This window comes from Virgibacillus ihumii (assembly GCF_902726655.1).
Classification (GTDB): Bacteria; Bacillota; Bacilli; order Bacillales; family Amphibacillaceae; genus Lentibacillus; species Lentibacillus ihumii.
Genome location: NZ_CACVAN010000001.1, coordinates 461371 through 519041, shown reverse-complemented (window position 1 = coordinate 519041; position 57671 = coordinate 461371). Strand labels below are relative to the sequence as shown.

The following is a 57671-nucleotide window of genomic DNA, read 5'->3' as shown; positions in this document are numbered from 1 at the left end:
AATACTTCAGCTAACACGAATAACCGCTCATCATCCGCTCTTTGCAGTCTGGACTGAAGTTCTTCCAATGACAGATCAACAAGACTTGGAAGCCAAAGCTCCTCCGTACCGATATCCATCGAGCGAATACCTTTTAACAAGGACTCTTCAAAATTGCGCCCAATGGACATAATTTCACCAGTGGCTTTCATCTGTGTGCCCAAATATCGGTCACCGGTAACAAATTTATCAAACGGAAAACGCGGTATTTTGGAAACAACGTAATCAAGTGCTGGTTCAAAGCAAGCGTACGTGGTTCCGGTGATTGGATTAATAATTTCGTCAAGCGTCAATCCTATCGCAATTTTGGCTGCCATTTTGGCAATTGGATATCCGGTAGCTTTGGATGCCAGTGCCGATGATCTGCTGACACGCGGATTAACTTCGATGATGTAATAATTAAAACTGTTCGGATCAATTGCCAACTGAACATTACATCCACCTTCAATTTCCAGTTCCCGGATAATCTTGAGCGAAGCATTCCGCAGTAATTGATACTCACGATCGCTCAAAGTTTGGGATGGTGCCACCACAATCGAGTCACCAGTATGAATCCCCACCGGATCAACATTTTCCATATTACACACTACAATTGCCTGATCATTTTTATCCCGCATCACTTCATATTCGATTTCCTTAAAGCCGGCAATATTTTTTTCAATCAGACATTGATTGACAGGTGAGAGGGACAATCCATTTCTGGCTATCTCCCGTAGTTCCGTTTCGTCATAACACATGCCTCCACCGGTTCCGCCAAGTGTATATGCTGGTCTGACAATCACCGGATACCCGATTTCTCGGGCAAAACGGCATGCTTCATCAACTGTATTAACGATCTGACTGTCAGGTACTGGTTCACCCATTTCCTTCATCAGGGATCGGAACACATCTCTGTCTTCTGCCTTTTCAATTGCTTCGAGCGATGTACCGAGCAATTCCACTTTGTATTCTTCCAGGATACCGGTTTTATCCAAAGCCACTGCCATATTCAAGCCTGTTTGACCGCCAAGTGTCGGAAGAATAGCATCAGGCTGTTCTTTACGAATAATTTTGATAAGAAATTCAACCGTTAGCGGTTCCATATAAACTTTATCTGCAACTGTCTGATCCGTCATGATAGTTGCCGGATTGGAATTGGCCAATATTACGGTATATCCTTCCTCCCGCAGTGCCTGACATGCCTGTGTTCCTGAATAATCAAATTCTGCTGCCTGCCCAATGACAATTGGTCCTGACCCAATGACAAGGATTTTATGGAAGTTCGTATTTTTAGGCATTTACCCGCACCTCTTTCTCCATTTTCGATTCTCGGATTAACTGCATAAATTGATCGAATAAATGATTCGTGTCTTCCGGTCCCGGTGAGCTTTCCGGATGGTACTGCACCGAAAATGCCGGATATTTGCGATGTCTCAACCCTTCAACCGAGTTATCATTCAAGGCGATTTGTGTTAATTCAAGATCCGTATCCATGAGCGACTCCTGTGTAACGGCATAACTGTGATTCTGACTTGTGATCAGCGTTTTATTCGTAATCAAATCTTTTACGGGATGATTGCCGCCGCGATGGCCAAATTTCATCTTTTCCGTATTGGCTCCACTGGCCAATGCAAGCAGTTGATGACCAAGACAGATTCCGAATAACGGAATTTTGCCAACCACTTCTTTAATCATGTCGATTGATTCCGGAACATCTTTCGGATCCCCCGGACCATTGGTCAGCATGATTCCATCCGGCTTTAACCGCAAAATGTTTTCCGCACCGTAATTATATGGAACAACAGTGACATGACAATTCCGTTTCGTAAGATCCCTCAGGATTCCATGCTTCATGCCAAAGTCGACGAGCACAATCCGCTTTCCGCGTCCCGGAACAACGTATGGCTTAACTGCCGATGTATAACTTACCTGGTCTGTCCGAACAGGCAGCTCGTGCAATTTCGCAATCAATTCTGCTGCCGGTTCTTCTGCATCGGCAATCATTCCTTTCATTGTACCGTGTTTACGGATGATCTTCGTCAACTTCCGCGTGTCAATTCCGGCAATGCCGGGAATATTATTTGCTTTCAGATAGTCACTTAATGTTTCATCACTTCGGAAGTTTGACGGATTTTCACTTGCTTCTTTGACAACAAATCCGTTAATAAATGGTGTTACGGTTTCAAAATCATCCCGGTTAATCCCGTAATTACCTGCAAGCGGATAGGTCATGGTAACAATTTGCCCGCAATAGGACGGATCCGAAATGATTTCCTGATAGCCTGTCATCCCTGTATTAAAAACTACTTCACCTGACATCGTTGTGTCGCTTCCGAATCCATCGCCAATAAATTGTGTTCCATCTTCCAAAATCAGTTGTCGTTTATGCATGTGCATGTGAATCCTCCTTGTAGGCTATTTTTCCTTCTGCTATGGTAATTGTCGGAATCCCTTGTACAGTCCAATTGTGAAATGGCGTGTTCTTTCCTTTTGATGCAAACGTGTATTTATCCACGTCGATTTCGTTATTCAAATCAACGACAGTAATATCAGCAATCGCTCCTTCTTCCAGCTTACCGTATGGCAGGCTAAAGACTTCCGCCGGCTTTATCGTCAGCCAGTTAACCAATTGGTTCAAAGTGATCTTCCCTGTTTTTACAAGATTGGTATATAGAAGGGAAAAAGCCGTTTCCAATCCAACAATGCCAAATGGTGCTTTCCGGAACCCTTCTGCTTTCTCATCTTCTGCATGTGGTGCATGGTCTGTTGCAATAAAGTCAATAGTTCCATCGAGCAGACCTTCCATTAATGCCTGCTGATCTTCTTTGCTGCGCAACGGTGGATTCATTTTAAAATTTGCATCGTCTTCCGTTACTGCATGCTCATTTAACAGTAAATGGTGCGGGGTAACCTCAGCTGTCACACGAACCCCGGCTCTTTTTGCATCACGGATGACCCGGACAGATTCTTTGGTACTGACGTGACAGACATGATAATGACAATTGGCCGCCTCAGCCAGCAAAACATCCCTGGCAATCTGCACCGATTCACTTAATGAAGGAATCCCCGGAAAATCCATGCGTTCGCTGATTTCTCCCTGATGGACAACTCCTCCATACACAATTGAATTATCTTCACAGTGGGCAACGATTGGTTTTCCATGTTTCGCTGCTTCTTTCATCGCCTGCAGCATGAAGTCGGCAGTCTGAATTCCCACCCCATCATCGGTAAAGGCAAAGATTCCCGTTTTTGCAAGTTCTCCGATTGGTGTCCGTTCTTCACCTTTCAGTCCTTTCGTAATCGCTGCATATGGCAGTACCCGTACCGCTGCATCCTGCTTTATTGTTTCCAGCAGGTCGTTTACGGTATCCATATTATCGGGTACCGGATTGGTATTCGGCATGGCACATACCGTTGTAAACCCACCTTTTGCCGCGGCTTTAGTTCCCGTTTTAATCGTTTCTTTATGTTCACCACCCGGTTCACGAAGGTGAATGTGTACATCAATAAATCCCGGAAAAATGTACTTGCCTTCACAATCAATTGTCTCGTTTGCTTCCACTTTAATAGAAGGAGCAATTTGTTGTACTTTACCGTCGTTAATTAAAACATCACAGACTTCCTGCCGTTCATTTACAAGTCGTTTAGCATTTTTCAAGAGCAATTTCATGATACATTCCCCATTCCTTAACGAGTGTTTGGATGATTGCCATGCGGATATAGACTCCATTTTCCATTTGTTTAAAAATTCTTGAGCGGGGACATTCGACAAGACAAGAATCAATTTCGACACCCCTGTTAACCGGAGCGGGGTGTAAAATGATCGCATGGTCTTTCATCTTCCGTTCCCTTTCCGTTGTCAGACCATAATTCTCCAGGTATGAAACCGTATCACAGGAGTTTTGACCGTGGCGTTCGTGCTGAATTCTAAGCAGCATCAATACATCACATGTCTCGACAGCTTCATCGATTGAAATGTATGGAAAATCCAATGAAGAATCTTCAAACCCGGGCGCAGCAGCAAAGTATACCTTAGCACCAAGTGTTTGCAGTGCATAAGCATTGGAACGGGCAACCCTGCTGTGACTGATATCACCGGATATGACGACTTTCAATCCTGAAAATGTTCCGTATTCCTGGTAGATCGTCAGCAAATCAAGCATGCTTTGGGTGGGATGCTCTCCTTTTCCCGCACCTGCATTGATAACTGGCAGGGATAAGTCATTGGTAAGTTCTTTATACCAATCATCATCCTGATGACGGATCACCATCACATTAGCACCAATCGCCTCACAAGTCTTTGCGGTATCATACAACGATTCTCCCTTGACAACACTGGAAGTTTCCATTTGAAAATCGAGTGTTTCAATACCTAATTTCCGTTCGGCAACGATAAAACTCATTTTTGTTCGTGTGCTCGGTTCAAAAAACAAGTTAGCCGCAAAGAGCTGTCTGGGCAATTTTTGTACCCCTGTACGCATTCCTTCAGCTTTTTTTAGAATGGAAAACATCATCGTTTCTGAAAGATGTCTTGTCGATACAAAATGCCTCATCAATTCCACACTCCTCACAAATTTCTGTTGGTATCCATCTTTTCCCAAAAAAAAATCTCTTTGCAAAAGGCTGCAAAGAGATAGACGTGTAACATTTCATACACGTGTTTCCCGGGCAGCCTTTTGAATCTCTCTGGATTCACTTAAAGGCTCGGATATTTATTATCATATATACTTACTTCATCCTGCTCATCAGATTCATGCAGATGGACAACAATGACTTCTTTCTCAGATGTAGGGATATTTTTTCCTACATAGTCAGCCCGAATCGGCAATTCCCGGTGACCGCGGTCAACGAGTACACCCAACTGGATCCGTGAAGGTCTTCCCAGATCGATTACCGCATCCATGGCAGCTCGAACAGTTCTGCCTGTATACAGCACATCGTCAACCAGGATTACTTTCTTTCCGTCAAGCGCAACTTCGATGTTCGTATCTTTTAATTCCGGATCATCACTTTTGGTTTCCAGATCATCCCGGTACAGGGTGATATCCAATTCACCGATTGGAACGGTCATTCCTTCGATTCTGCTGATTTTTTCCTGCAGGCGTCTGGCAAGCGGAATCCCTCTTGTCTTGATACCGACAAGAATCAGGTTTTCCCCCCCCTTGTTTTTTTCGACGATTTCATGGGCAATCCTTGTCAAAGCCCTGTTCATCGCCGCGTCATCAAGCACGACAGTTTTCTTATTCACATGTAAAACCTCCATTAAAAAATCCCTTTTCTCCATGAGGAAAAAAGGGATTGGTATATACTTCTCGTACACACAACCATAACCGTTCCTTTTTAGCCTCACAGGACTATAATTAAAGGTCACTATTCATTTAGTTTATTATGACAAAATACTGCTGTACTGTCAATACATTTTTTCCAGCTGACCCAGCAATTGTTGAAAATATTCAGGAGCATCCACTTCAAAATGCATCCATTCGTTTGTATCTGGATGGGTGAATCCCAATGATTTTGCATGCAATGCCTGACCATCAATTTCCAATGTTTTTCGCGGACCATATTTCGGATCACCAGCCAATGGAAAATCGATATAGCGCATATGGACACGGATTTGATGAGTACGACCTGTTTCCAGTTGGCACTCAATGTGTGTGAAGTGAGCAAATCGCTTCAGGACACGAAAATGTGTTACAGCTGATTTGCCATTTTCAACAATACCCATCCGCTGACGTTGATTTGGATCTCTGCCAATTGGTGCATCAATCACGCCGGTTTCATGTTCAATTACACCATGAACAACTGCTTCATATTTCCGTTCCACATCTTTTGATGCCAACTGCTCAGCCAAACCGGAATGGGCAAGGTCACTTTTGGCGACAACAAGCAGACCGCTTGTATCCTTATCAATCCGATGAACAATTCCGGGCCGTTCCACACCATTGATGCCGGACAGATCATCACAATGATACAACAGTGCATTAACCAACGTACCGCTCTGATGTCCTGCCGATGGATGCACAACCATTCCTCTAGGTTTATTTACGACCAGAAGATGGCTGTCCTCGTACACAATGGACAATGGAATATTTTCCGGTGTCAGCTGCAATGGTACGGGTTCCGGAATTGTCCAGGTAACTTGATCGTTTAACCGGCATTTATAGTTACCTTTTACGTTTTGGCCGTTTACAAATACGAGACCATCTGCAATCCAGGATTGCACTTGTGAACGCGATGCATCCGTATTAATCTCTGCCAATAGTTTATCGACTCTCATTTTATTTTCTGATCCGGTGACAATATGCTGTTGTTCGGTCATGATTCTGATTTTCCTTTCTTCTTTTCATCGATAAATGTAGCAATCAACAGCAAAATAACCCCGATTACCAATGATGAATCCGCAATATTAAAAATAGGATAATCATAGCCGGCAATCACAAAATCCAGAAAATCGACTACTTCTTTCCGGAACAGACGATCAATAAAATTTCCAATCGCACCGCCAAGCACCAGACTGAGTGAAATTGCCAGCAGCTTATTATCTTTAGCATATTTTTGCATATAGTACACGATACCGATCACAACAATCACGGTAACGATATAGAAAAAAGTCATGTGACCTTCCAATATGCCCCATGCAGCACCGTTGTTCCGGTGCGATGTAAGGTAAAAGAAGTCTTCAATAACCGTTATCTGTTCGTATAATTCCATTTCCTTTACGACAATCCATTTTGTATACTGATCAATTCCAACAATTATTAATGCAATTATGTAGTACCAGATCATGTAGTATCCTCCGATTTCATTTGCTTCCCTTTGCATTTTACCACAAATGACAGAAAAACGCCCCTCCTGCTTTTAAAATACCAGCAAGAGGGAGCGTTATTCTTTTATGCTGTGTAATTTTCTTTAACAATCGATGCACAGCGTGTGCACAGTTCTGGATATTCGCTGTCTTCACCGACAGTTTCAGATGCGACCCAGCACCGTTCACATTTTTCACCGGCATGCTTCTCCACTGCAACTTTTACGTACCGGTACTCCTCAGCACTTGCAGCTTCCTCGGCAACTTCGGCACCGGAAACAATGAACAATTGATGAATATTTGAAATGCTGTTCAGCACCTCTTTCGTTTCATTGTCTTTTGGAACGATTATGATTGCAGCCTCAAGCGATTTGCCAATTACTTTCTCGTTTCGTGCATCCTCAAGTGCCTTAAGGACATCATCCCGGATTTTCATGAAATGATCCCATTTTTCCTGAGCATGTTCAAAGTTTACAATTTGTCTTGGCTCCGGAATATCCGTAAGCTGGACACTTTCTTCTTCGACTCCAGGAATATACTCCCACACTTCATCCGCCGTATGCGGGATGATTGGTGTAAGCAGTTTGACAAGCGTTGTCAGGATTTCATAGTAACCTGTCTGGATACTTCTGCGACGATGATTATTTTCTGCTTCAATATAAAGAATATCTTTGGCAAAGTCCAAATAGAAAGAACTTAAATCAACCGCACAGAAATTATGAATTTGTGAGTAAATCGGTGAATACTCATATTTATCATAGCTTTCCCTGACAGAAGCAAGCAAATTCTGCAGCCGATGCAACATATAGCGGTCAACTTCTTCCATATCCTTTTCGGGAACAGCATCTGTTTTTGGATCAAAGTCAGACAAATTTGCCAGCATAAAGCGGAATGTATTTCTGATTTTACGGTACGCCTCAGAAATCTGTTTCAGGATATCCTGTGAAATACGAACATCCGCCTGATAATCAACCGATGATACCCACAGTCTTAAAATATCAGCACCGAGTTGTTTTTGAATCTTGGCAGGATCCATTACATTTCCAACGGACTTACTCATTTTTCGGCCATCGCCATCCAAGGTAAATCCATGGCTTATAATTGCTTTATATGGTGCTTTACCAGTAACAGCAACCGCAGTGGATAGTGATGAATTAAACCAGCCGCGATACTGGTCACTGCCTTCCAAATAAACATCAGCAGGTCTTTGAAGCTCTTCCCGTCCTTCTAATACTGCCTCATGTGATGATCCGGAATCAAACCATACATCCATGATATCTGTTTCTTTTGTAAAATTGCCATTAGGGCTATGTTCCGATGTAAAACCTTCAGGCAGCAAATCTTTTGCTTCCCTTTCAAACCAGATATTTGAACCATATTCCGCGAAAAGTGCAGAAACATGCTCAATCGTTTCATTCGTAATAATCGGAGTATTATCTTCGCCATAAAAAACAGGAATTGGCACACCCCATGTACGCTGTCTGGAAATACACCAGTCTTCACGGTCCCGAACCATATTATACAATCGTGTTTCGCCCCATGCCGGGTACCAGTCAATACGTTTAATTTCCTCCAAAATCGTTTGACGGAAATCTTTGATGGATGCAAACCACTGTGACGTTGCCCGGAAAATAGTGGGCTTTTTCGTCCGCCAGTCATGTGGATAGGAGTGTGTAATAAAGCTCAGCTTCAGTAATGCTCCAACTTCCTCCAGCTTTTCCGTAATAGGTTTATTTGCTTTGTCATAAAATAACCCTTCAAATCCCGGTGCTTCACTGGTAAATACCCCTTTATAATCAACTGGGGACAGTGCGTCAATTCCATAGGATCTGGAGACATAAAAGTCATCCTCCCCATGTCCGGGTGCAGTATGAACACAGCCGGTACCTGCATCCGTTGTAACATGCTCACCTAGCATTACAAGTGAATCCCGGTCGTAAAATGGATGTTTTGTCATCACCCGGTCTGCTTCTTTCCCTTTAAACGTCTTTACAACTTGCGGATTATCCCATTCCAATTCCTCGGCTATTGTTTCAAGTAAATCATGTGCCACCACAAACCTCTCGTCATTGACAGCGACAACGACATACTCAAAATCAGGGTGAAGACTGATTCCGAGGTTGGCAGGAATGGTCCATGGCGTTGTGGTCCAGATAACCAGTTTATCTCCTTCATCCAACACACCGTTGCCGTCCGTAACATCAAAAGCCACGTAAATGGACGGTGAACGTTTATCATGATACTCAATTTCTGCTTCCGCCAGGGCGGATTCAGACGAAGGTGACCAATAGACAGGTTTAAGACCTTTATAAATATACCCCCGTTTCGCCATTTCACCAAAAACCTTAATTTGTGCTGCCTCATAATCTTTTGTCAGTGTGATATATGGATTATCCCACTCACCCCGCACACCAAGTTTTTTAAACTGTGTCCGTTGACTGTCAAGCTGTCCCATTGCATATTCTGCACATTTCTCACGGAAATCAGCGATACTCATTTCTTTACGTTTAATTTTTTTCTTTTTGGTCAATGCCGTTTCAATCGGCAGCCCATGGGTATCCCAGCCGGGAACATATGGTGCATGGTATCCTGCCATTGATTTATAGCGTGTAATAAAGTCCTTCAAAATTTTATTCAGCGCATGACCGATATGCAAATCTCCATTCGCGTACGGCGGTCCATCATGCAGTACAAACAAAGGGCGTCCTTTTGTCCGCTCCAGTCCTTTTTCATAAATATTTTCTTCTTCCCATTTTTCCTGCCGAACCGGTTCTTTATTCGGCAAATTACCGCGCATCGGAAAATCTGTTTTAGGCATTAATAATGTGTCTTTATACTCCACGGTTTATTTCCTCCTTATATTAAATCCATTAGAAATGTTTTTAAGTTAGTTGTAAATGGGGTGCGACCATTAAAAAAAGCCCTCAGCATCCCCAAAAGGGACGAGAAGACTCGCGGTACCACCCTTATAAATTCAAAATAATTATATTTTAAATTCACTCAAAGTCCGTAACGTGAACAATCCGTCCGTTCCTACTTCATTCAAAACAGATTACTCCAGGGTGATCTTCAGAATAAACAGCTGTACCGGGCTTCCACCTTATCCCGACTCGCTTAACAGTCACATAAATCCTTACTGTCCCTATCATCGTATTATTAATTATGATTGTAATGAATTATATGTAAAAATTCCTGTATCGTCAAGACTTAAGACTCTTTTTCCGCAGCCACCTCAAGTTCCTGGCTGAAATTCTCGTTAAATAACTCTTCCCAGTCATCCGTATCCACCAGTTCAAGCTGTGCTTCCACCAGCATTTTCAGACGGGTACGGAAAACTTTTGCCTGTTTTTTCAGCTCTTCCACATCCATGGAAATTCGGCGTGACTTATTCAACGCTTCATTTATGATCCGATCGGCATTTTTCTCAGCTTCTTTAATAATCAGTTTAGACTCTTTCGTTGCATTCCCTTTTAACTCTTCTGCTGTTTCCTGTGCAATCAAAATAGAATTATTAAGGGTTGTTTCAATGTTCGTAAAATGTCCCAGTTTTTCATTGAGCTGCTCCACTTTTTCCTGTAAATCCTTTTTTTCACGAATGGTCATTTCGTAGTCTTTGATCACCTGATCCAAAAATTCATTGACTTCATCTTCATCATATCCCCGAAACCCTCTGGTAAATTCTTTATTATGGATATCCAGTGGTGTTAATGGCACAAAAGCCACCTCCTTAAAAATACTAAAAATAACTGTCATAAGTTTTTATTCGACAAAAAGATATAAAATCCTGCTTAAGGGAAGAATTATTGCAAAACAGCGATGGAAATCTTCCAGTTATCTTTTTTCGTCCGGCCGTTAATGTGGTCCAGTCTGCTTCGTCCTTTGCCTCTCAGTGATATGAGATCACCCTCTTCAAGGGTGAACTTCGGATCGTCAACAATTTTAAAATTAACTTTAACCAACTGTTTTCCAATCATTTCAACCGCATCTTTTCTCGATATATTGTAAATCACCTTGACTACTGCATCAAGCCTCAGTGATGACACTGTCTTATCGGATATTTTCCAGTTTAAATTCTTTGAAATCAATGTGCTGAGCGGTTTTTCCTCGAGTCGGATTTTAGTCTTTTTAATGGACGTCAGATTTGTGATGATATAAGGAGCAATTTCATCAGCAGCGACTATCTGAATAATGCCTTCTCCAACTATAATTTCACCAAGCTTCTGGCGTTTAATTCCCTGGGATAAAAATGCCCCCATTACATCCCGATGTGTTACACTGACAAATTTTTGATGATAAGAAGCCTGGAGCAGTGAAAGCTGAAAGGATTCATCATCAATAATTTCGTACATTGGCGCAAGAATAACACGTTTTCTTTCAGCTGATTCATTTCCGCCCTGCTTGTACATTTTAATGTCTCCACCAGTTGTGCCGATTAGCATTTCAACAATCTGCTGCTCTCTAGGATCAAGGAAATCCGTCAATTTCACCTGATAAGAGCGTTCTACCTGTTCAATCCAGGACAACACCTTATCAATAAATGGCTGTTCTTCCTCCCTGAAATGCTGGTAAATCTCCATTTATTAAAACCAGCTGCCCAGCATATTAAACAGTACCGGCAACCCAAATGCTCGTGCAAAGTAGAGAACAAGAATTGCGACGATCGGAGAAATATCAATCATACCGATTGGCGGAATAATTTTACGAAATGGTTCCAAATAAGGCTCGGAAATTTTAGCAAAGAACTCACCAATTGACGACTCCCGAGCACCGGGGAACCAAGACATAAAAATATAAATAATTAAAGCATAACTGTAAAGCATCAGTGCAAGTTGTAATACACTATAGATTGAACTCATTAAATCCTACCATCCTTTTTCAAATTCATCTTCTTCGTCATACATGTCAGTTATGCTTCCGGACACATCCACATTATCCGGGGAGCATAAAAATGTCTGTGCACCAAGTTTTTGAATGTCACCATTGACTGCATAAACCGTACCACTTAAAAAATCAACAATACGTTTTGCCTGATGGTGATCAACCCGCTGCATATTAATGACAACAGCCCGTCTGTTGACCACATTATCAGCAATCTCCTGGGCTTCACTGTAATTTCTCGGCTCACAAAGTACTACCTTTGATGTTGGGTGCTGCATGCTCGTCAAATTGACGACGTTTTGCTTTTTTTGATTGCCGGCTTGCTCGTTCACAGAAATTTCTTCAGATTCATCAACATATTCATATTCATCGTCCATCGTGAAAAATGTTTTCAGTTTATTTTTAATACTCATTGTTTCACCCCGCTCGTTTTAGGATCCGACCAATTTCGAACCTATCCGGATATGTGTAGCTCCTTCTTCGACAGCAATCTGATAATCATTGCTCATTCCCATCGATAAATGTTCGCATGGAGCATGTAACAGATTTTCACCCTTGACCATACTTCTTAGTGATGCAAGTTCTCTGAAAATACTTCGCAGCTGATCTTCATCTTCCACGTGCGGTGCCATCGTCATTAAGCCGGTAATCCGAACGTTTTCAAATCGCTCAACATCTTTGATAAAAGCAAGCACCTTATCAGGATGAAGACCATGCTTCGTTTCTTCTCCGCTTACATTTACCTGAATAAAACAATCAACAGGTTGTTCTGCCCGTTTGTTAATCTCCTTGGCCAGTGAAAGCCTGTCCAGTGAATGAATGGCATCCACCTTATCAATAACTTCTTTTACTTTTCTGGATTGAAGTGTTCCAATAAAATGCCATGCTGCCTTATCCGTAATGGCGTTGTATTTTTCCAGAAATCCATCCAACCGATTTTCGCCAAGATTTTTAATTCCTGCATTGATTGTTTCTTTTGTTCGTTCTATTGTAACATATTTCGTTACGCCGATTATGGTGATTTCGTCGGGATTTCGACCATTTTTTTGACATGCCTGTACAATATTACTGCGAACCCTATCCAAGTTTGCTGCTACATCCATTTGTTCAAGTACTCCTTCCACTTTACATTTTATAACCTATGTATCCTAGCATTCTTCCTGTTTTTCCCCGATCACGGCGATGCGAAAAAAATAAGTGTTCATCAGTAAATGTGCAATAATTTGTTATATCTATATTATGACGTAAAATTCCTTGTTGTAAAAGAATTTCAGCATTTAATTGTTTTAAATCGAGTAAAAATCGGTTATTTCCGTTTTTCTCAACAACTTTTTCCTGATTGCTTTCATCTATATGTTGAATGACCTTTTCATCGACCTCATATTGTGCTTTTGAAATACTTGGCCCTATAACAACGAGGATATCTTTCAGATTCGCTCCTACATCTAAGTATCTCCGGATCATTTGTCCGGCAATCCTATTAACGGTTCCTTTCCAACCAGCGTGTGCAATTCCGATGTATTCCGTCACCGGGTCGAAAAAGAACAAAGGAACACAATCAGCATAAAAAGCGGTACATAGTATCCCGGCTTCCCTTGTGATTAACCCATCGATTCCCTTCAGCGAGGTATCATACGAAGCGGCTCCTTTTCCGGCATCGCTTTCTCCGGCAAAATAAATTCCGGTTTCATGTATCTGCTCACCCGAGATCCATTTTTCAAGAGGAATGGATAATGTTTCAGCCAGCTTCGTTCGGTTAGCCAACACATCATCATACTTATCAGGAACATGAAGTCCAAGGTTAAATGATTCGAATGGGCCGCTGCTGTACCCCCCATTTCTCGTTGTAAAACCTGCTGCTAATTTCGGCTTAATTCGCTGCCACTTTTCAATACTTAGCATCAGATTATTGCTTTCATAAAATGGCTCGTTCACTATCGTCGCCCCCTGGTAGTATACTTGTTCCATAATATCATATTTGATGGGTCATTCGAAAAATTGCTGCTGCTCTTCATAAACAATATGATTTCCAGGATTACGAATCAGAATAACATCAGAACCAATCGTTTCGATTTTATTCCATGGAATTTCCATTTCTCCAGGCTTGCCGAACAAACCTCCACCAGACTTTTTTTCCTTTGTATAAATAATCAGCGCGGTAATCATTCCGGTAGTACCGTCTATTTCCAAATCGGATATATGTCCTAGTCTGCTGCCATCACTGATTACAATTACTTCCTTAACCTGCAGTTCCGATAATTTTATCATACGATTCACCTGCCTTTGTATTGATGTATATGCAAAACGGATCTGAAAAATTAATGCACACAAAAACGCCACCATAACTTGGTGACGTTCAAAATCGCACATATACACTTTTGGAACCGCGCAATTCAGAGATGGACTGGACTCTATATTGCTGCGATTGCTTCTTCAACTCATTATTTGCTCTAAATCATTCAAACATCTGCTTGTTCATTTGGCTGATTGCCGCTTTTTCAAGACGGGAAACCTGTGCCTGTGAAATACCTATTTCATCGGCAACCTCCATTTGTGTTTTACCTTGAAAAAAACGTTTATTCAAGATCATATTCTCCCGTTCATTCAGTTTCACCATGCCCTCCCTCAGGGATAGTTTATCAACCCACAATGCATCGCTGTCACTGTCGTCACTTAACTGATCCATTACAAAAATCGGGTCTCCGCCATCATTGTAGATTGGCTCAAACAGTGACACCGGATCCTGAATAGCGTCCATGGCAAACACAATATCTGAGTGTGGTACGCCCATTTCCTCAGCTATTTCGAGTGGTGTCGGTTCCTTGGACGTTTTACTAATTAATTTTTCTCTGACCTGCAACGCTTTATAAGCTATATCGCGCAATGATCGTGAGACGCGAATCGGGTTATTGTCGCGCAGATACCTTCTTATTTCGCCTATGATCATCGGAACAGCATACGTGGAAAAGCGTACATTATGTCCTAAATCAAAATTATCGATTGATTTCATGAGTCCGATACAACCTACCTGAAATAAATCATCCACATATTCTCCTCGATTATTGAATCGCTGAATGACACTTAATACCAGTCGTAAGTTTCCGTTCACCAATTCTTCCCTTGCTGTAATATCACCCTCATGCATTTTTTTGAATAACTTTCGCATTTCATCATTTTTAAGTACAGGTAATTTGGATGTGTCTACACCGCAAATTTCTACTTTATGTCTGGTCATTATGTTCTACCCTCCCGGTTGGAGATGCTGTTCTTGGTCAGTATCTCCCCATAGGAGGTTTTTTATGCAATTGGGTATCGTATAAAAACGGTCAGAAATTCATCGAAAACTTACTGCAGCAGGTCATACCATTTTATTAAATTCTTTTTGCAGCCGGCGGATAATTTTTTTCTCCAACCGCGAAATATAGGACTGCGAAATTCCGAGCATATCTGCCACATCTTTTTGAGTTTTTTCTTCCTGACCAACCAGGCCAAAGCGAAGTTCCATTATCTGTTTTTCCCGCGGATTCAGCTGTGACAGCGCACTTTTAAGCAGGGATTTGTCAACGTTTGATTCAATGTCTCTCGTAATGATATCCTCATCCGTTCCAAGCACATCGGAAAGCCGTAATTCATTACCATCCCAATCGATGTTTAATGGCTCATCAAATGAAATTTCAGTCTTCAATTTGTTGTTTCGCCTTAGATACATTAGAATTTCATTTTCAATACATCTGGATGCATAGGTTGCCAGCTTGATTTTTTTCTCGGGATTGAATGTGTTGACAGCCTTAATCAGGCCGATAGTTCCTATACTGATCAAGTCTTCAATATTTATCCCGGTATTCTCAAACTTTCGGGCAATATATACGACCAGCCTTAAATTGCGTTCAATCAGCATTGCCCTGGCGGATTTATCACCTTTGGGCAGCAATTCAAGTAATTCTCGCTCCTCTTCCTTTGACAACGGCGGGGGCAATGCTTCACTCCCGCCAATATAATAGATTTCATCCGACTTAAATCCAAGTTTAAAGAGAAGTTTATACCACCATAATCGAGTTCGCAGTTTCCATAATCGCAATTTCAAAATTAACCGCTCCTTTTCTTATTAAGCTGTTTCAACAACTTCTGATTTAACAATTTTAGGATGAAGCAGGCAATGATAGGATTGGTCCTTGGTCAATTCCGAAAATTGAATGCCAATCATGATTTTTCGGGTTGTAATTTTTTGATTATCATAATAAAACGTTAAGTTGTCAGGTTTTATTCCCATCATAAATGTACGGTTACCTTCAACCCCCTGATATGGAATAATATTAATTCGATGTTCCCACTTTGCCGGGAGTTTCTCAAAATTCAGTTCAGAATGCGCCTGATAAAGCGCTTTCCAATCATCTTCTGTAAACCACTTTTTCAAAAAATATTCATCACAAATGATGACCGGCTTTTTACTGACCGGATCCATCAACTGATTCCCACTATCAATATATCCGGTCGTCGAAAAACTTTTACTGTCAATTTGAATGTTTACCGGACAAAGCTGGTCGTAGCGTATTTTTTCTTCGGCATGCTTGTCCATTCGAGTCTTTGTAAACATCCAGACCAGCGGAAACCCAACGACTATAAACAGCCAGCTGACCGGGTCTCCGAATCCGCTGTTAAATGTAAGTATGCCGCTGGTTGATACCCCGACTGGATTCTGAAATAAAAAATGTATTGCTAACAAGCCACCTCCTATTGCAAATGTTGTGAAGTAAAACAGGAGAAGCAATTTCATCATCCGGTACAATGAACGAATCCTGAAGGTGCACAGAATGATGATAATGGAATAAATCAGCTTCCCTGCCACCGAATTAACAAACGTGTCCGGATAATAGATTGATAATGGAACCAATAATGAAGCGATGAAAGCACCAAAGACGATTCGGATTTTACGTGTGCCGTCCTTCGCCAATGCCTGTGTGAGCATAAGCAGCATCATATCCAGAAGAAAATTCAGCAGCCAGACAGCATCCAAATAGATGGTCACTTCACACTTCCTTCCTTTATTAGAAAACTTGGTTGTCACCAAGCCTTTGGGTGACAGCCATAGTTGCACTTATGCAGTAAGAAAGGATTTTATACTTTCTTAGCTGCTAAAATACCTTAACTGGAAGTATAGCCCACTCAACCGGCAAAGTCTGTCACTTCTTGTACGCATACTGGGGCTAATTTTATCTAGTTATCAGTGACTTTGTCGGGAGAGTTTTTGGAGAATTATCGTAGTTTTATGAAAAGGAGAATTTCTGACCGGTGTAACCACAAAGAGGCTGGGACAAATCAAAAAATGTAATTCATAAAAACGAACGATTTTAGGGATTAGCGGAGGGAATATACGTAGACTCCTGCGGGAGGAAAGGCCTAGATGAGACCCCGCAGTGCGTAAGCACGAGGAGGGCTCAACAGCCGCCCGCGGTAAAGAAGACACAGCGAAAGTGATTTTCTTGAGCTGATGTCGCACTTATGCTCGAAAGTGAAAGCGAAGTATATTTCCGGAGCGGCTGAGCCCACCAACTTTCATTCGTTTTTTCTTTTGATAAAACCTTTTTGTCCCAGCCTCTTTTTTCAGAATCGTAAATCAAAAAACCTTCTTCCTGCTGAAGCAAATCTTCCACGATACAATCGTTACAGCAATCAGAATGATTAGATACCCATAAACACCGTACTCTATTTTCGTTGCGAAAAAATGAAGTAAACCGGTTATTCCAACTAACAGCATTAATATGAAATACTTTACCGTGCTGCCACCCTGCATTTGAACAGATTCCATCGGATTAGTGAATGGATATGCTTCATTATTAATCAATTTATACGAAATAAGCGTATGCAGTATTGCAGCGACCAAAACTACCGCCAAGTCCGGTATGATTCTAGCTGAGAAAATCGCAATAAACGCTGCAGATAATAAAATAAATACGGGAAGATACAGTCTGACCAGAAAAGCTTTTAATGTTGCGCTGTACATAACAGCAGATTCCTCTATCGGTGCTGCCTGAAATATCCAACTACCCTTATAATTCACTGAATATTTAAGGGTGTGTATAACGATACCAATCACGATACACGAAAAATAAATATTAAAGTATCCATTCCCGGTAGCGAGTTCTTCAAAAGAACCCCTGTTCAAGGAATTAAACATAAAAATAAACGGAAAAACCAGTGCCATTCCAATTGTTGGATACACTTTTAATTTAAAGTCCCTTTCCTGCCGCATCATTGCCATCGAGAATCGGAAAAATAATTTTTCCTGTTTGCCCGAACATAATACACGCTCCCAAAACTGTTCAAGCAAGTGCTTTTTGACAGTTGGCTTCCCTGTATTTTCCAGAAGCTTTTCCAGATTGGTTTCAAAGGACGGCATCAAATAATAATAGATACTGATTGAAACAAACGGGATTATCAGCGCGACAACTGCCATCATAATAATCGCTCCGGATGAATTACCGCTCAGCAGAAACTCAAATGGTGCACCAAACCATAACGGTGGAATAAAAAGGTGCCACCAACTGAAGTCATAAACAAACTCGAACATAGCAAAATCAAATGCCCGTATTACAATCTGGTATCCAACAACAATCCCGATTGCCAGAATAATCTGCACATAGTTAATAATATCTTTCAGTCTGTCACCACTGAAATATTGCAAAATGAATATATATGCCAAAGCAGTAAGTGCAATCATAAATAAAAGCAACAGTACGGTTTCCGCAAGAAATAAGAAAAAGAAAGAGATTCGTCCAGTCGCGAGCATTACAACAGATGGTACTGCTATAAGAGCGCCGGCTAAGAAAGTCATATAGATCATAATATGAATCATCTTAGCCGCATTAACAGTTCTGTTATTAACCGGTTTCGTATTCAAAATTGTTTTATCCCGCACATCTAACAGTACCGCGGAAAAATCGGAAATCATTGACGTCATCAAAACAAACATCATAATTCCGAATAGAAGACTAGCTTGATACATCAGATTGTCACCAATAAACAGGAATGGGATGAGCATTAAACTGTATAAAGCATAAACCCACAGAGATTTAACAAACTGGTTTCCTTCGCTGCGCTTATTGGAAATATCCGTATTCAAAACTGCCGGTACACGGCGCTGATCCATTAGTAATTTTATCTCCAGTATCCTGCGCATAGTCGTATAATCAATTTGGATGGAACGGAAAAACCCCTGAAAATTATCCAGAAACTTCAGTGAGCGAAAATTATGCATGCTCGTCACCGTCAGTTATTATACTGACCACATGTTCCGCGGTGTCCTTATATTCATCAAATCCGGTTAACTGATTAAAGATATCCTCCAGTGACCCCTTTTCATTTGCCTGGCGTAATTCCTCAAAGGTGCCGTCCGCAGCAATTTTCCCATCAGCAAGCAAAACTATCCTATTACTTATTTTCTCTACCACATCCATAATGTGAGACGAATAAAAAATAGTTTTACCACGCTGCACCAATTGTTCCATAACATCCTTGATTACCATAACACTATTGGCATCCAGGCCGTTTAACGGTTCATCCAGAAAGATAAGATCAGGGTCATGTAATACACCGGACATAATAATAACTTTCTGCCGCATACCTTTGGAAAATGACGAAATCCTGGAATGAAGCACATCCTCCATTTCAAATGCAGTCATTAATTTTCTGGCTTTCTTCTCAGCAGCAGTACGGTCCATACCATAGAGTTCACCAACAAAAGACAAATACTCATTTGCAGTCAGGTTTTCATAAATGTCTGCATTCTCCGGAACATAACCAATTTTTCGTTTGTATGTATGGCCGCTTTCCTTAATATTCTTACCAAAAATTTCGACCGTTCCTCCATATCCTTCAACAAGTCCAAGCAAGATTTTCAATGTTGTGCTTTTGCCGGCACCATTCGGGCCGATATAGCCAATAACCTGACCCTTATAAACATCTAAATCAATTCCCCGTAATACCTGGTTCCCGCCAAAATACATCGTCAGGCTCTCCAGTGACAATACTATTTCTTTATCTTCCATAATGTCTAACCCCCACTATTTTTCTACCCACACTAAAACAGCAGCCAGAAATTGTCTGGCTGCTGATTATAACTCCATGATGATTAACGGTTCCGGTTGCGATTTCTCAAAAATGTTGGAATATCCAATGTATCCTCTTCCTGCGGTGGACGAGACTGCTGGTTTTGGCTTGGCTCTCTTTCCCGGCTGAACTCGTCATTTGGTCTTGTAGCTGCCTGTTGTTTTTGACTAAGGCTTGGCCGCTGATTGGACTGTCTTTCCTGATTTTTATTTTCATCAAAACCAGTCGCAATTACGGTTACAATAATTTCATCCTTCAGATTTTCATTAATGACTGAACCGAAAATGACATTTACCTCTTTATCGGCAGCAGATGTTACCAAATCTGCAGCTTCCTGCACTTCATAAAGACTTAGATTTGTGCCGCCGGTAATGTTCATCAGAATACCGTGTGCACCATTAATATCTGTTTCGAGTAACGGTGAAGAAATAGCCTTTTTAGCAGCTTCGGGAGCGCGGTTCTCACCTGTTGCTACACCTATCCCCATTAACGCTGAACCTTTATCAAACATAATAGTTTTCACGTCAGCAAAGTCCACATTTATAAGTCCTGGTTTAGCAATCAAGTCGGAAATACCCTGAACACCTTGGCGAAGCACGTTGTCTGCTTCGCGGAAAGCCTCCAGCATTGGTGTGTTTTTATCCACGATTTCCAGCAGGCGATCATTCGGTATAACTATCAATGTGTCTACACTGCTTTTCAGTGAATCGATTCCGGATACTGCCTGTGTGGACCTTCTTTTTCCTTCAAATGTGAATGGTCTTGTTACGACACCAACCGTCAATGCTCCCAATTCTTTGGCGATTGACGCAATTACCGGAGCTGCACCTGTACCTGTACCGCCGCCCATTCCGGCTGTAACAAAAATCATATCGGCACCCTGCAAGGCTTCTTCCAGCTGCTCTTTATTTTCTTCGGCAGCCTTCTTACCAACTTCCGGATTCGCACCCGCACCTAGTCCGCGGGTAAGTTTTCCGCCGACTTGGATTTTTGTTTCTGCTTTTGATAGGTTCAGTGCCTGCGCATCGGTGTTAACCGCAATAAATTCAACACCTTCCACACCATGCTCAATCATACGGTTTACAGCGTTGCTTCCGCCGCCGCCGACACCGATTACTTTTATTGTTGCCAGTTGATCCATATTTGTATCAAACTCTAACATAGTTCGTTCCTCCTAATTTGCAAAATTACAAGAGTTCCGGAATCTACTAATATCCGGGATATTTTGGTAGTCTTAATCAAAGAAATACTTAAATATATTAGCTAATCCAGATTCCTTTTTCTCTTTATTTTTCGGCTCTTCGGGATTTGAATTCTTTTTGGTACGCTTCGGTTTTGTTTCCTGCTGATTAACCAATACAGAAGGGAATAACTCTTTTCCTTGTATTTTCGCATTACGATAAGCAAATTGCAAGATTCCCACTCCAGCTGTAAACTGTGGTTCTCTTACCCCTATGTAATCAGGTATGGCTAAGCGAACATTCGATTGAAAACAATCCTGGGCCAACTCCAGTACGCCCGGCATTTTCGCAGCACCGCCAGTTAAAACGTAACCTCCCGGCAGCTGCTGGTAACCCATTCGCCGAATTTCCCGCTCAGCGTGAGCATAGATTTCTTCAACCCTGGCTTCTATCATATCAGCAATCTGCAGCTGATTATAGGTTTGTGTCGTATTGCTGCCTATGATAGAAACCTCAAACGTTTCATCCTCCTGTGCATCATCAAAGAAAGCATGTCCATAATTAAGTTTTATGTCAGACGCTTCTTCCGTTGATGTTCTAAGTCCAATGGATAAATCCTTTGTAATATTGTCGCCGCCAAGCGGTACTACACTGGTAGCAGCGAGATGGTCATTTTCGAAAATGGAAACTGTTGTGCATCCGCCGCCAATATCAATCAGGGTTACTCCCAGGTTTTTCTCATCTTTTGAAAGTGCAATGCTGCCAGCCGCTAAAGGTTGCAGGCAAATATCAGAAATTTGCAGACCGGCACGTTCTACACATTTCAGAATATTGTGCAGGACAGATTTGGAACATGTAATAATCGTCCCTTCCATCTCGAGCCGTACACCAATCATGCCACGGGGATCTGTTATTTCGTCAAGCCCGTCGACGATGAATTGTTTCGGAATGACATCAATAATTTCACGCTCGGGCGGGATGGAAACAACCTGCGCACCATCAATCACTCTGGTGACATCCTCATCGCCTATTTCACGATTTTCAGTTTGGACCGCAACTACACCATGACATGGCTGCAACTGGATATGATTACCATTTATTCCGACTACTACACTGTCAATCTGCATGCCTACCATTCGCTCTGCCTGTTCAACAGCATTCCTGATCGAATTAACTGTCTGATCAATATCTACAACCGCACCTTTTTTCATGCCGTTCGATTTCGCGGTTCCCACTCCAATAATATTCAGGGAGTCTTCCAATACTTCTCCAATTATTACTTTAATTTTTGATGTACCTACGTCAAGACTCACTAGTACTTCACTGTTGTTCAAAGAAAAGGCACCTCCAGTTTCAGAAGCATCCAGCATTTCTATTACCAGATGTATTCTCTTATTCTATTCTTCATCATTTCTATTCTATAATCCACTATTTTAAAGGAATATACGTGAAAATGGAACTTATATAGAGTAATTCTTCAAAAATCACAAAAATCCTTCCATAATTTATGATTTAATAACCCAATTTAAAAAATTACCCGCAAAAGATTTCCTGTAAACATCACTGTGTATTTAAGATAGTGAAAATCTCGTACTATATATTTCGTTGAAATAGAAGCATATATGACTTTCGTGATGTATAGGAAATCGTAATTTTTTTGGCTGATTATTTCACTCGGTTGTTACTCACTTGAACCGTTCCCGTTATTTTTCTTCTTATCGGTATTTCCTGCCGCTTGATTGAACTTTTCAAAATAAGCTCCAACACCGATATGAACGATTCCCTTCGTACCAGGCTTAATCTGGGAAACGATTGATGGATATGCTTTCATTTTTTTGGCAAATTCCCGCATTGTGCCATCAACTAAGTATCCGTCATTCATATACAGTAGAATTTTATTCTTATTATCATCAGTTGGCTTCCAATGAATTTCGGAAATCAGTTTCAGAATACTTTCAGGCAGTTTTTTTAATTGACCAGCCATTTTCTCCACATATTTCTCATTTGAAAAATTAATCATGATCGGTGCGTCGCCACCTGTTGTTTGTTGCTTTAATTCGGTTAAAACACTGCCATTTCCCAGAACCGGAAAAAAGTTCCCGTCTTTTTTTATGTAACCAACATAACGAAATTCAGTTACCTCAATTTCAATTGTCCAGGGTAAATTCCTGTTGACATCGACCGATTGTATAATCGAATTGCTGCTTATTGCTTCCACCACATCTTGTTCATTGATCATCCATATATTCGTGTTTTCAGAAATACCGCTTTGCTGTTTTATTTGTTCATCCTCGGTATAGCTGTTACCTTTAACCTCAATTGTATTCACATGGCTTAGCGGCGACTGAAGATATACGATAATGGAGATGAGGACGAAAAATACGGAAAGGTAAAAAATCAGACGGCGGTTTGCTTTCTTCTTCCGTTCCTGCTTCAACCTGGGGATACGGTCTTCAATCGAAACTACTTTTTTCTTTGCCATCCCATGTCTTCCTTTATCAAAAAATTAAAGTGACACATAGAATGCCACTTCTCTATTATTACATGAATTATATCATATAATCTACTATTATATGTAGTAAACTTTACCCAGTTTACCAGTATATTTTAACCAAATTTGGAAGACACTCCAGCTAAATTCTCGAATATTTGCTGATATTCAGTAATATACCAACTGAACACATCGTCAGAGTCAACGATGATCCCCCGTAACTGAGAAATGGCAAGGTAATTCCGGTGACAGGAATCAACCCGATAACAACACTAATATTAATCATAACCTGAATCGTAATCATGGAAACAATGCCAATTGCCAAAAACCTGCCGAATGCGTCCGGCGCCTCGATTCCAATTCGAACACCACGCCAAAACAATAAGCCGAACAATCCGATCAAAGCTGTTCCGCCAATAAAGCCCAGCTCCTCCCCGAGTATCGCAAAGATAAAATCTGTCTGCGGCTCAGGCAGGTAAAAATATTTTTGCAGACTGTTGAAAAGACCGACACCCATCAATCCGCCGGGACCAAGCGCATAAAGAGATTGGATGATTTGAAAGCCATCCCCGAGCGGATCCTGCCATGGATTCAAAAAGGCGGTTATTCTGCTGATCCGGTAAGGTGCTGATAGAATAAGATAAAGAAATCCGGCTATACCAATCGAAGCCATGCCAATGAAATGGGATAATCTGGCACCGGCAATATAAATCATCATCATACATGTTAAAATCAGTACAACCCCTGTTCCTAAATCAGGTTGCAGCATAATCAAACCGAATGCTGCAAAGACCAAAATTATCGACGGGAAAAACCCCTGCTTAAATGATGTAATATATTTTTGATTTACCGATAAAAATACAGATAAATAGATAATCAACCCAAGTTTCGTAAATTCAGATGGCTGAATACTGAACGCCCCTACTCCAATCCAGCTTTGTGCTCCATTTCGCTCCATTCCAATCCCCGGAATCAATACAGCGAGAAGAAGTACAAAACAAATCAGCAATAAGACTTTACTGTATTTTTTCCATGTTCCATACGGAATGGACATAATAAAAAACATGGCAAAAATGCCGACAACACTAAATAATAATTGCCGTTTCAGGTAAAATAATGAATCTCCAAAATTATATTCAGCCTGAATGTAGGATGCGCTGTAAATCATGACACTGCCAATGGTGAGTAAAGCAATAATAATAGCCATCAAAGCGAAATCAGGTTTACGATCGAATGTAAATAATTTTTTTATCAAAAAAACACCCCATTTTTCCGGTTTCATGGAACAGGGGCGTTTTATATTTTAATATTATTTGTTTAAACAAGCCCCTACTTTAATGTATGCACGGCTTGTATAAACATGTCTCCTCTTTCTTCAAACGTTCGATACTGATCCCAGCTAGCACAGGCGGGTGAAAGCAGCACGACGTCTCCATCTGCGGACCGGTCGTAAGCGAATGTAACTGCCTCAAGCATCGTTTCTGCCTGTTTAACAAAAGATATTTCGGCCTGTTCAGCAAGCTTCTCCAGTTTTCCGGCTGTCTCTCCAAACAGGACCATTCCTTTTACATAACTTAGATAGGGAAGAAGTTCATCAAATTCATTTCCCCGGTCGAGTCCGCCTGCAAGTAAAATAACTGGTTGTCTGAATGAAGCCAGTGCCTTTTGCGTCGCCAGAATATTGGTCGCTTTTGAGTCATTGTAAAATGAACGGCCTTCAACCTTATCAACAAATTGTGTACGGTGTTTAACACCGGTGAAAGTTCTTAACACCTGCCGGATGCCAATATTGCTGGCGCCATTTAACTTTGCAGCACAAATAGCTGCAAGAATATTTTCCAGGTTATGATCCCCGACAAGCGCGATTTCATCACGATTCATTATGATTTCGGATTTAAAGTAAATGCCGGTGTCATCCACCCAGGCGCCATCATCAAGCCGGCTCTGCAGCGAGAACGGAATTTTTTGGGAAGTTGCCTCCAGCACTGCTTCCCTTACAACTGGATCATCTGCATTATAAACCAAAAAATCATCCGCATTCTGGTTGGCAAAAATATTACATTTGGCATTTCTATAGTTTTCAAACGTTTTATGGTAATCCAAATGAGCCTTGAAAATATTTAGTAGAACGGCAATTTTCGGTTTGAAGGATTGAACGCCCATTAATTGAAACGATGATAGCTCAAGTACCATTTTCTCTTCATCTTTAAGTGTCTGGGCAACTTCAGATGCAACAAATCCAATATTTCCGGCAACCTGAACTGGCTGACTGCTTTTCCGCAGCATTTCGGTAATCAACGTCGTTGTTGTCGTCTTCCCGTTGGACCCAGTGATTCCGATAATTGAGCTCTCAACCATTCGACCGGCAAGCTCAATTTCCGTAATAACCGGAAGATTCCTCTTCTCCGCCTCGACAAGCAAGGGATTATCATAAGGAATTCCCGGATTTTTTACAATAAGATCAATTCCATCCAAAACAGAAAGGGGATGGGAACCGGTGATTACTTCCGCCCCCATCGTTTGCAAATTACTTACAGCTTCAGCCTGTTTATTCGCTTGTTTGTCATTTACCCTAACATTTACTCCATTTTGCAATAACAGTCTGGCAGCTGCTGTACCACTTTTTGCCAGGCCTAACACAAGTGCATGGGAGTACGGGAAGTTCCTTAATTTCTTCACGTTATCCACACCTCAATATAAACCCCTAAGGCTGCAAAGAGTAATCCTACCAGCCAAAAGGTTGTAACTACCCGCCATTCGGACCATCCCATCAGTTCATAATGGTGGTGGAGCGGGCTCATCTTAAATACCCGTTTGCCCGTTAATTTAAACGAGGTTACCTGAATGATGACGGACAGTGTTTCTATAACAAAAACACCACCGATTATGATTAAAATAATTTCCAGTTTTGTTAATATGGCAATTGCTGCGATTGATCCTCCAAGTGCCAATGAACCGGTATCCCCCATAAATACTTTGGCAGGATGCGCGTTAAAAACCAGAAACCCAAGCAAGGAACCGACAACAGCCAGCGCAAATATCGTAATCTCAGCCTGAGGAGTCCCATACCAGGCCAATATTGCAAATGCTCCAAAAGCAATTGCGGCTGTTCCGGCAAGCAGTCCGTCAAGTCCGTCGGTCAGGTTAACTGCATTGGATGCACCGACCAGCATGAACATAATCAACAGAGCATATCCCCAGCCGAGCTCCAATTGAACAGATGTCCCGGGGATCTGAACATATGTTGCAAAGTCGTTATATCGTAAAATAAGATAAAACACCAGTGCAATAATAACCTGCCCGATCATTTTTTGGCGTGAGGTCAGACCAAGATTCCGTTTCATGGCTATCTTTATGAAATCATCAAGAAAACCAAGCAATCCGTATCCGACAAGAACAAAAATGAGCAGCCATAACTCATAGCTGATGGAACTGCTGCTGAATTTGCTGACCATAATCAATGCCGTCATTATTACACTGATTACAATCATCGTTCCACCCATTGTCGGTGTTCCGGTTTTTTTTAGATGTGACTGTGGTCCTTCTTCCCTGATACTCTGTCCAAACTTCAGACGACGCAGAAATGGAATGAAAATCGGTGATAAAAGGACGGTAATCAAAAATGCTATTGCGATTGTCATCAGTAGTACATATATGTTCATTGTTTCTCCTCCTCAAGCAGCGACCGTCCATACATTTTTATGCCTCATTGCTAATTTTTTCAACAAACCATTCAAATTGCATCATGCGTGAAGCCTTAAACAAGATCAGTGTGTCTTCAGACAAATATTCCCCTAACGCTTTCAGCAGCGACTCCTTTGAAGTAAAATGCATGGATGTTATGTTCGGATTTTTATCTTTAGCCGCTTCTGAAATAACCTTGGCATGCTCACCCAACGTAAACACAGCAGTAATAGGCGGTACAATCGAATCCGTTAGAGATCGATGGAAAGATTCGGATTGGTCCCCCAGTTCCAGAATATCCCCGAGAACCAGCACCCTTCGTCGAAACCCTTCCATTTGTTTTACAACGTCTATTGCCGCCTTCATCGAAGTTGGTGATGCATTATACGCATCATTAATAATCGATACCTCATGTTTACCTTTCAGCAATTCAAATCGCATCGACGTGTGCTCCAGATTGGCTAATGTTTCATTCAATGTATCTGCAGCAACCCCTAATTGTTTCGCAACCGTGATAGCCAATGCCGCATTAAGAGCATGATGTCTCCCCATCAGAGGTATCGTGTATTGCTCACCATTAGAAAGTTTAAATTGTGTCCGGTTCTGACCGAGCGTAACATTATCTATCATGATATCATTGTGAGCATCAAAACCGCATGTTATAACATTGCTTTGATCGTGCATATGAGCTAACAGCGGCTCATCACCATCCAAAGCAAGACAACCATTTTGGTTCATTCCTTCTACGATTTCAAGCTTTGCTGAAGCGATACCTTCCCTGGTACCCAAATATTCAATATGTGATTCACCGATATTGGTAATAATCCCATAGTCCGGCCTGGCTATATTCGATAACACTTCAATTTCACCGGAGTGGTTCATCCCCATTTCAGTGACAAGCACTTCAGCATCAGCCGGCATGGATAATATCGTTAATGGAAGTCCGATATGATTATTAAGATTTCCTTTGGTACCGTGCGTGCGGAAAGATGTCTTCAAAATAGCCGTCATCAAATCCTTTGTGGTTGTTTTGCCATTGGATCCGGTAATTCCAATCACAACCGGGTTTACCAGATCACGATATGCGGAAGCAAGCCTTTGCAGTGCATACAATGTATCATCAACAAAATAAACAGGGAAGTCGGTTGGCAGGAAACCAGGCAAATCCCTTCCCTTTTCCCACAAAGCAGCTATGGCCCCATTATTAAATGCCTGCTTTAAAAAATCATGGCCATCAAACTTTTCACCGGAAATTGGAATAAATAATGCTTTATTTGTTTCTTTTCGGCTGTCCGTTACCACTTCACCAATTGGCAATGATTCCTTGGCCGCTCCTACATAATCGGTAAAAATAGTCGACAGCCATTCCGTAGTAAACAGCATTACCATTTCCCCTTTGCATCAATGGCTTTCCTTGCTTCAATGCGGTCATCAAAATCATACCTGGTATTGCCGATATCCTGATACGCTTCGTGACCCTTGCCGGCGATCAGTATAATATCATCCGTATCTGCCAGTTTCACAGCTTTATTAATTGCATCTTTTCGTCCCTCGATGACTTCAAAATGATTTCCCTCTAATCCTTCAATCATATCGCTTAATATTGCCCCGGGATCTTCTGTTCGCGGATTATCGGATGTAAATATAACATGATCAGCATAATTCATTGCAATATTAGCCATTAATGGACGCTTCGTCCGATCCCGATCTCCCCCGCATCCGACAACTACATACACCTTTTGTTTTGCAAAGCCTTTGATTGTTTGCAGAACATTTTCAAGTGAATCCGGCGTATGCGCATAATCGACGATCGCTGCAAAATCATGATTACCTTCAACTGGTTCAAACCGGCCGCTTACACCTTTAACATTTTCCAATGCATCTTTGATAACTGAAAGCGGAACATTAGCTGAAATCGCTGCAGCACTTGCCGCAAGCATATTATAAACATTAAACATTCCGACTAACCTGCTGTTAATTCGAACAGAGCCTGCTGGAGTCTTGAGTACGAATTCGGTTCTTGTGACCTCAAGATTGATTGATTCCGCCGTAACCTGCGCATCATGCTCACATCCGTATGTAACTACTTGCTGTGCAGTGCTGCGGATTAAAAAGTCCGAATGCGGGTCATCCAAATTAATCACCGCATATTTTTTATTTCCTTCCCCGAAGCTGTTGCCCAATTGCGAAAAAAGCAGACTTTTAGCATGCAAATAGTCTTCCATATTGCGATGGTAATCCAGATGATCCTGTGAGATATTTGTAAAAATAGCAATATCAAATTCACACCCATGTACCCTGCCCAGGTCCAGTGCGTGTGAAGAAACTTCCATTATAGCCTGTTCAACCTTTTCATCAAGCATCTGATTGAACGTCCGCTGCAGAAATAACGCGTCAGGCGTTGTATTCTTTACCGGATGTATTTCTTCACCAATTTTCATCTGAATCGTTCCAATCAGACCAGTTTTCTGCTGATTCCGGTTGAAAATAGACTCCAACAAATACGTAACGGTTGTTTTACCATTTGTTCCAGTTACGCCAATCAATGGCAATTTTTTGGTTGGATACAGAAAAAATTTGGCGGCAACGGTGGCCAGTGCCCTGGAAGTATCGGCAACTTTAACTGTCGGAACCGACACAGCTATATCCTTTTCCGCAAGAATTGCACTTGCCCCGTTTTGGACCGCCTGTTCTGTAAACTGATGGCCGTCAACCGTAAAGCCGTCAATACAAATAAACAAATCGCCATCTTTAACTTTGCGGGAATCCATTTCAACGTTATTAATCTCAACATTATCAATTGAAGCGTTTAGTACTTCATAAAAAGTCAGCCCGGAAAGTAATTCCGATAATTTCATATCAAACATCCTATCATTTTATTATTTCTATATATGCATTCCACATTTAAGCAATTTTTTAGAGGGCGGAAACACCTTTTTATAAACAAAGTTATTTTAACACTTGTATATTATAGCAAATATCAATCCGAATCACGATCCTTTTCATCAGCTAAATATATTCTGATTTTTTCTCCTTTTTCAACCTTTGTACCTGGGGCGGGCTCCTGATCAATAATATATTCCCCATCACCGCTTGCCTCAATGGACAAATTGGTCATGTAAGTACGCAGCTCACTTGTTTTCAACCCAACCAGGTCAGGTACTCTAACCTTTGGCTGTTCCGTCCATTTTAATTTCTTTTTCATACCGTCATCGGTTGGTTTTACGCCCATTGCGCGAAGACTGTCACTGATAATTGTTCCAACAATCGGTGCGGTCACAACCCCGCCAAAAGCTACTGTGTTTTTAGGGTTGTCAACTGCAACATATACAACAATTTCCGGATCATTGGCAGGTGCGAACCCAATGAATGAAACAATATAATTATTTTGCATGTAGCGTCCATTCGGACCAACTTTTTGGGCTGTCCCGGTTTTTCCACCGATCCTGTATCCATCCACATATGCAGGACGGCCGGTACCTTTGGCAACAACACTCTCCAAAGCATGGCGGATTTTTTTGGATGTTGACGCAGAAATCACCCTTTTTTCCAACTCCGGTTCAATGGTTTTGACAGGCTTGCCGGTTTCCGGACTAATCCATTTTTTCGCAATAAATGGTTCATATAATTTCCCGCCATTTACCGCAGCAGCAACGGCCATTACCTGTTGAATCGGTGTAACGGAAACACCTTGTCCGAAAGAGGTAGTCGCCAACTCAACAGGTCCAACCTTTTCCGGATCAAACAGAATCCCGTTCTCCTCTCCTTTTAGATCAATCCCAGTTTGTTGTCCGAAACCAAAATCCTTGATATAGGAGAAAAGCTTCTCCTCACCAAGTTTCATCCCCAAGTTAACAAATCCGGGGTTACAAGAATTCTGCACAACTTCAAGATAGGATTGATGGCCGTGTCCCCCGCTTTTCCAACAATGCAGTTTTGTTCCGCTAACACTGATGTCACCATCGTCATTATAACTGTCTTTATGCAGGTCTACCGCATCTTCTTCAAGTGCCGCAGCCAGTGTAATAATCTTAAAGGTGGACCCTGGTTCATAGGTGCTCCAAATTGGCAGATTCCGATTATATATTTCCGGATTGACGTTCTGGTAGTTTTCCGGTTTAAAATTGGGCCGTGACGACATCGCAAGCACCCCGCCAGTATCCGGATTAACCGCTATGGCCAGTGCACCATCCGGGTTATACTTGGCAACTGCCAAATCCAGTTCCCTTTCGATGATAGTCTGAACCTTCAAATTAATCGTTGTTTTAAGATTCAATCCATCCTCAGGCGGTTTGTATTCGTCGGCAATCTGCTCCAGTTTCATCCCTTTTGCATCAGAATAGAATGAGAGGCTTCCTTCATCTCCATTTAATTTATCATTATAAAAGAGTTCAAGCCCCATTAAACCCTGATTGTCGATACCAGCAAATCCAAGAACATGGGATAAATAGTCTCCATAAGGATAATGCCGTTTCGAATCTTCTGCAAGATAAATACCATCCAGATTTATGGTTCTGAACGCTTTTTCCTGTTTTTCGGAAATTTTTCTTCCTGCTGGATGAATCCTTGCATAAACTGCTTTTTTTGTAACATATTCATACGCTTTTTCCTCAGAAATACCCAGTATATCAGCGATCTGACCAGCAGCTTTTTGCGGATTTTTAATTTGCTTCGGAACAACAATAACAGAGGGTGCCGAAACATTACCGGCAAGCACCTCGCCGTTCCTGTCCAATATTTTTCCGCGCTCCGGTTCAAATGTTATGTCCCGGCTCCAGGATTCGTCCGCTTTGTTCATCAGTTCATCACCTATTACAAACTGTACATAGCCCAACCGGACATCAATTATTGTAAAAAGCAGTATTCCAGCAAGAAAAACAGTAACTATTCGTTTTCGCACCGTTACAGCAGATACGCGTTTCATACTTCATCCCCTTTTCATAGGCAGGCTTGTATCCACTATATGAGGACGAAAAACCGAATAGAACACTGTTTTCTCTTAATTAAATTCGTTATTCAATTGGATTGTTGCTTCTTTTTATTATCATTATCCTGTTCCTCAGGGGCAGTTGGCGACTTAAATTCCACTCCCAGATAAGTACCTTTTTTAATTGGTGTACCAACCTTAATACTTTGTTTAACAGCATAGCCGTTTCCAAGGATTTCCACTTTAAGCTCAAGCAAATCAGCAAATTGCAGCACATCCCTGGTTGACCAGCCACTGATATCCGGCATTACCGGATTATCTGTTATAAGGATAAGCCTGTCATCCGGAAAGAGTTTTTCACCCTGTTCAGCAGAAGCAGCCTTAACCGTTTCGCCTGTACCAACAACTTCAACATCCAGCCCCTGCTTTGTCAGCCTTTTTTTAAGTTCAGCCGCATCTTTCCCTATCAGCTGAGGGATTTTCACATCATGGACTTGCGCTGAATTGTCTTTATCAGGGTTAATGTTTAAATAGTGCAAACTATTTTCCATCACATTCTTAAAGATGAACGACACCGGTTCCGAACCTAATTCATGGGGTTCTAGGTCGGGTTTTTTAACTGCAACATACATCATCAATTGTGGGTTTTCTTTCGGTGCCACACCAAGAAATGAGTAAATATAGTTTCCATGTCCCGTCAAATACTCTCCGTTCTCAGAAATTTGCGAGGTTCCTGTCTTACCAGCCACCGTATAATCTTCCAGACTGTATTCCTGACCGGTTCCATACTCTTTCGCAACTACTGATTCCATCAAATTCAGAACATGATCTGCAGTTTCCTTGGAAATCGGCTTCCCTACAACTTCCGGAGTTTTCTTTTTGATAACTTCATGAGTCGATGGATCAACAACTTTTGAAATAACATATGGCTTCATCATTTTTCCGTCATTTGCAATGGCAGTCGCTGCTTTCATCAATTGAATTGGAGTTACGGTAGTTCCCTGTCCAAATGATGTTGTCAATTTCTCGCTTGGCCAATTGTACAATATTTGACCTTTCTTCTCGTGCGGCAGATCAATTCCCGTTTTCTCATCAAAATCAAATGCATTCAAGTAATCGAGAAATTTCTCCGTACCTATTTTTTCCCATACTAATTTTGCAGCAGCAACATTAGATGATCTGGTAAAACCTTCATCATATGAAATTTTACCCCAACCCTTACCACCATTATGATCGTGTACCGGACTGACCCGATCACTGACCTGATAGGAGCCGGATTTAAATAACTCATTTCCATTGTAAACCTCTTCTTCGATTGCAGCCGCCCACGTAAACATTTTCATAGTGGAACCCGGTTCGATCGGGGTGGAAATGGCATCATTAAACCAGTTCTTAACATTTTTCAGTTTATTCGGATTATAGCTAGGGCGGTTGCTCATGGCGACCACTTCACCAGAGTTTGGATCCATCACAACCGCGGTCATACGTTCCGGATCATATTTTTCTTGCATTTGTGACATGACATCTTCCAGCAGTGTTTGTATTTTTTGATCAATTGTCAGATAAACATTATTTCCATCCTGTGGTTTTTTGATAACTTCATCAGGATCAAGTAATTTCTTACCATAATTATCCCGTTCATAGGAGATATATCCATCCTTGCCGCTTAAAGTTTTATTCATCTGATTCTCTATACCATTTAATCCAGTAATTTTACCTTCTTCTTTTTGTGCAAGCCCTATAATTCGGGAAGCGAACATTCCATTAGGGTAATAACGGATGGAAACTTTTTCAAATCCAATGCCCGGCAAGTCAAGTTTTTCAATTTCCTTTTTCGTTTCTAATGACAACCCACGGCCGGCGCTTCCAAATTCAACCTGAAACTGGTCATTCTCAATTCCTTTATTTATTTGTTTCAGGATATAACTTCTTTTCACATCCAATAAAGGAGCCAGCATTTCCGCAGTTTTCTCCGGATTTTTTACATGCTTTGGCTCCTCGGGATCTGCTGTATACGTTTCATCCACAATTGCGTGGATTTGAAATGTCGGACGATCGTATGCCAACGTCATCCCATTTTTGTCGAATATTTTACCTCTTTCCGCATCAAGGGTGTAGGATGTTGTTCGTTTCTTGTCAGCCCATTCTTCCAGCGAGATATTATTAATTTCAGCTGTCGCCTGTATGTACAAAAATCTTCCTGTCAGCACCAAAAATAATCCGGCAAACAACAGTATTAACACACCTGCCATCCAATGGGTAGTTCTGTTTTTTCTCATTATACATCACCTTGTTTAGTTGTTATACGCGGTTGCCTGTTTCACCTCTGACGCCTGAATCGTCAATCCGTGCTTTTCTGCAATATTGATAATCCGTTCAGGTTCGCTTAGTTTTGTTTTTTCATATGTAAGCCCTTCGTTCACAACCATTTGATGCTCCACAGTACTTTCCAGTTCCTGCAAGTCTCTATTAAGCTGATCCGTTGAAGAAGCAAACGAAACCATATAAATGGATGCAGTAATTATACAGAAACCAAAGATGGAATACAATGCTTTTTCTCCTTTTGTAACCCAACTTTGTTTTTTAACACGTACCGCTGTCTGTTTTTCTTTTTGCGGAGTATATGGTGCGTACGATTGTTCCCAACTCTGTGCTTGATTTGCGCTCATTATTTTTTCCACCCTTCTTTATAGGTAAATTCGTCATTCCATGAACCAACCTTTTCCACTATGCGTAATTTGGCCGAGCGGGATCTGCGGTTCAAGTCCAGTTCATCTTCACTTGGTAATATCGGCTTTTTGGTGAGGAGGTTGAATGGTGCCTGATGATCAGTTGGAATAACCGGTAAATTTCGCGGCACTGGTTTCGTTGAACTCCATTTTTTAAAAGCCTGTTTGCAAATTCTGTCTTCCAAGGAGTGAAAGGTGATAACAGCTATCCGTCCGTTGAGTCCAACATTTCTCGCTGCCTGGTGCAACGCATCATTAAATGCTGCCAGCTCATCATTTACTGCTATGCGCAGCGCCTGAAAAATTCGTTTCGCCGGATGTCCACCTTTCCTTCGAGCAGGAGCAGGTATTGCTTCTTTTATAATTTCTGTCAGTTGATGAGTTGTATCAATTTGTGAGGTTTTCCGATAGCTCTCAATTTTTCTGGCAATTTGTTTGGAAAACTTTTCTTCACCATATGTAAAGAAAATTTTTACCAGTTCGTTGTAAGACCAATCATTTACAATTTCATGTGCATCCAGCTGCTGATCTGCATTCATTCGCATATCTAATATTGCATCATGCTGATAGCTAAATCCTCTTTCTCCCCGATCCAGCTGTGGTGAAGAAACACCTAAATCAAAAAGAATGCCATCAATTTTTTCAATTTCAAATCGTGATAATGCAGCTTCCAGGTTTCTGAAATTGGAATGGATAAACGTAATATGACCGCTGTATGGCTGAAGTCGCTTTTTAGCTGCTTCCATCGCTTCACTGTCCTGGTCAAAAGCAAACAGCCTCCCATTCTTATCCAATTGGCTGGCAATCTGTTCGCTGTGACCCCCGCCGCCAACTGTACAGTCAACATATGTACCATTCGGATTGACAGCCAACCCTTTTAATGTTTCTTCTTTTAGCACACTGTAATGGTCAAACATTTCCACACCTGCTTTTTTCGGATAAACCTTGTCTTCTTCATTTCATCTGGTGCAATCCGCTCCTAATCATTCGAAAAATACACGGATGTCCATTTAAATATCAAAGTCCATTAGATTTTCAGCAATTTCGCTGAACGATTCCTCTGAATCGCTGAAATAATCTTCCCAATTCTCGCTAGCCCAAAATTCAATTCGGTTCGATACACCAATTACTACACATTCTTTACTTAATGCAGCATAGCTTCGAAGCGGCTGCGGAATATTTATTCTTCCCTGCTTGTCCACTTCGCATTCTACTGCTCCTGAAAAGAAGAATCGTGTAAAAGCACGTGCATCTTTTTTGGTAAGTGGGAGCTTCTTCAATTTTTCTTCCAATGCTTTCCATTCATCCATTGGGTAAGCAAACAGACACTTATCAAGTCCGCGGGTTACAACAAAGTTATCACCAAGTCCTTCACGGAACTTAGCAGGGACAATGATTCTTCCTTTGGTATCAATGTTGTGCTGAAACTCACCCATGAACATGTAGTCCGCCCCACTTTCATATAACCATGTTACCACATTCCCCCACAATTCACCACCTTATATTTAAAAAAATTATCATCAATCCGATTTCATCCGGCAAACCCCCGGAAGCCAATAATTCCTTGTTGTTTTTCACATAATAAAAAACGCCGGGATCACAGTGTATCCCAGCGTTTTTATATCAATATAATATAAAATTTCCAGACGTTTTTATAATTGGTGGTGAAAAGTGGTTGGATTTTAATATCTTCAAATGTAAACAATGAAATGGTCGTGATCAAATGAACAGATTTCATTTGTCAGTTGTTCAATAAATCCGGAACCGTATTTGTTCAGAAACGAAACCGGATTCCAGGTTCTCTCCTGAAGACCATTGTTTGGGTGAAGCGCCATTTCCACCAGACTAAATTCACTTAGTTCTTTCGCATACTTTTCTTCCATTGCCTTTCGAATACGCCCTTCCATAAAATCGATATCACGTTGCAAATAAAATAAATTCCGGTCTGCCAATTCTCCAAGATCTGTACGCACCTCGCTTGCTACTTCCTTAAGTGGTGCATGAACTTTCGCGATAGCGTCTTTAATTTCAGATGCCAGATGTTTCACAGGAGGGTTGTTCTGTGCAGCCAGCCAATTCGCTTTCAAGTCACCGGCACCATTGTTGATAACCTGTTCAGCTTGAATGCCATACGAATTCAACGCTTTCTCCACCCGTTTTTCCATGAAGGTAAAAGATAACCTTGGCAATACAGGCGGCATTTCTACTTCTGCAGCGTGGAAGGCTGGTTTCAATGCAGCCCAGTAACTGACTTCACCAGGACCGCCAACAAATGCCAATGTTGGAAAAAGCATTTCCTGCATAACCGGTCGTGTAACAACGTTATTGCTTAGCTGTGCGGGGTTTTCAGCAGCAATATCGAGAAGTTCCTGCTCCGAGAGCACCAGTTCATTTTGCTTCCCGGCCCATTCACCATTTTCATGACGGGTGAGCAAAATCCGTTCATGATCTTTCAGCAGAAACAAATGTCCATCCTGCCCGTCAACCTCAAGTGATACGGGATAATTTTTTTGATTAAGTGTTTGGACACTCTGATAGACTCCTTTACTGATTTCCGGCTGTTTATTAATCAACGTGATAAAATGATCGCTCTCCAATTTACGGATTTCCGGATCACCCGAGTCTGCAAGTACAATACCTTCCGTTTCAAAAAGGTGGTGAATAAAACGCGCAAAAAAGTCAACATATGTATTTGACTTCTGCAAACAGTCATAAATTGATTCATATAATTGATTGGTAAAAGCCGTTTCTTTCAACTGTTCAAAAATATGATGAACCCATTTTTCAGCATGCGTTTTATCTATTGGAATATCGGATAGAGACCGTTTCTCTGTAATACGATGCTGTATGGTATGTTTTTTCATAGAATAATTTTCCGGTAAATAAATATGGTTAATTTCATCAAAATCATGATCTTCACCAGCAATCCAAAAAACCGGAATAATCGGTTTGCCAAGCTTTACTTCCTGTTTTTTGGCAAATTGGATAATCGAAATAATTTTATTTATAGTATAAATCGGACCGGTCAATAATCCTGCCTGCTGACCCCCGATGACAACTGCACTGTCTTCTTGTTCCAGACGTTTGATATTCCTATATGCAGATTCCGGTGCTCCCCACTTTTTATTCATGGAGGTTAAAGCTTCTGAAAGTCGTCTTCGGTCAAACTTTCTTTCATTCAGTGACGCTAACCGCTTTTCCAATGCTGCTTCCGAATAAGGGTTATAATCAAAATGCTGCATAATACGTTGTCTATTTTGCCGATAATCATCTATTAATGGATTTTGCTTTGTCAGTTTAACCGGATCAATCTGCATAGCTGCATACTCCTTTACTATTGAAATATCCAGTATGTATTGTACATAAAAGTGCTTTAGATTGCATTTAATCTGTTTAAATCGTGAAAAGCGTACATTTTTTACGTTGCCTTTCAAGATAAAAGCTGCTGCATAATGCCGATTACCACCAGTACAATGTAGAGTAATACAAACAAGAGAAAACAAACCCGCCAGAAGATTTTAAAAACCTTGTAAAAGACTACTTCTGTATACAATTTCCAATGGACAACTGCAATTACTGTAAATATACTGAGCAGCACTATAACCCAAATACCTATAAAGGAACTGTCAAAAATTTGCTGAAGCATTACCAAAACAGCGATGATGTAGAGTAAAGTCGTCCAGCTGACAGCTTTATGTATGGCTTTCCATTTTTGCCTGTACACCTTTACTCCAATAACATAAACAATCAATGTCACTGCGACAGGAACGGTAATCATTAATCCGATTACATAGACAATAATATTAAGCATTATTCAATGAGCCCCTTTTCTTCTCTAATGCTTTAATACTTCTGTATACAAATTCCGTATTTGGGATCGGGTGTGTACTGATCCGCACCAAATAGCCGGTTATAGCCTCTACTTCCGTTCTTCTGCCTTCACGAATATCCTTCAGCATGGAGGAAACATTACTCGCCGTATTCCGGATGACTTTCTGCACCGACTCCCATGCAGCCGCAAAGTCCATATTGAGTACATTCGCTGCTTCACGGCAAAGAGCGAAAGCAAGCTGCTGCAAGTGGCAATTGTCAAGCAGCCCGCCGTTTGCAACGTCAAATAATGCGGTCAATGGATTGATCACTGTATTAATCAGTAATTTCTCATGCAGCAATAATTTCCAGTCTCCGGATAACACAAACGGAAAATCAGACCGATCCAATTGTGCGGTTAACTTCGTAAGTAATTCGTTACCTGCATTAAATGCAGCCAAGCGGATTCTGCCCTTCCCGGTATGATTGACGGTACTGTTTCCACTACGAAATGCCCCGTGTTCCACTACCCCAATCATTATTTGCTGATCTATCCGGTGTACTTTTTCGATATGTCCCATCCCGTTCTGCAGAAATATGACCGGTGTCTGCTCATTTGTTTGTTGAATAATTGACAAAATGTTATCAATATGCTGTTGCTTGACACAGACAATGAGAAGGTCCTCTGAAATCATTTCATTAACCAACAGCGCATTCACCCTGATTGATTCAGTGCAATCATCCAAAACAAGACCATCATCATTGATCATCGTTTTTTGTTCAGCCCGTCTGACGTAAACGGTAATTTCATGATCGTTTGCCAAATAGCTGGCTATCAGCAATCCGACAGACCCGCCGCCTATTATACCCACTTTCATTCGACATTCCGCTCCCCCGCAGGATAGATTCCCTTTTTCTTTATTGTAGCAGATGCAAAATAATTTGTATGGAAATATTCACGTATTTTTATATTATCTCGTTTCAATATAATCTGGTTTATACTATAATAAATGTAGAGATGGAATATAAATTTTGACTGATCGGGGGAACATGCATGAATAAACAGATAAACGTTGAAAAACTTTTAATCAACTATAAAACACTTGAGAAATTTAAACGTTTTAAAGCATACGGAAATCAGGAACTATCCATGCTGGAAGATTTACAAAACAACATTGTTGAAAATGACAGCACTTCACCATTTTATGGGATTTATGTCGGTAATAACCTTATTGCCCGGATGAGTCTGTATCAAGTATCCGCTAAGTATGATCAGTACTTCAATCCACCTCAGGATTATCTTGAACTGTGGAAACTTGAGGTTTTACCAGATTATCGCGGACAAGAATTCGGAACAGCATTGGTTGATTTTGCCAAAAGTTTCAATCTTCCTATTAAAACCAATCCACGAATCAATTCACATGGATTCTGGGAAAAAATGGGTTTCCAAAAAGCTAAATATGAAATGGAAAGAGACCTGGGAGAGAATCCACTTATTTGGATGCCGGACGGCGTTCAGGAAAAAGAAATTTAATTGGAGCTGCTAAAAAAACAAGACATGAATTGCCTGTCATTGGCATTCATGTCTTTCTTTTTCAATTCTTATTTTTTTCATTAACCCATTCCCAAAGATTCCCCATTTCAGACCAGGCTTCCTGGTAATTTTTCAACTTTAGTTTCAGCGACTCATTCTCACTTTTCAGTTGTTCTAAAAGATTCGCTTGCTTTGTATGGGGAGATCCACTTACGTTACTATTATCAGTCCGCATTTTTTCAAGTAAAAGAATAGCCGTATCAATAGGGTCTCTGTCCGATTCTTTGCCCGGTTCAATATATTTCCAAGCCTTTTTGCGGTTTCCCTGTTTTCGTTCCTCTTTTGCGTTTTCAATCGCATCCTGATATTGTTTGCGGATGGAGGCGTTCCATCTGAACCCACAAGCTGCCGAGGTCCGTGAAAGTTCCTTCCCTACTTCTTTAAACGCTTCCAGCTGTGTTCTACCCTCGCTAATATGGCGGAGCACGGTCTCAGCCAAAATTATATCTTCATCTTTTGTCCATGCATCCTGACGTGTCGCATTCATGACATCCCTCCTTACTGTTTGCTACCAATGTATGCAAAAAGTAGGAGTGATAGAATAATTCCGATTAAATAGTTTGAAAATTTATCAACAAAAACGTAACGCCATTTAGCAACATACATAGCAAAGCTTCATTCAGAGGGTGAGGAGGTATGGGGGTTGGGACTGCGCTAAACGCTCGTCCCACCAAGACCCATGCTGGTTGCCGGGACTGGAGCTGGACGTGGCTGATTATTTCCGCCCTCTGAAGTTCTGTACCGCTTCCTTGTGTTCAACCGAATCCCAAAGGTTGGCACTATTTCTTACCTCATCACTCATCGCAGCCGATAAACCAAGTACAGAAGTCCGCTTCATAAACTGCCGTTTTAAAGTATGCATCTGCTTACGTGATTTAGACAGATATGATTCTGCTAGTTTTGCATCATCCCATTCATGTTCCGGAACAACTTTGTGAAGCCAGCCTCTCTGAAATAAATACGATGCATCGTACATCTCACCCTCCAGTATCCAATGATACGCAAAATTGGGATGCACTTTTTCATAAAGTAATGCACCTCCGCCCCAACCGGGTGTGATGCCTAATTTTGTCTGGACAAATCCAAATTTGGTATGTTCCCTGGCAATTCGAAAATCACATGCAGTTGCTATTTCGCAGCCTCCTCCAAGTGCATCTCCATTCAATAAACAAATAGTAGGAACCGGGAAGGATGCAATATCATACAAGACCTCCTTCATCGGATACAAAGCCGAAAATGCTTCATCAGTCGTCAGATCTCCATGAAGATGTGCCAGGTCCCCGCCTGCACAAAACATTCTGTCACCAGCTGCTGAAACGACCAAAAACTTCAAATTGTCCTGTTTAGCAGTTTCCAGTGCCTCCTTCAGCTCATCAGTCATTACTGCTGAAATCGCATTAAGCTTGTCCGGCCGCTGTAATCGGATGGTGCCATAGCCACTTTCATGATGTATGTACTGTATTGTCTCCATTTTAATGAAATCCTCTCTTTCGTGTACTGCATCAATTGTAGCACAATATGAACGCTCCATTAAGAATGGCTGATTACAAGAAAAACGGGAATTTAACAAGGAAAAGCATCTTTAATCATGAGAAAAATAAATGTAACGGGGAGAAATATTTTATCAGGAGAAAGTCCAAAAATACGACAGATTAGAAGATATCCACAGAAGGCGAAATGCCTTATCAAAAAAACAGACCACTTTCGCCCCAGTGATCTGTTTCAGATAAATTTATGCTTCTGATACAACTTCTTTTCCGTCATAGTGTCCGCATGATTTGCAAACATGGTGCGGCTTAGCCAATTCACCACAGTTTGAGCATTCCACCATGCCAGGTACATGCAGCTTTTTATGAGTACGACGTTGGTTTTTAACCTTTTTGGAAGTTCTTCTTTTTGGTACTGCCATGACTTACACCTCCTTCAAAATATGAAAGCAAAACCAGAATAGTAAAAATTCCTATTTTTCTTTCTCATCTTTATTAAGCAATGACTCCAGTTTCTTCAAACGGGGGTCAATCTTTTTTTCTTCGGTATCCTCTGTAACCAGTTCCCAGCCTTCACCTTCTGTCGGAGCTTGACTGTCGGCATTTTCATCGCTGGAAAATACACGGTAAGGAACCTCTAATAAGATATTTTCCTTGATAAATGGAGCTAAGTCAAGTACTTCTCCATCAATTGGATGTACCTCATCTTCATTTTCCTCGTTATCATAATAAATTGAGTCGGAAAATACCTCAGTGGCTTTTATTTCAAACTGATATGGGACATCCACTAACGTTCGTGCACATGGTAAAATCATTTCTCCATCAATTGTAAATGAAAAAATTAGTTCGTCACCCTGATCATAAACCATTCCATAAACATGAACAGGATCAATCTTTCGAATATCATTATTCATGGCTTCCAATTCGGAAACATTTACCCAATCATCAAATTCAAATGGCTTTTCATAGGCATTTTTTTTAATTTGACCTACTGTAAACTTCATCGTCATCACCTCATGGCAACAAGAGTTATTTTAAAAGGAAAATCAGCTTTTGTCAACATATTTTCTTTACAGTTTCAGAAGTTGCATTGATCAATTTTTATTATTCATTTCGGTTATTCCACCTCTTCCCCACTATTCCCGGCAAACTTATTCATAACCATTCCCGCAACAATGCAGATTTACTCTTTTTTTGATACAATTAGTAACACTATATTTTAAGGAAGTGACGGTATGAACGCCTGTGGACTAATCGTTGAATATAACCCTTTTCATAATGGACACGCGTACCATATACAGGAATCCAAAAAAACTTCCGGAGCAGACTGCATGATAGCTGTCATGAGCGGGAACTTCCTTCAACGTGGTGAACCGGCGATCATCGATAAATATCATCGAACAAAAGCGGCACTGTCTGCCGGAATTGATATTGTTCTGGAGCTGCCATACGCGTATGCTGTCCAAAGCAGTGACCTCTTTGCGAAAGGTTCGGTACATACATTGAATGAAGCAGGTGTATCCAGTATCTGTTTCGGCAGTGAATCCGGTGATGTATCGCATTTCACCAATGGATATCGTCTTTTTTACGATAAAGAAACGATATTTAAAAAAACACTTAAAGAACAGCTCGCTCAAGGAACATCTTTTCCGGAAGCAAGCAGAATTGCATACCAGGAAATCGGACTTGCTGCTTCAGAAATGGACTTAACACGGCCGAATAATATTCTCGGTTTCAGTTACGTCAAAGCAATTCTGAATAGCAACCTGCCCATTGACCCGTTAACGATTAAACGAACCAAAAGCAACTACCATGATCAAAGCTTTTCCGGCTCAATAGCAAGTGCCACAAGTATACGAAAAGAACTGCTTGCAGAGGAAACCATCAAACCTGACCTTGCTGATACCATGCCTGTTGAAACCGTCAGCCAACTGAAAAACTACAAACAATATTCCGGCGTCTGGCATGCATGGAAATTATATTTCCCTATCCTGAAATACAGGGTTAAAACCATGTCTGCAAAAGAGATTGCTGCCATCCACGGAGTTGATGAGGGTCTGGAAAACCGTATTAAAAAAACAGCCGATGAAGCAATTTCGTTCACGGATTGGGTGCAACGTATTAAGACAAAGCGATACACATGGACAAGGCTGCAACGGATGTTTGTTCATTTATTGACCAATACGAAAAAAAATGAACTGAATGCAGCGAAAAATAATCCTTCTGTTTCCTTTGTCCGATTACTTGGTATGACGGAAACCGGGAAATCCTACTTGAATTTACAGAAAAAGAAGATGAATGTCCCGCTCATTTCCAATTTAAACAAAAACACCAGCTCCTTGCTTTACATGGAGGAAAGAGCAACGGATGCATATTACAGTATAATGGACATTGACAAACAAAAAGCATTTCATGACCAAGAATTGGACCCGCCTGTCATCATTAAAACTTGAAGAGACCCTGAGCTGCTCCAGGGTCTCTTCCTTTAATTTTTATTGGGCTTCAATTGTTGAAGGTAGTCAAGTGCATCTTTAAACGTTTTAACAGGAACAATTTTCATATCGGTACCAATTTCTTCAGCTGTATTCTTCGCTACTTCATAGTTGGACTTTTCATCCCCGTCTCCATTCGGAGCAAAAAAGATATCACAGCCTTCTTCAGCTGCAGCAATAACCTTCTTATCTATGCCACCAATCCGAAGCACATTTCCCTCGTAATCCACTTCACCTGTACCAGCTATCTGATATCCCTTCGTCAAATCTTTTTTCATTAATTGATCATATATTTCCAATGAAAACATTAATCCGGCACTTGGTCCACCTATGCTTCCGCTCGAAAAGCTGACATCCGGATCAACTTCCACACCTCGATCAGTGACAAGCCGGATACCAATACCAACTTTGCCATCCATTTTTTCATACGTGTCAAGTTTTATTGTTTTCGTAAGTTCTTCACCATTCCTGATTACTTCCAGGGTTATCGTATCCCCTGCTTCCTTGTCTTCCACATATGATATAAGATCTTCGGCCTTATTGACTTCATTACCGTCAACTCCGGTTATTCGATCACCAGACTGCAATTTACCATCCGCCGGCATATCTTTGACAACCGACACAACATAAACACCATTATATTCAATCTTGATATCTTTATCAGCCGCTTTGTAGGCAACAGCAATCGCTTTCTCCTGTGATGTATCCATCATCTTTAGCTGCACATGGTAATATTCTTCTTCTGAAACCCCTTCAGGTCTGATTTCGTTGATTGGATGCAGCTCATGGTGCGGCTTAATTTTTGCCCATAAATATTGAATTGGAGTAACCTGACCGCCTCGGACAGTAACAAGGTGCATATCACCTTCACTTGAATAGCCGTCTTCCACCTCAACTATAGGATTTAATGCATCTGCACCACCGGGTTTATATACATAATAGGGAAGCTGATAGGCTGAAATAAAAAATACAGCCAGAATTACGATGATAAAAGTTATGATATGTTTTTTGTTTACGTTCATGATCGGACTCCTTCCAGTTCCAAATACCACAACTTCTCTGGAGTATTACAAAGTCTATGGCATAAAAGTGAGATGTATGTGCGTATATTTGTATAGACCTGTTCCTATTTGAGTAAATGACTTAGATATTAAACATACGCTAGCATCAGTTTACTACTATCAAAAATAGAAGTACAGGGTTAGAAAACCTGGCTTATCGATCAGGAGATTCAAGTAAGAGCATCTTTGTTTTCGTGAAAAGGTTTCATGCCCTGGAGTACAAGCTTTAATAGATAACCCCTAGCAGCACTTATGCAGTGTAAAATGACTGCCAAGATTAGTATGGGAGGCTTTCCATTGATTCAAAAAATAAAGACAATCCTTCTCTCAGTAGTTACGGTATTTCTTGCCTTTTCTTTAATTAAATATCCTGATCAGGCATTTGAAGCAAGCCTCCGCGGGTTAAGTATGTGGTGGGAAGTTGTTTTTCCTTCACTATTACCTTTCTTTATTACGGCGGAACTGTTAATCGGATTTGGCGTTGTTAAATTTATCGGGGTGTTATTTGAACCGGTGATGCGACCGCTGTTTAATGTGCCAGGGGCAGGAAGCTTTGCATGGGCGATGGGTATGGCAAGCGGATATCCAACAGGCGCCAAGATATCAGCCCGATTGCGGGAAGAGAAACAATTATCCCGGGTTGAAGCAGAACGGCTCGTTTCTTTTACAAATGCTTCCAGCCCACTATTCATTTTCGGAGCAGTATCGGTCGGATTTTTTTACGATATGAAGCTGGGAATTCTGCTTGCTGCCGCACATTATATCGGCAATGCGCTTGTCGGAATCTGCATGCGGTTTTATGGGAGAAAAGAGGACCGTGCCCGTAGTTTACGGGGCAAACGAACACCATCACTCAGGCAGGCGTTCCAGGAAATGCATCGTTCCCGGATGAATGATCATCGTCCATTTGGACAAGTTGTCGGTGATGCTGTACTGAACTCTATTCAAACACTTGTAATGGTCGGCGGCTTCATTATTCTGTTTTCTGTCATCACAAAATTACTGTACATTATTGGTCTGTCACCATTGATAGCTACTTTATTCGAATATATTTTACAGTTGTTTACACTGCCGGCAGATCTTGCATTACCATTATTCTCAGGGTTATTTGAAATCACGCAGGGTGCTAAGGCAATCTCGCAAACGGAAGTGGCCAATCTGCTTCCTAAATTTATTGTCGTCAGTTTCATACTTGGATTCAACGGTTTTTCTGTCCAAGCCCAGGTGGCAAGTATTATTTCGCGTACTGACATCCGCTTTGGTCCTTATTTTTTCGCACGTATTTTGCACGGTCTATTTGCCGGCATTCTTACGCTCATCCTGTTTAAGCCATTGTATTTGAACAGAACTTCGTTTGATTTTAACGGTGTCCCCGTATCCAATGGTCCTGTTAACAACACATGGGCAAATATTATACAATTTTTGGAGACTGCCGGACCAATGATAACATTTGGCTTCTTGCTGATTGCTGCGATGATACTGAATAAACGTATTCACAGAAAATAAAGAGGCTGCCCCAATGGGAGAGCCTCCTGATTTTATCTAAAATTTTTTGTTTAACGCTTCTTCCACAGGCCTTGGCACCAAGTCAGATACATTCGCCTTATATTTGGCGACTTCCTTTACAATGCTCGAGCTGAGGAATGAATATTGATTGTTCGTCATCATAAACAACGTTTCAATATTTTCATTCAATTTTCTGTTCATGGAAGTTATTTGCATTTCATACTCAAAATCACTTACCGCACGTAACCCGCGAAGAACAGCCTGTGCATTTTTTTGCGTTGCATAGTCAATTAACAGCCCACTGGAAGAATCAACTGAAACATTTTCTAAATGCTCTGTTGACTGCTTAAGTAATTCAAGCCGTTCTTCAACCGTAAATAATGGGGATTTTGACTGATTATTAAAAACAACAATGATGACATGGTCAAAAATTCTGGCACCCCGTTCGATGATATCCAAATGGCCATATGTAACAGGATCAAAACTTCCCGGGCAAATTGCTAGTCTGGTCAAAAGCAAGCGCTCCCTTCTATCTTCTCTTATATATTGTAATGCTTATCGTACCGCCATAATCCGCCTGTTTTGACATCAAAAAGGAGCCGATTTCTTTAGGCATTTTTTCCGATGTACCATGTTCGTAGTATATCATGCCGTTGCTTTTCAACAACTGTAAATTACTGATGCGTTCCAGTAATTTAACATAGCTAACCTTTCCATATGGCGGATCAAGAAAAATTAAATCAAACTGCAAATTTCTTTTTGAGGCCGCTTGTAACGCCCGAAAAGCTTCTGCACGGAATATTTCTGTCTGTTCCGCCAGTTTTAATAATTTTACATTTTCATGGATTGTATGTATTGCTTTCGGGTTTTTATCCACAAACACACCTGATGTCATCCCTCTGCTAAGCGCTTCCAAACCTAATGAGCCGCTTCCGGCAAAAAGATCCAGACAGCTTCCTTCGTTAAAAAATGGTCCTATCACCTGAAACACAGCCTCTTTAACTTTGTCAGTAGTGGGTCTGGTTAATTTCCCAGGTACTGATTGAAGCTGTCTTCCTTTATAGCTTCCTGCAATTATCCGCATATATCCACCTCAAATGACATCTCCCGACTTTAATCCTATCAAAAAATGAAGATTATGTGTATATATTTATTTTCCATGTCCATAATAACATATGAAGCAGCTAATTGATTGGTTGTTTCATACACGGAGAAGACTTACACTTCCCCATAAGTTCTTCCTCCGGTTTCTCCTCTCCCTTTGCCTTTTTGTTTTCTGAACAAGGAAACAAAGGGACCTGCAGAACAATTGTCTGCAGGTTTTTTTATTTTATAGAAAAAACCTTTGCGGTAATATGAACTCCGCAAAGGTTAGATCCCCATTTTATAATCATACTGCTTCGCCTTATCCGGTATTGCATTTTCATAATCAGTCCGGATAAATGGCTTTTGTGATTGATCTATTTTGGAAACGAAAGAATGCTTCAATAATTTGTTCTCCACATCTTCTAAACCTTCCTGATCCACATAGATTACAGCATATTTTAATTTTTTGGACGCATAAATTAAATGACCGTATCGTTTGATATGTTTCAAATTTTTCATGTGCTGAAACCAGACAATCAGCCCCTGACGGTTGGTTCTCATGTAATAACCCCGCTCACCATTCATTTTATATCAGTTTATCAAAAAGAGATAAAGTCGGCAATGGGTTTCCATTACGATGCTTTACAGCCGCATTTACCGCCGCTGCCGCATCCACCGTGTGATAATGCTGCACCGTCTTTTGGTGCTTTTATATCATCACTGACACTTAGAGCAACATAGCTGCTGATTTCATCGAGCAGCTTTTGCAAATTGCGTTCAGCGATTTTAAAGGCAGCGACCTTATCGTTCATATCCATTTCGCGTTTTGCCGTTCGTACCTTTTTCATGATTTCATTATAATCCGGATGGTACCTGCCAAATCGCTGTACATCCTCATAGTGTAACTTTATATCATTAAAAGCTGCGATAAGTCGTTGAGCTTCCTGATCTTCCTGTAAAGCAATCCGGGAATCATTGAAGGATTCCACAACCTCCGAATCCAAGACCATCTTTCCAAGCAGCTCGGAGCGATCAAGAATATCCACGTACTCCATCGTACCTATCATTTCATCCACCTCCACTTTAATCATATCACGTAAGGAAAAAGATTAAAATGGGAACATCCTAGTCTTTTATGTTCGCAGCCAGTTGGGCAAACATATGAAGCATTTGGACATGATTTCCGAATTTTTCAATCTGCTGTGGCAGTGTTTTTCCATAATAGACCTTAGCTTCCTTTTCAATTTCCGAAATCAAGTGTGGTTCCCTCGTAAGATATCGGTACCAAATCGGGTTTTGCCTGATAAAATTCACATATGACGGGTTGTTCTTCAGAATACGATACGTTTCCGTTTGCATGAAAACATCACCTAATCTCTCTTCCAATTAAACGGATTATTTGGATTTCCAAATGGGTTCGAATTTTGTTTCCGTTGAAATTGACCAAGCATTTCCTGAAGAGCAGAAATACTATGATTTAATTGTTTTATCTGTTTTTGAACTTTTTCCGCATCGATATTTTCTGTCATTTCCAATACTTTGCCGAAAATCTCCGGCTTTTTTCTGTCTGATCTGCTACTTTCTTTATAATCATCCCAAAACGGGTCATCGTGATCCAACAACGACCACTTTTCATAATATTCCTGCCATCCACGGCCATTTCTTCTAACCTCTTCAATAAGTTTAGGATGTTCATTAATAAACTGTTTGAATTCCTTTATCGTCGGGTGCAGTTCCTCATCATGCATACTCACTCACCTCAATTTAGATATCTCTTTTTATTTTATGACGATAGGCAAATTACCGTGCGAAAGAAAAGAGACACAGTCTCCCGTGCCTTTTCCCATTTACGATTGTGGTATTTTTAGAAAATTTTGGGTGTAATAGAAATGATATACTCCTACACCGAGATGTGTATAGTCTGCATTCAGCAACGCCTGTCTGTGCCCTTTGCTGTTTAACCAACCATTCATTGCCGAAGGGGAATCAGGATATTTCGCTGCAATATTCTCACCTGCAGCCTGGTAGTAAACTTTTTTGGCAGTAAGACGTTCTTTTAAACCTGCTCCGCTTTCACTATAATGTGAAAAATAACTGTTAACAGCCATATCCTTACTATGTTTGAAGGCAACCTGACTGATTTGCTTATTCCACTTCAAGGAAGGTTTCCCATGAATATTTCGCATTACATTGGTGATATCAAATATCTGCTGCTCCATTCCGCTCTCGATTTTTTTCCATTCCTCCTTTGAAGGGTTCGGTTTCTTTGGAAGTTCTCCACGGTATTCCATTGCATACGGACGATGCTGCAGCAAAACATCACCAGTTACAATTCGTATGGAAGATAACTTATTTGTAAATGTATCCATATAACATTGCATAAAAATGTTATCAGTCAATTTTGCAAGCGGACGTGAATTCAGTTCCTGATCATCCAATTGAAATGTATATGAAGATAGGCCAGTATTATAGGTTACCTCGTTCGATATTTCCAGGTTCTTTTTAACGGATTCATAGTCCTGTCCAATATGAATCGGGTCAAGTGACAAATTCTCCCCGATTGCATAAATTGTTATAATTCGATTATCCTGGACACCAAATTGAATATATTGATTATGCTTATTTTGATAGACCCACCAGACATAACCATACGCACTCCTATCTTTCCGAACAGGTTTCCCTAATTTTTGTGTTAAGGTGTCTGCATTCTTTCCAATCCATTGATAAACCTTCCCGTCAAATGGAATAGGATTACGCTCCATAACATTCTTCGTTTTCACTTTGTTTTTCTTTTGTTCAAACTTATTTGCTGCATTATCAGTTAACTTTACCGGGGACGAATTGCTCTTATCCAGAAAATAAAATCCCCCTGTCAGTATAATCAGCAGACCAGCCAGTCCAAGAAAAAGTCTCATAAAACGCTTCCCCTCTTTTTGAATAATTCATACTTAACTATATGTTATAAACTAGAAGTAATTCTTTTTTCTCTATTATTTTTTATTTTTCCACCTTTTCACCATATTTATTGCAACTTGCCCATCTTTTTACTATTATGGTTATGTGAGTACAAATATGTGAGGTGTAAAAATGAAGCTGGAAAATACTGGTATTGAAGACTCTATCGTTGATATTAAACCTCTGGATCGGCTGATGGGAAAACACGCTTTCATTCGTGCGGGCCAATGGGATTATGAACGCGTAACATATGATTACAAAATTGGTTCAAAAGAAAAAAATATTACATATTACATCCGAATTCAAGGTTATGCTGTTGAAGGTGATGTGGACCGTGGAAATGCGGTAATCCAACTGATGACACCCCTTCTGGGAAAACATTACTACCCGCATGGGGTTGAATATGGTGAGGATGAAAATTTCCCTGAAAACCTGGTCAATCGTGCTGTTGATTTAGTATCCAAAGTTAAGGAAGAAGTCGAGATTTACAATAAATAAGCCAACAAACAGATAACTGGCCTGCAACTTCAAGCAGCGATTGCCAAACAATCATTCGAACCATTAATTCTTCTAAGAGCCCTGATTTATTTAAATGAATACATATCTGCTTGGCTTCAGAAAGGACGGTTTGATAACATATTGGCCCCCCGAAGCTGAACATGATTATTCAGATAATATTATTAATGTACAGGCAAATTTTGTCTGGACTAACAGAAAAAGTGTACAGGCATTTTGCCTGTACACTTTTTTAACTTACCACATCAAGTTATGAATCAGCCACCCAAAATGGCTTTAAGCATACTTGTTGTCTTTCCTCCATCATAAATAATATACAATAGCAAATATACCATAACACCGGTAATTGCACTGAAAAACCAAATAACACTTGTCACTGGACCAATTTTCCGGTGAATCCTGATTTTACGTTTCAATGCAAGCGTAATCGTTACCACTCCAAATATTGCACCGGTAGTTGCCAATATAATGTGGAATATCAGGAAAATAGTATAGTATATTTCAATACTCTCCGGGCCGCCAAAACTGGTATTCCCGATAAACGCAGTTCGTGAAACGTAAATAATAAAAAACACTAAAGCACTTATTGCAGCCGCAATCATTGTTTTTTTATGCGCTTTCGGCTTATCTTTTATAATAAGCCGCCATCCGATTGCCACCAAAACGGCGCTTAAAATAATAAAAAATGTACTGATTGTCGGTAGAATTGGCATAAATCGAACTGTCTCCTTCTCTGTTTGTCAAAATTCCAAGCCTGATTCAGCTTTATACATTAATGCTCGCTCGGACTTGTTGTTGGAATCGGATCAACTCGAAGACTTTCCCGGTTAAACCATCCAAAAAATATTTTTCCCAGCATTATTCCATACGTAATTTCCTGCATAAGCTTCATGATGATACCACCCAGTTGCTGGTCCTCCAATGTTGTCATTGGGGAGAACATTTCAGGTCCGGAAATACTGTATGTTATGTTTTGCAGAACACCATTTGGCACACAAAGCGACATCGCCTGTATCCACGCACCATCCTGCGAATATGCAGCGTAAACCGGTACATCAGCGAAAATAATTAGCACACATGCGGGAGTAATCAGCACTCCGTTTGCAAAGATATAAAATATTTTAGCAAGCGGGGAAAGTTTATCAAATTCTCTTAAAGGTGACATTATTGGCCACCAAACAATAAATGCCGCAACCAGAATTATTAGTGAAATGCTCGTATGGGCAACCTGTGATGATTTTGCAAAATCAAAAATTCCGGGCATATGATATAACGAAAACAATGTGTTAAACAACAGCAGGGAAATCAATGGCTTTGACAAAAAGGAAACAATCGGTTTAATGACCGGTCTGTATATAACCTTCTCCCATATCCATTTTGGGATCCCTTTGATAATCAGAATAGGAAAAATCAGATAGTAAATTGCCATCTGAATCATATGCGCTGTCAACATAATATGTGTAAGCAGGTCTACCGGCGATCCTTTGACAGCATACAGCAAAATCATAGCAACATAAAAGAAAAGCTGCTGCTTCCGGGAAGGTTTTTCCCCTCCGCCAAATTTATGCCGATACGGTCCGGTAACAAGATAATATATAAGTGCAAGCCCCGCAACAAACAGGAAAAAATACGGGCTCCAAAGTGCACGGAAGCCAAAAATCTGTATTTCTAACCACATAGATAACAACTCCATAAATGGATTCTGACTTTATTATAACGCATATAAGGGTGATTCACGCATTACTTATGTGACAAATTCAGAACAAAAGCGCATTTTGGTTGAACACACTGCCGGCAGACATAAGAAGCATGAAAGTAAAAAGAAGGCCGGGAACATTCCCGAGCCTTCTTAATTAGCTTACCACCAGGTAATGACACCTAATCCTGCAAGTGTCAGGACAGCTGCCCAAACACCTCCGTAGATCATGAATGCTGGCATACCATGGTCTTTATCTTTCATGTGCATGAAATAATAAAATTGGAATGCTACCTGTATAACTGCAAGAATGATGAGAACAGGTATGACAAACATTTTATCCATTGCACCGCTTATAACAATTCCAAATGCAATCAGTGTAAAGATAATCATTAAAGCAAATGTTATAAGCTGTTTTTTCATTTCTTCTTTATTTTTTTCCTTTTGATATGGATTAACCTGATTGGAATTGGTGTTGTCTGACATTGATTAACCCACCTTTCCCATTAAATATACGACTGTGAAAATGAACACCCATACAACATCAATAAAGTGCCAGTATAAACTGAATGTGTAAAATTTAGGTGCATTATACAAGTTTAATCCGCGTTTTGCATTACGTATCATCAAAGCAATGAGCCAGGCCAGACCAAATGTAACGTGTCCGCCGTGAAAGCCAACTAATGCATAGAACGCAGAACCGAATGCGGATGAACGGAAAGTAAATCCGTATTCGTGAATGTAATGTGTAAACTCATATAATTCACAGGCAAGAAATCCAAAACCGAGTATTGCTGTAATTCCAAGCCACAACTGCATCTTTTTAAAATCATTGTTTTTCATATGGTAAATCGCATAAACACTTGTTAATGAACTTGTAAGTAAAAGAATCGTCATCAGAAAGACAAGTTCAAGACCGAATAATTCATTTTCCGTTGGTCCGCCTGCCGCAGAGTTTCGCAGCGCGATATAAGTACCAAATAGACAGGCGAACAAAACTGTTTCACCGCCAAGGAAGAACCAGAAACCGAGAAATTTATTTTTCCCTTCAAGGGTGGCCTTCTCCGGTTCATTTGGCATTACTTCCGGATTTAAGGAATGATCACTCATATTAATCAGCCTCCCTTTCAAGTTCTTCTTTCGGAATATGGTGACCTAAGTCGTCTTTCAATGATCTAGTCAGCATGCAGCCCAACAGCATAGCCATGCCGCCGAACAGAAGAATATAAGCCCAGTTATAGTCCATATGATAAATAAATCCAAACCCTGCAATGAACAGTCCCAGACTCATCAGGAACGGCAGGAATGAACCATTTGGCATATGAATATCTCCAAGCGGTTCTGCGGGAGTCATCGTACCTTTTCCTTCTGTTTTTTCAACCCATAAAGGATCAAGTCCGCGAACCAATGGAACCTGTTTAAAGTTATAATGTTCCGGTGGAGATGCTGTTGCCCACTCAAGCGTACGGCCATCCCACGGATCATCTACGGCTTTTTCCCCTTTAACAGCGGTGTATACAATATTGTAGAAGAATACTATTACACCGAATGCCATGAAGAAAGCTCCAACCGTACTGATCATATTACCGGTATCCAATCCTGAACCTTCAAGATATACCCAATAACGGCGTGGCATTCCCATTAGCCCAAGAAAATGCTGAATGAAGAATGTCAGGTGGAAACCGATAAAGAACGTCCAGAAAGTAAGATAACCCAGTTTTTCATTAAGAATGCGTCCAAACATTTTCGGCCACCAGTAATGTAAACCAGCAAAAATACCAAAGATAGTTCCACCGACAATGACATAGTGGAAGTGTGCGACAACGAAATACGTGTCATGATACTGATAGTCAGCAACAACTGACGCAACCATTACCCCGGTCATACCACCAATCGTAAATGTTGGAATAAACCCGAGCGCCCACAGCATGGCAGAATTAATTTTGATTTGTCCGCCCCACATTGTTGCAAGCCAGTTGAATATTTTAATACCAGTTGGAACAGCGATTGCCATTGTAGCAATTGCAAAAATGGAGTTTGCAACAGGACCAAGACCGACTGTAAACATATGGTGGGCCCAGACCATGAAGCCTAAAAATGCAATAAGCATTGTAGCAAACACCATTGCTGTATAACCAAATAAACGTTTTTTAGCAAAAGTTGAGAATAAATCACTGAACACACCAAATAATGGTAATATCAGAATATAAACTTCCGGGTGACCGAAAATCCAGAATAAATGCTCCCAGATAATCTCGTTACCACCAAGTGATACATCGAAAAATGCAGATCCGAACATCCGGTCAAACATTAACAGAAACAGTCCAATTGTCAATGCTGGAAAAGCAAATAAAATCAGAACGCTTGTAATGAATGATGACCATGTAAACAACGGCATCCTCATATATGTCATGCCTGGTGCACGCATATTGATAATGGTTACAAGAAAATTAATACCACCAATTAATGTTCCGGCACCGGCTATCTGCAGTCCGATAACATAGTAGTCCACACCATGTCCGGGTGAAGTTGTTGAGAGTGGTGCATATGCAGTCCACCCCGCGTCAGGCGCTCCTCCAAGGAACCAGCTGCAGTTCAGAATTAGTCCCCCAAACAGGAACAGCCAAAAACCTAATGAGTTCAAAAACGGAAATGCTACGTCACGTGCACCAATCTGTAATGGCACGGCTGCATTCATTAATCCAAGTATCAGCGGCATCGCTGCAAGAAAGATCATCGTTGTACCGTGCATTGTCAGCATTTCGTTATACAGACCTGCACTGACAAAGTTGTTTTCAGGCTGTAACAGCTGAATCCGAATAACTAATGCTTCCAGTCCGCCTAGAATGAAGAAAAATCCGCCGCCGAAAAGATAAAGATGTGCAATTTTTTTATGATCGACGGTTGTCAGATAATCCCATAAAACGGCGCCGAAACTTCTTTTCTGAGTAACTGCTGTACTCACAACTTTTACCTCCTTTATTAACTTACGTCATTTATAATTATTTTTCTTTCGCATCTTTCGGTGTAATTTCAGATGGCTGCAGCTGCATCAGATAATCTGCAATCTTACCAGCCTCTTCTTTTGACAAGTCCGGATATTTACCAGTCATTTTATTTCCTGGCTTAACAGACTCCGGATCCATAATCCATTTCACCAGATTTTCTTTAGTCGGCTCCATTACACCAGCAATTCTTGTGCGATCACCAAAATTCGTCAAGTTAGGTGCCACCTGAGCTGGAGATGATCCGATAGCATGGCAGCCCATACAATTATTTTCCTGGAATAATGTCTTTCCTTCCTGAGCCACAGTGCTTCCAGGTTTGGCTTTGGGATCAACATTCTGCATATCATTTACCCATTGATCAAACTCTTCCTGACTTACAGCAATTACTTTAAAGTCCATCAATGAATGTGAAGGACCGCAAAGCTCAGCACATTTACCATAGTAGACACCTTCTTCATCAGCTTTAATGAACATGGTGTTTTCATTGGTAGGGTTAACATCCATTTTACCTGAAATAGACGGTACCCAGAATGAGTGAATTACGTCGGAGGATTTCATGTTCAAGTAAACCTTTTCACCTACAGGAATATATAAATCCTGGCTGGTCTGTATTTTCTTTCCTTCGTAATTAAAGTGCCACCAGTACTGATTTCCGGTTACTTCCACATTCAAATGTTCCTCCGCCTGCGATTGATCCGCAAGATCGAACGTCGCAATAACCGTCGGAACTGCAATAATGAGAAGTAAAATAATTGGAATAACTGTCCAAATTGTTTCCAGTGTTTTGTTTCCTTCAACCTGCTTAGGGATAAATTCCTTATCTCCTTTTTTCTTCCGGAAACGCACTAACACTATGATATAAACCAATAATACTACTGCAAAAACAAATAACATGATTACAGCGGTAAGAATAATTAAATCCATTGAAACCTCGGCACCATAGCCTTCTGGTTTAAGAGCACTCAGGTTTTCTTTGCCACATCCAGCCAGTACAAGCGCCAACAGGCTCAACAGAAAAAGTATTCGGGATTTACCCATCCAGCCTTTCATGTATGCATACCTCTCTTTCTTTTGTGATTTTTCCTTATGTCATAACTTTTTAAAAGTAAGGAACAATTTTCAGCCTAAGGGGAACATTGTTACAGCAACCATCACCAGAAAAAAGATGGTTAAGTAGTTCAACGAATAAATAAATACCATATTTGCCCATTTCAAATCATTCTTCATGAAAAAACCACTCAAACCCAGAGCAAGCCAGCCAACATTCAGCAATGTTGCTATAACAAGAAAAGTTGTCCCGAGTGTTGAAAGAAAAAATGGCAACGGCAGCAAACAGGCAATGTAGATAACAATTTGCCGTTTTGTAAAACCAAAACCATGTACAACAGGGAGCATTGGGATTCCGGCATTTCTATAATCCTCGGTTTTTTTCATTGCTAGGGCAAGAAAATGGGGTGTTTGCCAGATAAACATAATGAGAAACAGCACGATGGCTGTCAAATGAAGATCGGGATCAACAGCTGCCCATCCAATTAAAGGCGGAACTGCACCTGAAACACTGCCAATTGCCGTATTCAGCGTGTATTTACGCTTTGACCACATCGTATACAGTACCACATAGGTAAACCAGCCGATAAA

The 57671-nt window shown here is 40.8% G+C and carries 59 protein-coding genes and 1 other annotated feature (2 of these 60 only partly in view); of the genes, 4 read left to right on the top strand and 55 right to left on the bottom strand.

Translation table 11 applies throughout. From position 1 onward, the window contains the following. The 36 genes from carB to HUX68_RS02380 form a co-directional block, all read right to left on the bottom strand. A protein-coding gene (carB, locus tag HUX68_RS02555) for a carbamoyl-phosphate synthase large subunit (protein ID WP_174613184.1) crosses the window boundary here: on the bottom strand, positions 1-1316 show its start. 1885 nt of this gene lie to the left of the window's left edge; 1316 of the gene's 3201 nt are visible here — the first part of the coding sequence; the start codon lies at positions 1314-1316; its stop codon lies off the left edge, out of view. After that, positions 1309-2409, bottom strand: a complete 1101-nt coding sequence (locus HUX68_RS02550) for a carbamoyl phosphate synthase small subunit (protein WP_174613183.1) — start codon at positions 2407-2409, stop codon at positions 1309-1311. The genes carB and HUX68_RS02550 overlap by 8 nt, the downstream gene beginning before the upstream one ends. Continuing rightward, entirely contained in the window at positions 2402-3688 is a 1287-nt protein-coding gene (locus HUX68_RS02545; protein ID WP_174613182.1) for a dihydroorotase, read from the bottom strand. The genes HUX68_RS02550 and HUX68_RS02545 overlap by 8 nt, the downstream gene beginning before the upstream one ends. Next, on the bottom strand, positions 3663-4571 hold the full coding sequence (locus HUX68_RS02540; protein ID WP_174613181.1) for an aspartate carbamoyltransferase catalytic subunit: 909 nt from the start codon (positions 4569-4571) through the stop codon (positions 3663-3665). Before HUX68_RS02540 ends, HUX68_RS02545 begins: the two co-directional genes overlap by 26 nt. A 143-nt stretch (positions 4572-4714) precedes the next feature. Continuing rightward, positions 4715-5266 carry a bifunctional pyr operon transcriptional regulator/uracil phosphoribosyltransferase PyrR gene (gene pyrR / locus HUX68_RS02535; RefSeq protein WP_174613180.1) on the bottom strand — a complete coding sequence of 184 codons (552 nt, stop codon included), beginning with the start codon at positions 5264-5266 and terminating at the stop codon, positions 4715-4717. A gap of 162 nt (positions 5267-5428) precedes the next feature. Next, positions 5429-6340, bottom strand: a complete 912-nt coding sequence (locus HUX68_RS02530) for an RluA family pseudouridine synthase (protein WP_174613179.1) — start codon at positions 6338-6340, stop codon at positions 5429-5431. Beyond that, positions 6337-6807 (bottom strand): signal peptidase II, encoded by a 471-nt coding sequence (gene lspA, locus HUX68_RS02525; RefSeq protein WP_174613178.1) that lies wholly within the window; start codon positions 6805-6807, stop codon positions 6337-6339. Before lspA ends, HUX68_RS02530 begins: the two co-directional genes overlap by 4 nt. A 104-nt stretch (positions 6808-6911) precedes the next feature. After that, positions 6912-9668, bottom strand: a complete 2757-nt coding sequence (gene ileS / locus HUX68_RS02520) for an isoleucine--tRNA ligase (protein WP_174613177.1) — start codon at positions 9666-9668, stop codon at positions 6912-6914. A gap of 93 nt (positions 9669-9761) precedes the next feature. After that, positions 9762-9984: a binding site (T-box leader), on the bottom strand. Between the two features lie 49 nt (positions 9985-10033). Beyond that, positions 10034-10540 carry a DivIVA domain-containing protein gene (locus tag HUX68_RS02515; protein ID WP_174613176.1) on the bottom strand — a complete coding sequence of 169 codons (507 nt, stop codon included), beginning with the start codon at positions 10538-10540 and terminating at the stop codon, positions 10034-10036. Positions 10541-10626: 86 nt separating this feature from the next. Next, positions 10627-11403: a YlmH family RNA-binding protein gene (locus HUX68_RS02510; protein ID WP_174613175.1), complete on the bottom strand. Its 777-nt coding sequence runs from the start codon at positions 11401-11403 to the stop codon at positions 10627-10629. A 3-nt stretch (positions 11404-11406) separates the two neighbouring features. Beyond that, complete coding sequence (locus HUX68_RS02505) at positions 11407-11682, bottom strand: YggT family protein (protein ID WP_174613174.1); 276 nt, start codon at positions 11680-11682, stop codon at positions 11407-11409. Positions 11683-11688: 6 nt separating this feature from the next. Further along, entirely contained in the window at positions 11689-12117 is a 429-nt protein-coding gene (locus HUX68_RS02500; RefSeq protein ID WP_174613173.1) for a cell division protein SepF, read from the bottom strand. An 18-nt stretch (positions 12118-12135) separates the two neighbouring features. After that, on the bottom strand, positions 12136-12807 hold the full coding sequence (locus HUX68_RS02495; RefSeq protein WP_174613172.1) for a YggS family pyridoxal phosphate-dependent enzyme: 672 nt from the start codon (positions 12805-12807) through the stop codon (positions 12136-12138). Positions 12808-12829: 22 nt separating this feature from the next. Next, complete coding sequence (pgeF, locus tag HUX68_RS02490; protein ID WP_246206599.1) at positions 12830-13639, bottom strand: peptidoglycan editing factor PgeF; 810 nt, start codon at positions 13637-13639, stop codon at positions 12830-12832. Between the two features lie 51 nt (positions 13640-13690). Beyond that, the gene (locus HUX68_RS02485; RefSeq protein WP_174613170.1) at positions 13691-13972 is read right to left on the bottom strand and encodes a YlmC/YmxH family sporulation protein; all 282 of its coding nucleotides are present in this window, start codon (positions 13970-13972) and stop codon (positions 13691-13693) included. Between the two features lie 187 nt (positions 13973-14159). Then, positions 14160-14939 (bottom strand): RNA polymerase sporulation sigma factor SigG, encoded by a 780-nt coding sequence (gene sigG, locus HUX68_RS02480; RefSeq protein ID WP_174613169.1) that lies wholly within the window; start codon positions 14937-14939, stop codon positions 14160-14162. Positions 14940-15062: 123 nt separating this feature from the next. Beyond that, complete coding sequence (gene sigE / locus HUX68_RS02475; RefSeq protein WP_174616324.1) at positions 15063-15782, bottom strand: RNA polymerase sporulation sigma factor SigE; 720 nt, start codon at positions 15780-15782, stop codon at positions 15063-15065. Between the two features lie 27 nt (positions 15783-15809). Then, on the bottom strand, positions 15810-16730 hold the full coding sequence (spoIIGA, locus tag HUX68_RS02470) for a sigma-E processing peptidase SpoIIGA (RefSeq protein WP_174613168.1): 921 nt from the start codon (positions 16728-16730) through the stop codon (positions 15810-15812). Between the two features lie 588 nt (positions 16731-17318). Continuing rightward, complete coding sequence (locus tag HUX68_RS02465) at positions 17319-18959, bottom strand: hypothetical protein (RefSeq protein WP_174613167.1); 1641 nt, start codon at positions 18957-18959, stop codon at positions 17319-17321. Then, positions 18952-19749, bottom strand: a complete 798-nt coding sequence (locus HUX68_RS02460) for an ABC transporter ATP-binding protein (protein ID WP_174613166.1) — start codon at positions 19747-19749, stop codon at positions 18952-18954. The genes HUX68_RS02465 and HUX68_RS02460 overlap by 8 nt, the downstream gene beginning before the upstream one ends. Positions 19750-19832: 83 nt before the next feature. Next, positions 19833-20972: a cell division protein FtsZ gene (ftsZ, locus tag HUX68_RS02455; protein ID WP_174613165.1), complete on the bottom strand. Its 1140-nt coding sequence runs from the start codon at positions 20970-20972 to the stop codon at positions 19833-19835. A gap of 72 nt (positions 20973-21044) precedes the next feature. Further along, positions 21045-22325, bottom strand: a complete 1281-nt coding sequence (gene ftsA, locus HUX68_RS02450) for a cell division protein FtsA (protein ID WP_174613164.1) — start codon at positions 22323-22325, stop codon at positions 21045-21047. Between the two features lie 347 nt (positions 22326-22672). Next, a complete protein-coding gene (locus HUX68_RS02445) occupies positions 22673-23473 on the bottom strand; it encodes a cell division protein FtsQ/DivIB (protein ID WP_174613163.1) in 801 nt (266 codons plus the stop codon). Between the two features lie 151 nt (positions 23474-23624). Beyond that, a complete protein-coding gene (gene spoVE, locus HUX68_RS02440; protein WP_246206738.1) occupies positions 23625-24689 on the bottom strand; it encodes a stage V sporulation protein E in 1065 nt (354 codons plus the stop codon). A 122-nt stretch (positions 24690-24811) separates the two neighbouring features. Continuing rightward, the gene (murD, locus tag HUX68_RS02435) at positions 24812-26161 is read right to left on the bottom strand and encodes a UDP-N-acetylmuramoyl-L-alanine--D-glutamate ligase (RefSeq protein ID WP_174613161.1); all 1350 of its coding nucleotides are present in this window, start codon (positions 26159-26161) and stop codon (positions 24812-24814) included. Beyond that, positions 26158-27144, bottom strand: a complete 987-nt coding sequence (gene mraY / locus HUX68_RS02430) for a phospho-N-acetylmuramoyl-pentapeptide-transferase (protein ID WP_174613160.1) — start codon at positions 27142-27144, stop codon at positions 26158-26160. Before mraY ends, murD begins: the two co-directional genes overlap by 4 nt. Positions 27145-27181: 37 nt before the next feature. Next, positions 27182-28549 (bottom strand): UDP-N-acetylmuramoyl-tripeptide--D-alanyl-D-alanine ligase, encoded by a 1368-nt coding sequence (locus HUX68_RS02425; protein ID WP_174613159.1) that lies wholly within the window; start codon positions 28547-28549, stop codon positions 27182-27184. Continuing rightward, complete coding sequence (locus HUX68_RS02420) at positions 28549-30024, bottom strand: UDP-N-acetylmuramoyl-L-alanyl-D-glutamate--2,6-diaminopimelate ligase (protein ID WP_174613158.1); 1476 nt, start codon at positions 30022-30024, stop codon at positions 28549-28551. The genes HUX68_RS02425 and HUX68_RS02420 overlap by 1 nt, the downstream gene beginning before the upstream one ends. 122 nt (positions 30025-30146) lie before the next feature. Then, positions 30147-32090: a stage V sporulation protein D gene (locus HUX68_RS02415; RefSeq protein ID WP_174613157.1), complete on the bottom strand. Its 1944-nt coding sequence runs from the start codon at positions 32088-32090 to the stop codon at positions 30147-30149. 92 nt (positions 32091-32182) lie between these two features. After that, positions 32183-34372 (bottom strand): penicillin-binding protein, encoded by a 2190-nt coding sequence (locus tag HUX68_RS02410; protein ID WP_174613156.1) that lies wholly within the window; start codon positions 34370-34372, stop codon positions 32183-32185. A 15-nt stretch (positions 34373-34387) separates the two neighbouring features. Next, on the bottom strand, positions 34388-34762 hold the full coding sequence (gene ftsL / locus HUX68_RS02405; protein ID WP_174613155.1) for a cell division protein FtsL: 375 nt from the start codon (positions 34760-34762) through the stop codon (positions 34388-34390). Beyond that, positions 34762-35739: a 16S rRNA (cytosine(1402)-N(4))-methyltransferase RsmH gene (gene rsmH, locus HUX68_RS02400; RefSeq protein WP_174613154.1), complete on the bottom strand. Its 978-nt coding sequence runs from the start codon at positions 35737-35739 to the stop codon at positions 34762-34764. The genes ftsL and rsmH overlap by 1 nt, the downstream gene beginning before the upstream one ends. 93 nt (positions 35740-35832) lie before the next feature. Further along, complete coding sequence (gene mraZ, locus HUX68_RS02395; RefSeq protein ID WP_174616323.1) at positions 35833-36264, bottom strand: division/cell wall cluster transcriptional repressor MraZ; 432 nt, start codon at positions 36262-36264, stop codon at positions 35833-35835. Positions 36265-36513: 249 nt separating this feature from the next. Continuing rightward, entirely contained in the window at positions 36514-38139 is a 1626-nt protein-coding gene (gene bshC, locus HUX68_RS02390; protein ID WP_174613153.1) for a bacillithiol biosynthesis cysteine-adding enzyme BshC, read from the bottom strand. A 113-nt stretch (positions 38140-38252) separates the two neighbouring features. Next, a complete protein-coding gene (locus HUX68_RS02385; protein ID WP_174613152.1) occupies positions 38253-38633 on the bottom strand; it encodes a DUF3397 domain-containing protein in 381 nt (126 codons plus the stop codon). Next, positions 38626-39510, bottom strand: coding sequence for a 2-dehydropantoate 2-reductase (locus HUX68_RS02380; RefSeq protein ID WP_174613151.1), 885 nt, complete (start codon positions 39508-39510; stop codon positions 38626-38628). The genes HUX68_RS02385 and HUX68_RS02380 overlap by 8 nt, the downstream gene beginning before the upstream one ends. 176 nt (positions 39511-39686) lie before the next feature. Between HUX68_RS02380 and HUX68_RS02375 the strand changes: the two genes are divergently transcribed. Then, positions 39687-40166, top strand: coding sequence for an N-acetyltransferase (locus tag HUX68_RS02375; protein ID WP_174613150.1), 480 nt, complete (start codon positions 39687-39689; stop codon positions 40164-40166). Between the two features lie 61 nt (positions 40167-40227). On the opposite strand, the gene HUX68_RS02370 is transcribed toward HUX68_RS02375, so the two are convergent. From HUX68_RS02370 to HUX68_RS02355, 4 genes are all read right to left on the bottom strand, one after another. Then, the gene (locus HUX68_RS02370) at positions 40228-40713 is read right to left on the bottom strand and encodes an RsfA family transcriptional regulator (protein WP_174613149.1); all 486 of its coding nucleotides are present in this window, start codon (positions 40711-40713) and stop codon (positions 40228-40230) included. Between the two features lie 228 nt (positions 40714-40941). Further along, the gene (locus HUX68_RS02365; protein WP_174613148.1) at positions 40942-41697 is read right to left on the bottom strand and encodes an enoyl-CoA hydratase/isomerase family protein; all 756 of its coding nucleotides are present in this window, start codon (positions 41695-41697) and stop codon (positions 40942-40944) included. A 261-nt stretch (positions 41698-41958) separates the two neighbouring features. Continuing rightward, positions 41959-42135, bottom strand: a complete 177-nt coding sequence (gene rpmF / locus HUX68_RS02360; RefSeq protein ID WP_174613147.1) for a 50S ribosomal protein L32 — start codon at positions 42133-42135, stop codon at positions 41959-41961. A gap of 51 nt (positions 42136-42186) precedes the next feature. Continuing rightward, entirely contained in the window at positions 42187-42717 is a 531-nt protein-coding gene (locus HUX68_RS02355; RefSeq protein WP_174613146.1) for a YceD family protein, read from the bottom strand. 231 nt (positions 42718-42948) lie between these two features. Here HUX68_RS02355 and HUX68_RS02350 point away from each other — a divergent pair, with 231 nt between their 5' ends. Then, the gene (locus tag HUX68_RS02350) at positions 42949-44166 is read left to right on the top strand and encodes a nucleotidyltransferase (protein WP_174613145.1); all 1218 of its coding nucleotides are present in this window, start codon (positions 42949-42951) and stop codon (positions 44164-44166) included. Positions 44167-44198: 32 nt separating this feature from the next. On the opposite strand, the gene HUX68_RS02345 is transcribed toward HUX68_RS02350, so the two are convergent. Continuing rightward, positions 44199-45227: a SepM family pheromone-processing serine protease gene (locus HUX68_RS02345; RefSeq protein ID WP_174613144.1), complete on the bottom strand. Its 1029-nt coding sequence runs from the start codon at positions 45225-45227 to the stop codon at positions 44199-44201. Between the two features lie 336 nt (positions 45228-45563). On the opposite strand from HUX68_RS02345, the gene ylbJ reads away from it, so the two are divergent. Beyond that, positions 45564-46772 (top strand): sporulation integral membrane protein YlbJ, encoded by a 1209-nt coding sequence (gene ylbJ / locus HUX68_RS02340; RefSeq protein ID WP_246206598.1) that lies wholly within the window; start codon positions 45564-45566, stop codon positions 46770-46772. A 36-nt stretch (positions 46773-46808) separates the two neighbouring features. Here ylbJ and coaD read toward each other — a convergent pair whose 3' ends face one another. The 7 genes from coaD to HUX68_RS02305 all read right to left on the bottom strand — a co-directional run bounded on the left by coaD (position 46809) and on the right by HUX68_RS02305 (position 50773). Continuing rightward, positions 46809-47285: a pantetheine-phosphate adenylyltransferase gene (coaD, locus tag HUX68_RS02335; RefSeq protein WP_174613143.1), complete on the bottom strand. Its 477-nt coding sequence runs from the start codon at positions 47283-47285 to the stop codon at positions 46809-46811. A 16-nt stretch (positions 47286-47301) separates the two neighbouring features. Then, entirely contained in the window at positions 47302-47856 is a 555-nt protein-coding gene (rsmD, locus tag HUX68_RS02330; RefSeq protein WP_174613142.1) for a 16S rRNA (guanine(966)-N(2))-methyltransferase RsmD, read from the bottom strand. Positions 47857-48143: 287 nt separating this feature from the next. Continuing rightward, complete coding sequence (locus tag HUX68_RS02325) at positions 48144-48419, bottom strand: YlbG family protein (RefSeq protein WP_174613141.1); 276 nt, start codon at positions 48417-48419, stop codon at positions 48144-48146. Between the two features lie 71 nt (positions 48420-48490). Next, positions 48491-48925, bottom strand: a complete 435-nt coding sequence (locus HUX68_RS02320) for a YlbF/YmcA family competence regulator (protein ID WP_174613140.1) — start codon at positions 48923-48925, stop codon at positions 48491-48493. Positions 48926-48983: 58 nt separating this feature from the next. Then, complete coding sequence (locus tag HUX68_RS02315; RefSeq protein ID WP_174613139.1) at positions 48984-49217, bottom strand: YlbE-like family protein; 234 nt, start codon at positions 49215-49217, stop codon at positions 48984-48986. A gap of 11 nt (positions 49218-49228) precedes the next feature. Beyond that, positions 49229-49606, bottom strand: coding sequence for a YlbD family protein (gene ylbD, locus HUX68_RS02310; RefSeq protein WP_174613138.1), 378 nt, complete (start codon positions 49604-49606; stop codon positions 49229-49231). Between the two features lie 99 nt (positions 49607-49705). Continuing rightward, on the bottom strand, positions 49706-50773 hold the full coding sequence (locus HUX68_RS02305) for a CAP domain-containing protein (RefSeq protein ID WP_174613137.1): 1068 nt from the start codon (positions 50771-50773) through the stop codon (positions 49706-49708). Between the two features lie 172 nt (positions 50774-50945). Between HUX68_RS02305 and HUX68_RS02300 the strand changes: the two genes are divergently transcribed. Beyond that, a complete protein-coding gene (locus HUX68_RS02300) occupies positions 50946-51311 on the top strand; it encodes a YugN family protein (protein ID WP_174613136.1) in 366 nt (121 codons plus the stop codon). Between the two features lie 275 nt (positions 51312-51586). On the opposite strand, the gene HUX68_RS02295 is transcribed toward HUX68_RS02300, so the two are convergent. From HUX68_RS02295 to cyoE, 7 genes are all read right to left on the bottom strand, one after another. Continuing rightward, a complete protein-coding gene (locus HUX68_RS02295) occupies positions 51587-52042 on the bottom strand; it encodes a DUF420 domain-containing protein (RefSeq protein ID WP_174613135.1) in 456 nt (151 codons plus the stop codon). Between the two features lie 59 nt (positions 52043-52101). Next, positions 52102-53007, bottom strand: coding sequence for a cytochrome c oxidase assembly factor CtaG (gene ctaG, locus HUX68_RS02290; RefSeq protein WP_174613134.1), 906 nt, complete (start codon positions 53005-53007; stop codon positions 52102-52104). A gap of 180 nt (positions 53008-53187) precedes the next feature. Next, positions 53188-53511 carry a cytochrome c oxidase subunit IVB gene (ctaF, locus tag HUX68_RS02285; RefSeq protein WP_174613133.1) on the bottom strand — a complete coding sequence of 108 codons (324 nt, stop codon included), beginning with the start codon at positions 53509-53511 and terminating at the stop codon, positions 53188-53190. 3 nt (positions 53512-53514) lie between these two features. Continuing rightward, on the bottom strand, positions 53515-54135 hold the full coding sequence (locus HUX68_RS02280; protein WP_174613132.1) for a cytochrome (ubi)quinol oxidase subunit III: 621 nt from the start codon (positions 54133-54135) through the stop codon (positions 53515-53517). A 1-nt stretch (position 54136) separates the two neighbouring features. Then, positions 54137-55990, bottom strand: coding sequence for a cytochrome c oxidase subunit I (gene ctaD / locus HUX68_RS02275; RefSeq protein ID WP_174613131.1), 1854 nt, complete (start codon positions 55988-55990; stop codon positions 54137-54139). A gap of 37 nt (positions 55991-56027) precedes the next feature. Further along, entirely contained in the window at positions 56028-57083 is a 1056-nt protein-coding gene (gene coxB / locus HUX68_RS02270; protein ID WP_174613130.1) for a cytochrome c oxidase subunit II, read from the bottom strand. A gap of 69 nt (positions 57084-57152) precedes the next feature. Next, positions 57153-57671 carry the 3' portion of a heme o synthase gene (gene cyoE, locus HUX68_RS02265; RefSeq protein ID WP_174613129.1) on the bottom strand. Its footprint extends 420 nt past the window's final position, so only the last 519 of its 939 coding nucleotides appear in the window; its start codon lies beyond the right edge, outside the window; it ends in the stop codon at positions 57153-57155.

Coding starts and splice junctions, on each gene's coding strand:
- HUX68_RS02550 (WP_174613183.1), bottom strand. CDS start 2,409: ATGCATAAACGACAACTGATTTTGGAAGATGGAACACAATTTATTGGC.
- HUX68_RS02545 (WP_174613182.1), bottom strand. CDS start 3,688: ATGAAATTGCTCTTGAAAAATGCTAAACGACTTGTAAATGAACGGCAG.
- HUX68_RS02540 (WP_174613181.1), bottom strand. CDS start 4,571: ATGAGGCATTTTGTATCGACAAGACATCTTTCAGAAACGATGATGTTT.
- HUX68_RS02530 (WP_174613179.1), bottom strand. CDS start 6,340: ATGACCGAACAACAGCATATTGTCACCGGATCAGAAAATAAAATGAGA.
- lspA (WP_174613178.1), bottom strand. CDS start 6,807: ATGATCTGGTACTACATAATTGCATTAATAATTGTTGGAATTGATCAG.
- HUX68_RS02510 (WP_174613175.1), bottom strand. CDS start 11,403: ATGGAGATTTACCAGCATTTCAGGGAGGAAGAACAGCCATTTATTGAT.
- HUX68_RS02505 (WP_174613174.1), bottom strand. CDS start 11,682: ATGAGTTCAATCTATAGTGTATTACAACTTGCACTGATGCTTTACAGT.
- HUX68_RS02500 (WP_174613173.1), bottom strand. CDS start 12,117: ATGAGTATTAAAAATAAACTGAAAACATTTTTCACGATGGACGATGAA.
- HUX68_RS02495 (WP_174613172.1), bottom strand. CDS start 12,807: ATGGATGTAGCAGCAAACTTGGATAGGGTTCGCAGTAATATTGTACAG.
- HUX68_RS02485 (WP_174613170.1), bottom strand. CDS start 13,972: ATGATAAAATTATCGGAACTGCAGGTTAAGGAAGTAATTGTAATCAGT.
- sigG (WP_174613169.1), bottom strand. CDS start 14,939: ATGACCAGACATAAAGTAGAAATTTGCGGTGTAGACACATCCAAATTA.
- HUX68_RS02465 (WP_174613167.1), bottom strand. CDS start 18,959: ATGCATAATTTTCGCTCACTGAAGTTTCTGGATAATTTTCAGGGGTTT.
- HUX68_RS02460 (WP_174613166.1), bottom strand. CDS start 19,749: ATGGAAGATAAAGAAATAGTATTGTCACTGGAGAGCCTGACGATGTAT.
- ftsZ (WP_174613165.1), bottom strand. CDS start 20,972: ATGTTAGAGTTTGATACAAATATGGATCAACTGGCAACAATAAAAGTA.
- HUX68_RS02445 (WP_174613163.1), bottom strand. CDS start 23,473: ATGGCAAAGAAAAAAGTAGTTTCGATTGAAGACCGTATCCCCAGGTTG.
- spoVE (WP_246206738.1), bottom strand. CDS start 24,689: ATGGCTATTATTATTGCTTTACTCACCATTGGCAGTGTCATGATTTAC.
- mraY (WP_174613160.1), bottom strand. CDS start 27,144: ATGAACATATATGTACTACTGATGACAATCGCAATAGCATTTTTGATT.
- HUX68_RS02425 (WP_174613159.1), bottom strand. CDS start 28,549: ATGCTGTTTACTACGGAATGGCTGTCGACTATTTTTACCGATTATGTA.
- HUX68_RS02420 (WP_174613158.1), bottom strand. CDS start 30,024: ATGAAATTATCGGAATTACTTTCCGGGCTGACTTTTTATGAAGTACTA.
- HUX68_RS02415 (WP_174613157.1), bottom strand. CDS start 32,090: ATGAAACGCGTATCTGCTGTAACGGTGCGAAAACGAATAGTTACTGTT.
- HUX68_RS02410 (WP_174613156.1), bottom strand. CDS start 34,372: ATGAGAAAAAACAGAACTACCCATTGGATGGCAGGTGTGTTAATACTG.
- ftsL (WP_174613155.1), bottom strand. CDS start 34,762: ATGAGCGCAAATCAAGCACAGAGTTGGGAACAATCGTACGCACCATAT.
- rsmH (WP_174613154.1), bottom strand. CDS start 35,739: ATGTTTGACCATTACAGTGTGCTAAAAGAAGAAACATTAAAAGGGTTG.
- mraZ (WP_174616323.1), bottom strand. CDS start 36,264: ATGTTCATGGGTGAGTTTCAGCACAACATTGATACCAAAGGAAGAATC.
- bshC (WP_174613153.1), bottom strand. CDS start 38,139: ATGCAGATTGATCCGGTTAAACTGACAAAGCAAAATCCATTAATAGAT.
- HUX68_RS02385 (WP_174613152.1), bottom strand. CDS start 38,633: ATGCTTAATATTATTGTCTATGTAATCGGATTAATGATTACCGTTCCT.
- HUX68_RS02380 (WP_174613151.1), bottom strand. CDS start 39,510: ATGAAAGTGGGTATAATAGGCGGCGGGTCTGTCGGATTGCTGATAGCC.
- HUX68_RS02375 (WP_174613150.1), top strand. CDS start 39,687: ATGAATAAACAGATAAACGTTGAAAAACTTTTAATCAACTATAAAACA.
- HUX68_RS02370 (WP_174613149.1), bottom strand. CDS start 40,713: ATGAATGCGACACGTCAGGATGCATGGACAAAAGATGAAGATATAATT.
- HUX68_RS02365 (WP_174613148.1), bottom strand. CDS start 41,697: ATGGAGACAATACAGTACATACATCATGAAAGTGGCTATGGCACCATC.
- rpmF (WP_174613147.1), bottom strand. CDS start 42,135: ATGGCAGTACCAAAAAGAAGAACTTCCAAAAAGGTTAAAAACCAACGT.
- HUX68_RS02355 (WP_174613146.1), bottom strand. CDS start 42,717: ATGAAGTTTACAGTAGGTCAAATTAAAAAAAATGCCTATGAAAAGCCA.
- HUX68_RS02350 (WP_174613145.1), top strand. CDS start 42,949: ATGAACGCCTGTGGACTAATCGTTGAATATAACCCTTTTCATAATGGA.
- HUX68_RS02345 (WP_174613144.1), bottom strand. CDS start 45,227: ATGAACGTAAACAAAAAACATATCATAACTTTTATCATCGTAATTCTG.
- rsmD (WP_174613142.1), bottom strand. CDS start 47,856: ATGCGGATAATTGCAGGAAGCTATAAAGGAAGACAGCTTCAATCAGTA.
- HUX68_RS02325 (WP_174613141.1), bottom strand. CDS start 48,419: ATGAGAACCAACCGTCAGGGGCTGATTGTCTGGTTTCAGCACATGAAA.
- HUX68_RS02320 (WP_174613140.1), bottom strand. CDS start 48,925: ATGATAGGTACGATGGAGTACGTGGATATTCTTGATCGCTCCGAGCTG.
- HUX68_RS02315 (WP_174613139.1), bottom strand. CDS start 49,217: ATGCAAACGGAAACGTATCGTATTCTGAAGAACAACCCGTCATATGTG.
- ylbD (WP_174613138.1), bottom strand. CDS start 49,606: ATGCATGATGAGGAACTGCACCCGACGATAAAGGAATTCAAACAGTTT.
- HUX68_RS02305 (WP_174613137.1), bottom strand. CDS start 50,773: ATGAGACTTTTTCTTGGACTGGCTGGTCTGCTGATTATACTGACAGGG.
- HUX68_RS02300 (WP_174613136.1), top strand. CDS start 50,946: ATGAAGCTGGAAAATACTGGTATTGAAGACTCTATCGTTGATATTAAA.
- HUX68_RS02295 (WP_174613135.1), bottom strand. CDS start 52,042: ATGCCAATTCTACCGACAATCAGTACATTTTTTATTATTTTAAGCGCC.
- ctaG (WP_174613134.1), bottom strand. CDS start 53,007: ATGTGGTTAGAAATACAGATTTTTGGCTTCCGTGCACTTTGGAGCCCG.
- ctaF (WP_174613133.1), bottom strand. CDS start 53,511: ATGTCAGACAACACCAATTCCAATCAGGTTAATCCATATCAAAAGGAA.
- HUX68_RS02280 (WP_174613132.1), bottom strand. CDS start 54,135: ATGAGTGATCATTCCTTAAATCCGGAAGTAATGCCAAATGAACCGGAG.
- coxB (WP_174613130.1), bottom strand. CDS start 57,083: ATGAAAGGCTGGATGGGTAAATCCCGAATACTTTTTCTGTTGAGCCTG.